The following is a 57133-nucleotide window of genomic DNA, read 5'->3' as shown; positions in this document are numbered from 1 at the left end:
CATCTTCCCTGAAGAAAGATGTCATCGAGGGTCTCGACATCCTGATCGTTCGTGAATTGACCGGTGGCGTCTATTTCGGTGAGCCGAAGGAAATCACCGATCTTGGTAACGGCCAGAAGCGCGGCGTCGACACGCAGGTGTACGACACCTACGAAATCGAGCGCATTTCCAAGGTGGCTTTCGAGCTGGCGCGCACCCGGAACAACAAGGTCACGTCCATGGAAAAGCGGAACGTGATGAAATCCGGCGTCCTATGGAACGAAGTCGTAACGCAGACTCACAAGAACGGCTACGAAGACGTTCAGCTTGAGCATATGCTGGCCGACGCAGGCGGCATGCAGCTTGTTCGCTGGCCGAAGCAGTTCGACGTCATTGTGACCGACAACCTGTTCGGCGACATGCTGTCCGACGTTGCTGCCATGCTGACCGGTTCACTCGGCATGCTGCCGTCCGCCTCCCTTGGTGCTCCGGACGAAACCACAGGCAAGCGCAAGGCGCTTTACGAGCCCGTGCACGGTTCGGCTCCCGACATCGCCGGCACAGGCGCTGCAAACCCGATCGCCATGATCGCCAGCTTCGGCATGGCGCTGCGTTATTCCTTTGAGGAGGTTGCTGCAGCCGACAAGCTGGACAAGGCAATCGCCAATGCACTGGACAAGGGTCTGCGGACCAAGGACATTGCCGCTGAAGGCGAAGCAACCATCACCACCGCTGAAATGGGTGATGCGATTGTTGCCGAACTGGATGCTCTGAGCGCTTAAGTTCAAAACGCCATTTGCACATCAAGCCGCCAGCGAGTATCTCGATGGCGGCTTTTTCTTTCCGGACACGCTGGTCACATGATCGAAGACAAACTTACGCCCTTCCTCGGCAACTGGATTCTCGACACCGAAGCAAGCGACTTCGAGCAAGGCGAACCGCCAAAAGGCGCGACGCTCAAGATCGAAGACAATTTCGGCATGGCGATTTTCACCATGAACCAGGTCTCCGCCGATGGAGAAGTGACCAATGACACCTTCGAGGCAGTTCCGGACGGGCCGGAGGTCAAACTTGGCAAGAGCGGGCTGGTCGATGCCATGCGTCTGGTCTTTGACGGTGACCGCAACCTGGTTTCAGAAGCGCGCCGCGGCGGTTTGACGATCATGAAAGCCGAGAGGGAGCTCTCCGATGACGGCCAGACGCTGACAGTGACCCAGACGGTTCATCTCGTTGATGTCGCCAGTTTCACGAACATCTCCGTCTACCGCAAGGCGCAATAGGAAGTCCGGCAAATGAAACAGATTATCGGTGCCGTTGCCTTGGTGGTTCCTGACTATGACGATGCGATTGCGTTTTACGTCGAGAAAGTCGGCTTTGATTTGATCGAAGACACCAGGCTTTCCGAAGACAAACGCTGGGTTCTGATTGCTCCTAAGGGAAGCTCGGAAACCAGGCTCTTGCTCGCAAAGGCCGACGGTGCCGCACAGGTCGCTGCCATTGGCAATCAGACCGGTGGCCGAGTTTGCCTGTTCCTGAACACCGATGACTTTGACCGGGATTTTCAGGCGATGACGGAAAATGGCGTCGCGTTTCTTGAAGAGCCGAGAACCGAGGTCTATGGCAAGGTAGCTGTCTTTCAGGATCCCTTCGGAAACAAGTGGGATCTGATCCAGCACTTCTGATCACTCGCCAAGAAGGCGAGTTTCACGGTGTCATGCCCGTGCCCTCACCTCTTTGCCGTTGAACAACAAGAGCGTCAGACCGAGCGTGACGACAGCAATACCCAGCCATTCCTGGTAATCCGGCACTTCACCAAGCACGGGAATGGCGAGCACCGCCGCCGAAGCAGGAACAGCTGCTGAAAATCCTGCTGTCGCCGTTGGCCCCAGGTGCGTGGCAGCGAGCGCGAACATGATAACAGCAGCAAAGCCTGGCCCCAGTCCTTGATAAAGCGCCTGAAAAAGGATCGTGGAGAGATCGGTCTCTGCGAGACCGGAAGGCAGGAACAGCAGCCAGACGGGAACAAAAGCCAGAGCGTTGGGCACGTTGACCAGCGCCAGGGCCTGTCTGGGAGTGATCTTCCAGTATCGGACGCCAAAAATATAGACTGCCAGAACGGCAGAGGCGGCGAGAAACAGAATGACGCCGAGGAGAATGCTCTTCTGGCTTCCAATGAACCCTGCGCTGCCGACGAGAGTGGCCCCGGCGACAATCACCATCAGGCCGGTGGCTTGAGAACTGCTGGGCAAACTTGCGGAAAAAACGGCGACCAGCAGAACCGTGAAGACCGGCAGAGATCCGTTTGCAAACACTCCGGCATAGGCAGCCGAAGTCTCGTTCAACCCCCAGTACATCAATAGTGAATAGATGATGCCAGGGCCGCACAAAGACATGAGAAGAACAGCTTTCCAGGGAAGGTGACGTGGCCACCACTTCCAGACAAATGGAAGCGTAACTCCACCGGCAACCAGAAATCTGAGACCGGTCATATCCATCGCAGTGAGGTCGGTTTTAACCCCGGCACGGGAAAACACAATGAATCCTGACCAGACAAACAAAACACCGACTGCACAAGCCAAGCCGAGCTTTCGATTCTGTTCCACCAGAGCCTGATTTTCCAAACGAATACCCATTCTTCAAAATGTTTGATTGAAACCGGAGCCTGATCCTCAAGACGCTCGGGTGAGTTAGCACGTCGTATGGAGCCCGGAAACGGACTATCTCATCTTCGGAAGACCTCGCAAGCGCATCCGCAAGAGCTGCCTGCACATTGTTTTGCGGCTGTTGCTAATTGGCGGGCCTGCTCACGACCGAAGCGCCAGTCACCCCTTACGCCAAGACGATCATGAACCTTGCCGCTCTTCTTGCGATCCACCCGAATACAAAGACCCGGAAGCAGAACGCCACCGGGTCTTCGGAACACTTGCAGGACATGTGCGTCTTAGGCGGCCGCAACCTCTTCCAGGAATTCGCGAACTTCTTCGCGTAGTTCCTCGGTGCGCCTGACAACATCACCCGTCCGGCTTCCCATATCGGCCGCAGCATGGCTCGATTGTTCCGCAATCGCCTCAACTCCCGCCATGTCTTCCACCACGGATCTTGTCTGCTCGGCAGCCTGCAGGACATTGCCCTTGATATCGTCCGTCGACTGCCTCCGTGTTTCAAGATCCGCAGCAATCTGTGTTGTGTGATCCGTCACTTCGCCAATGTCGGAAATGATCTTCTGGATCGCATCGACGACCCGCACCGTGCGCTCCTGAACAAGCGAAACCTGCTCGGTAATCTGGTCCGTCGCCGAGGCGGTTTGACCGGCCAATGTCTTCACTTCTCCGGCGACAACTTCAAACCCCTTGCCGGCTTCGCCTGCACGGGCAGCTTCGATCGTCGCATTCAGTGCAAGAAGATTGGTCTGGTCGGCAATCGCATTGATGATGGAGACAATGTCACCAATAGCGTTCGATATTTCCGAGAGGCTCTCGATTTCGGCATTTGCAGCGGTGGCGTTCCGGTTTGCGGCTTGAGCCATGTCCGTCGCATCATGGGCGCGTTGGCTGATCGCGGCAATGTCGTTTGCCAGCACTTCCGCCGCGCTTGCCACCGCGTCCACATTTCCGGACGCCCCGGAAGACGCAGCCGCTGTATCACGGGCTTTTTGATCCGCGTTCTGTGCCACATCCTTCAGGGCACCGGATGTGTTTTGCATGTCGCCGAGGGCATCATCCACATCGGTCAGCAATTCGCCCATGCGTCCCTTGAAGGCGGAAATCAGATCATCGATCTTTTGTTGACGGTCAGCAGCCGCCTGCCCCTCCAACCGTTGACGCTCCTTCGTGAGTTCTACGGTCCTGTCGCGGTAATATCCGACTGCACGGGCAATATCCGAAATTTCGGTATGCCCATAGGAAAATGGCAGATCGCCTTCAACGCCGTCCGAATCCGCCAGCTTCCTGATACCGCGGTTGAGAGACTCGATGCAGTAGAGAATCGATCTGCCAAAGTACCACGATGTCCCGAAAGCAATCAGGAAGACCACTCCGAGCGCAACCGCAACGCCCCACATGCGCACACGCAGGTCGAAGACCATCGATTGCAACCGGGCCTCCAGCTCTGTCCGGGCGACCTTGTGCAGACCGTCGATCGCGTTCAGAAATGCAGCGTAGCGATCGCGCACCGGCTGAAGATCAAGAGTTGTCCCGTCTGCTCCCTGACCAACTTTCGACGCGATCTTGGACAGCGCGCCCTGAAGGCTGCCATTTGCCTGCCGGTAGGTCTGAGCCGCTTTGCTGAAAGCGGTTTCCTGACCTTCTTCAACCGCGCCCGGCCCTGTTTTGGAAATAGAGCTGATCTGGTCGGCAAGAACCTTGAATTGCCCGGCGCCAACAAGAACCGACATGGAATCAAAATGACTGAGTTCGGTTTTCTTGGAGACGTTTTCGCTGTTGCGAATAACCGCACTGGTGCGAACGATCAGGTCCGACAATTGTCCCGACACCAGCTCGGCAAGCAGATTGGTGGTTTGAGCCGTATTTGCCGCAAGTCCCGCTTCACTGCCGATACAGGCGGTCACCCGGTGTGCCTGGGAAAGCGCCTTGGACGGCGATCCGGCCGCTTTTTCAGGTGCGCATCCCGAATACCTGGCCAGTGCGGAGTTCGGAAGAACCGCATCTTGCCGCATGATGCCTGTATTCCAAACTGTGGCCAGGGACGGCAGGCTTTCCAGTTTTGCCGTATCCCGTGCAAGGTCCTTGTAGGCTGACAGGATAATCCAACCGGCACAAAGCACGATCGGCACTGTCAGAACGATGACAAGGACAAACAGTCGTTTTCGGATTGTCATGGAGAGACTCGCGAATCACCTTGGAACTGATTGGCAAGAAAACTACGTTCAAATTACCAATAAATTCGAAACGCGCCGAAATGGCCGGATTAAGCCAATTTTCTTGACCTTTCGCAGTGGTTATCTTCCCGATACGAAAGAAGGCCCGGCAGCCAGAAGCTGCCGGACCCTCGGTCAAGTCTTGGGAGACCTGAAGTCGTGTTTAGTTGAGACGTGTTGCCGGCCCGAGGTCGATCAACTGGGTTTCGCCCGGAGCATCATCAACACCGTCATTGTCTGTCAGGAGGATCAACCGGCCGTCGGCCGTGATGGTCAGGCCTTCCGGTTTGTCGAGGATCCAGCCTTTGCCTTCAGCCATTGCCGGAAGAACATCCATCGCAAATCGCTTCTTCAGAACCGGCAGGCTCTCGCCATGGGCCACCGGCGTCACCCCTTCCAGAGACACAACGGTGATCTGTTTGATCGCTGCGTCTTCGCCGCCTTTGTTGTCGCGTTCCAGAACGGCGAATTTACCTTCACCCATGGAAACGATTTCAGACAGGCCAACCCAGCCACCGGCTGCACTCTTTGGTGCATCAAGCGGGTAATGAACAAAACCCCAGGTCTTGTCCGCCGGATTGTAGATCGCGATCTTGGTGTGCCCCTTTGGATCGTCTTTCCATTCACGCTGAACAGCGACGGCGACCATCGGTTGACCGTTCATTTCAAACTCGGCAACACCTTCAAAAGAGAACCGCTTTGACTGATCGATCAGGCTCTGCGGCAGTGTGATTTCTTCCTGAACGGCTCCCTTGTCATCGACTTTCAAAAGCAGATGCTGACGGCCCTTGTCCGGATGCCCTTCCGACGCCAGCCAGAAACCACCTTCCCTGGAGACGGAGATGCCTTCCAGGTCGAGAAGTTCCTGACTTGCGTCCGTGACGTCGACATAAGATACGATCCTGGCTGGAATTGCAGAGATATCCAGAGTGTAGATCCGGCCGGTCTTGTAGAAGCTGTCATTGACGGCATAGAGCTTGTTCGGATCCTTCGGATCGGCAGCCAGCGCGGAAAGTGCGCCCCAGCCGATCGGTGCACCTTTTTCCGGATCGGTGATCGAAACCACCGAAGGATAGGCCGGAGCCTTGGCGCCGAATTTATAAAGTCCGACGTGAGAACGGACACCTTCTTCGGCATCATCAACTTCGTTGGCGACGACGAAAAGATCACGGCTTGGAATGGCCAGAAGGCCTTCCGGACCGACATGGGTCGGCAGCAGTTGAACGAACTCGGGTTCAGCGCCGGTATCCTTGTAGACCGCAACAAAGTTGCCGCGCTCGGAATTCACGAAAATCAGTGTCTCACCGCCGAAGGACCCTACTGCGACACCTTCCGGCTCGGTACCCTTCTTGTGAGCGCGCTTGGCCGGGTAGTGGCCGTACGACATACCAAGATGTTCCATCTGGTTACCGCTGTCGAAAAGCACATCGCCCTTGGCATTCCAGATGGTGAAACCGCGAGAGCCGCCTTCATAGTCGCCCTCATTTGCAGTCACGAAACGTTCGTCATCGATCCAGGCAACGGCATCGGGCTCACGCACGACATTTTCCGCACTGCCGGATGCATCGCTCATGCGAACTTTCTTGACCGGAACATTTTCCGCGGTTGCCGCACCAGCGGAGAAGTTCGCGGTGACTTCGCCAGATGCGAGATCAACGATCGCGATATGGTTGTTCTCCTGGAGGGTCACCACAGCCTGGTTCCTGGAGTTGATGGAAACGAACTCCGGCTCGGGATCGCTCGGAGCAACTTCCGCCAGACCGGTCAGGTCGACGATGCGCACAGCATCACAGTTGGTTGGCGCACCGTTTTCATCCAGATCGAAAATGGCAAGGTGCCCGGCCGGCATTTGTGGAATGACACCGTCATTCAGGTCTTCGTCGCGCTCGTTTTCGATCGCAATGGCAACAAACTTGCCGTCCGGTGAAATCGCAACACTGTCCGGCTGACCCTTGGCGTCACATTTTGCGGTGATGCCCAAACCGTCAAGCGCGATCACCGCGAGATGGCCTGAAGCGTTGATGAAGTCTTCGCTGGTGTTGACCCCTACATATGCAGACTTTTCGCCTACAGCAACGGAAGTCGGTTCACCGCCGAGATCGGTGCGGCCGAGCGGCTGCAGATTGAGCGGGTTTGCGGCGTTGACGAATACGATCGCATCTCCCGGGCTGTCGGTGAATGCCAGTGTGCGGCCGTCCTTGGACGCATAAATGATCTCTGCAACGGTTTCCGTCGCCTTGTCAGCGCCTTTCGGCAGCGTTTTGTACACCGGGTATGTGTTGATGCGCTCGAAGTAGTCTGCCTGTGCTGCCGATACAGCACCAAGACCGAACAGAACAGCGAGACTGACGCCTTTGAGAAAACGTCCGCGAAGATCTGCCATTGCACTAGCTCCCATGTTTTCGGGTTGTGGTGGCGGCAAGCTAGAGACGCTCATTGCAATAGCGGTGACAGTTGCGTGAAGGTTCCATGACACTTTCCCGCATAAAATATTCACGCAGGTCCGGTTGCGCTGCCTTAAAAAAGACTGGACAACACCCTAGATATCTCTAACGTCTGGTGTCTCCACACTTTCCTCGCGTATTACGCGAAAAAATCGGATAATCTTATGCAGATCGGTTTTGTCCGCTCCGCCATCGTGCTGGGGCTTCTTGCTGTTGTGGGTCCGTTTGCGATTGACCTCTATCTGCCTGCAACACCGCAGATCGTGCGGGACTTGCAGACGGATGATGCAGGCGCTCACCTGACCTTTACGGTCTATTTCATTGCGTTTGGCTTTGCACAGCTGATCTATGGTCCGATCGCCGATTCGGTAGGCCGCAAGCCGCCGATTTTCGTCGGACTGGCCGTGTTCATTGCCGGTTCTGCAATCTGTGCAATGGCCGACGACGTGACCGCACTGACCTGGGGACGTTTCGTTCAGGCGCTTGGTGCGGCTGCTCCGATGGTGATCGTACGCGCAGTGGTTCGCGACCTGCATACCGGAACAGCGGCCACACGGCTGATGGCGCTGGTGATGCTGGTCATCAGCATTTCACCGTTGCTTGCCCCGCTTACCGGCAGTTTCATCATCTCGTTTGGCAGCTGGCGCCTGATTTTCGGCGCTCTCGGGCTGATCGCCCTGCTTGCCATGATCCTGACCGCCCTGCAGTTGCCGGAAACGCTGCCGCGCGAAATGCGCAGCCGGATTGACGCCACGGCTCTCATTCGAAGCGCGATCTTCTTGCTCCGGGACGGCAAGTTCATGGGCCTGACGCTCATTGGCGGCTTCTCGCTGGCAAGTTTCTTCGTGTTCATCGCATCGGCGCCCATGGTTTACATGACAACCTACGAACTGACCCCGACCGGTTTCAGTCTTGTCTTTGCAGCAAACGCAGTCGGTTTCTTCGCTGCTTCCCAGTTTGCAGCCGGACTCGGTCAGAAATACGGAATGGGACGGGTGGCCTTCTGGGCCGTGTTCGGCTTTGCCGCGGCAACCTCGTCGCTGTTCACGCTGGTCTGGTTGGGTTTTGATGATTTGCCGGTTCTCATGGCCTTATTTTTTGTCGGCAACACCTGTCTCGGACTGGTCATCGCACCGACCATGGTCATGGCGCTGGAAGAACACGGCGAACATGCAGGGATGGCGTCGTCCCTTGGCGGCACGCTTCAGATGGTTGCCGGCGGACTGATGATCCTCATCTGCAGCCCGTTCTTCGACCGCACACCGCTCCCTCTCGTCGGAGCAGTGGCCACCTGTGCCTTGACGGCATTCGTGATCGCCCTCCTGACCTTGCGGCCTGAGCCGCAAGGCAACGCAACAGCCCAAGGCTAGCAAAAGCCTTAGGCAGAATTGCCGATGTCGTCCAGCTTTTCCTGCAGGGACAGCTTGTCGAGCGACGACATCGGCAGATTCATGAAGATTAAAGTCCATCATCTGCGATTGGCGTGCTCAACGCCTTCGCAGCTTGGGATCTGGCGTTCAGCAAACAACCTTACCGATGCGCAAAAAGCGACGCCTCACTAGACTTCACTCATGCAACGGTCAGTGTTCAGAATCCGGCACCCGCAAAACCGCACTTGTTTTCACCTGCCATAGCTGATGATCTGAGCGGAACTCGTTGCAAGCCTTGCCTTGCGAACGCATTCATCATCATTGTTGGACCGGTTCCGGTCCTTCCCAGTGTAAGACCCACGAGAAGGTCATGAGCATGGTCGAGCAGGATTTTCCCGAGAGCGAATTTGCCTCAAGAACAGAGCGTGCCCAGCGCGCCATGAAAGCGGCAGAACTGGACGCTCTGTTCCTCACGACAGAGGCTGAAGTCAGGTATTTCACCGGTTTCAGAACCCTGTTCTGGCAAAGTCCGACCCGGCCCTGGTTTGTCATCGTCCCGTCACAGGGAAAACCGATTGCAGTTATCCCGCAGATCGGGGCCCACCTCATGTCGTCAACCTGGATCGACGACATTCGAGCGTTTTCATCTCCTCACCCGACCGATGACGGCATTAGTCTCCTCGCAGAAACTCTGAGAAGAGCAGGAAGAATCGGCATGCTCATGGGCCGTGAAAGCTCCCTGCGCATGCCCCTTCGGGACTTTCAGACACTGCAATCGCGCTTGCCGCTGGCAGAATTCATAGACGCCACCGATCTGGTGCAACAGCTGCGGATGGTGAAATCCGAAAACGAGATCGCGCTGCTGCGGGACATCTGCGGCATCGGATCAGCAAGTTTTGCCAATGCCTCCAAGCTCTTTCACGAAGGCCAGACGCTCAAGGACGTCTTCAGGTCTTTCAAGATCAATCTGCTGCAACAAGGCGCAGATGACGTTCCCTATCTTGTCGGTGGTGCCGGCCAAGGCGGTTATGGTGACGTCATTTCGCCACCCTCGGATCAGAAGCTTCTCCGCGGCGATGTCCTGATGCTCGACACGGGCGCCACCAAGAACGGATATTTCTGCGATTTTGACCGCAATTTTGCAATCGGCCACGCAAATGATGCTGCCAGAAACGCCCATCGAAAACTGGTGGAAGCCGTGCAAGCAGCTGCCGCAGTTGCGCGCCCAGGCAGAACCTGCGTCGATCTCTTCAGAGCCATGGCAAAAACGCTTGGGCAATCGGACGGAGATGTCGGCAGACTGGGTCATGGCCTTGGCATGCAACTGACCGAGGCGCCCTCCATAACCGATTTTGATGAAACGGTTCTGCGTGAGCGTATGGTCATGACACTTGAACCAAGTATTGATCTCGGAGGCGGGAAAATGATGGTTCACGAGGAAAACATCGTCATCAGGGATGGCGAGCCTGAATTCCTGAGCACCCCCGCCGCGCCGGAAATTCCGGTCCTGACCAGCTAACGGGAGATAGTCGGCATCATGAAACTGGATTTTGAGTGTGATGAGGGACTGGGCGAAAGGGCTGCGCTCGGCCTGATCGTGTTGCAGGCTGACGAAACCATCGAAACGGAATTCCGCCGCCTGTTCGATCTTGAAAACACCGTCCTGTATCACACGAGAATCGAAAGTGCGCCGGAAGTCACGCCGGAAACGCTGATGCAGATGAAGGCACAGCTTTCAAGCTCCGCAGCGCTCCTGCCGGGCAACCGCCCGCTTGATGTCGTCGGCTATGCCTGCACGTCCGGAGCCACGGTCATCGGCTCGGATGCCGTTGCCACCGCCGTGCAAAAAGCCCATCCGGGAGTGGAGGTCACCAACCCGGCTCGGGCGGTTCTGGAAGCGCTGCGCCATCTCAATGTTTCAAGGATCGGTGTCGTCTCCCCCTATGTTGCCGAGGTTTCCGAAGCTGTCTGCACGCTCTTGCGCGAAAATGACATGACACCGGTAACTGTCGGCTCCTTTGGTCAGGCCGAGGAAGCTGTGGTCGCGCGCATTACAAACGACTCCGTTGAAAAGGCGATTTGCGCGATCGGCGCTGACCCGGAGGTTGATGCCGTTTTTGCTTCCTGTACGAATTTGCGCACTTTGCCTGTGATCGAGGCTTGCGAACGCAAGCTTGGCAAACCGGTGATCAGCTCCAATCTTGCACTTGCCTGGCACATGCTGACTTTAGCGGGAATTTCGACCAGGGACATTGGGCCGGGCAAATTGTTCAATTCTTGATAACGGCCCAAAGATGAGCGAACCCAGAATTGCCGAAACAGACGAATATTTCATCTGGCACGAAGAGCGGGACAATCATCGCTATCTGGTTCTGAAGGGACCTTGGCAAAGTCGTTTCAAGTCGATCATGGAGCAGTTCTCCGCAACCGGACTTAGGTTATCCCGTTCGATGGGTTGGCAGAACGAGCCACTGGCGTTCCTCGAGGACCTGCCAGAGCTGACCGGACTTGAGATCTACAACTGGGATGTCAACGACCTCACGCCACTGGCATCGCTTCCCGGCTTACAAACACTCGGACTGCAGTGCCAGTTCACCAATGCACCCGACTTCCTGTCTTTTTCGCGCTTGCAGAAGGTCTTCATAACCTGGCGACCCAAGGCGGAGTCACTCTTGTTGCACGAAGGCCTGACCCGGCTGAATGTCGAAAACTATCCGGGCGATGACCTGATACCCCTGGCACGCTTGCACCGGCTGAAGGAACTGCAGCTTACCTCCAGAAAGCTCAACTCGCTCCAGGGGATCGAAAATCTGCCAGTGCTCGAGCGGCTGGATCTCTATTCCTGTCCAAAACTGAGTTCGCTCGAACCGCTGACCGCCTGCGATCGTCTGAAGACGTTGGAGATAGAATCTTGCAAACAGATCGAATCCTTGAGCGGCATCGAGGCACTCGGCAATCTGAAGACACTCCACCTGATCAATTGCGGGAAATTGCCCTCCCTGAGGCCGCTGACCGGCATGCGGGAGCTTGAGCGTTTTCACTTTCACGACGGCACAGCGATCCTGGACGGCGACCTGTCAGTTCTGCTTGAACTTCCCAGCCTTGCGGCGGTCAGCTTTGCAGACAAACGCTTCTACAGGCCTCGCCGTGACGAAGTCCTCAGCCATGTCGGCTCCAGACTACTGTAACCGTCCGCGCGCCATCTCTATCGAGTCGAGACTGTCACGCGACGACAGCTGATCCAACTTGTCGAACGGCATGTTCATGAATGCCGACAGGCGATTGTTCAGGGTCCTGTATGTTTCCACGTAGGCCAGGTCCTGTTCGGAAGGCCTGCTCTTCGCCTGTTTTGGATCGGGGATCGGCCACAACGCCGTTGCCGGGTGCCCCGGCCAGACCGGACAGGTTTTCTCGATCGTCTGATCGCACAGCGTGAAGATGAAATCCATTGGAGGCATTTTCGCCTGGATCAGATCCTTCAGGCTTTTCGCATGTGCAGCTTCGGCGTTGAAGTTCAGTCGCTTCAGCAGTCCGATTACTTCGGGACGCACCTGCCGATCAGGTTCGGTACCAGCCGAGAACGCACGAAAACGCCCGTGCCCTTCCCTGTTGACGATGGCTTCGGCGATAATGGAACGTGCCCGGTTTCGCGTGCAAAGAAAGAGGATGTTGTAGGTTTCGCCTGGCATGGTCCTTGCCCTCCCATTCAGGCATATTGCGACACTTCATCAAGCTCGCATTATATCACATCGTCAATTGTTGGAGTTCACAGTCAGGCGACCAGGCTTTTTCCGCTGACAATTGTCGTTTTTGACAAGGTGGCGCAACCTGAGCAGGATCATCGATGCGCCCCAATCCTGGGCCGCAGTTTCGTGCACTTCCACCGGGTGTGAGCTGCCTTAAGTCTCTTTCAAGCAACAATGTGAAACCCAAACGCGGCTTTGTGTTGCATTCCTTGTTGACTTCAGGGGATTTCCGGGCAAAAACACCGCCGTCTCAAGTTTTGACGATTGTGAGCTTCCCATGTTCCGGCTGAAAGCCGACATTCTGGATATGATGTCTCAGGCCCTTGCCAGCGCGACCTTTCTGCGCGGCGAGACCCGGACGGCTGCCGCAACCGCTTTCAAACGCACAACCAAGACAACCAAAACCACCGCTTGACGGTGCCGCTCATCCCGCCTCCCCGGGGATGGGAGGCGCCGGGAGCCGGCGACGCCCATCGAAACCGGGCAGCTGGTGAAGCGGGGAGACGGACAAGGACAAGTCAAAAATGGGTTTCAAGATCGCAGTTGCAGGCGCTACCGGCAATGTCGGCCGCGAGATGCTCGACATTCTCGCTGAGCGCGGATTTCCGGCAGACGAAGTCGTCGCTCTCGCGTCCCGCCGGTCGCAGGGCACCGACATTTCCTTTGGCGACAAGACGCTGAAGGTCCAGGCCATGGAGAACTATGATTTCTCCGACACCGATATCTGCCTGATGTCCGCGGGCGGCACCATTTCCAAGGAATGGTCGCCGAAGATCGGAGCCAAGGGCTGTGTTGTCATCGACAACTCCTCTGCCTGGCGCTATGACGCAGAAGTGCCGCTGATTGTGCCTGAAGTGAATGCGGACGACATCGTCGGCTTCACCAAGAAGAACATCATCGCCAACCCGAATTGTTCCACCGCGCAGCTGGTCGTGGCACTGAAGCCGCTTCACGAGCGCGCCAAGATCAAACGCGTTGTCGTTGCCACCTATCAGTCGGTTTCCGGCGGCGGCAAGGATGCGATGGAAGAGCTCTTCAACCAGACTCGCGCGGTTTTCGTGAACGATCCGATCGAACCGGAAAAGTTCACCAAACGGATTGCCTTCAATGTCATTCCGCACATCGACAGCTTCATGGAAGACGGCTACACCAAGGAAGAATGGAAGGTGCTGGCAGAAACCAAGAAGATGCTCGATCCGGCCATCAAGGTAACCTGCACCGCCGTTCGCGTTCCTGTATTCATCGGTCACTCCGAAGCCGTCAACATCGAGTTCGAAAACGAGATCACCGCGGAAGAAGCACGCAACATCCTGCGCGAAGCACCCGGCTGCCTCGTCATCGACAAGCAGGAAGATGGTGGTTACATCACGCCTTACGAATCTGCCGGCGAAGATGCGACCTACATTTCGCGGATCCGCGAAGACGCGACCGTGGAGAACGGCCTGAACATGTGGGTGGTCTCTGATAACCTGCGCAAGGGCGCGGCGCTCAACACCGTTCAGATCGCGGAAGTCCTCGTCAACCGTGGTCTCATTACCCCGAAAAAGGCTGCGGCCTGATTTTGACAAGACGGGCGCCGACCGGCGCCCGTTTCTCCTTCTTCAAAAATATTCGTTTCAATTGGCCCGCCTCTTCCTGACGTGCGGAGCGACGCTCAACCCCGAGAATTGGACCATTGGCGTCTGCCTGGAGCTCTTTGCAAATGGCTGATTTTTTCGACGGATCATTCCAGGGCTTTCTGGAGCGCGATCCCGGCGCCCGCTTCACGGACTGGCTCGCAGCGAGAGCCGAACCATACTGGTCCAGCGCAACGGAGCACCCGTTCACTCGCGCCATCGGCGATGGGACCATGCCGGATGCAGCCTATGCCCGGTATCTGATTGAAGACTACACGTTCATAACAGATCTGGCTTCCACGCTCGGCTACCTGGTTGCCAAGGCACCGGGAATGTCGTCCAAGGCCCGGCTCTCCGCCTTTCTGGCGCTGCTGGCTTCGGAAGAAAACGATTATTTCCTGCGTTCGTTCGAAGCACTCGGTGTCAAACCCAAAACTTATGAAACGGCAGCGCAGGGACCGACGACAAGAGCCTTTGCCGATCTGCTTCTGAAGTCATCCGGGAAGGGCACCTATGCCGAAGGCCTGGCCTGCCTGGTCTGCGCGGAATGGTGTTACCTGACCTGGGGACTACGCGAGGCAGGGAAGCCGCGACCGGAAGCCTTTTATCTCAGCGAGTGGATCGATCTGCACGCCCTCCCCGGTTTCGAGGCCTTTGTCACTTGGCTCCGGGAGGAAATGGATCAGGTCGGAGCCGGCCTTTCGGCAGTAGAGCAGGAGAATGTCGCACAGCTCTTCCGCCATATGAGTGCACTCGAATTTGCCTTTTTTGAAGCTGCCTGGACGGCTGAAACACCAAGCCTTCCAGAAGAATTTCAGCGGACCTGATTTCATATGTATCTCTACGAAGCCGCTGCACTTGGTGCCGCAACGCTCTGGGCCATGACTGGACTGCTGTCCGCCGCACCTGCGCAGCATCTTGGCGCAATCGCCTTCAACTGCACGCGAATGGTGCTCGTCACCTTGATGCTGTGCGTCTGGGTCATGCTCACAACAGGCTGGAGTTCCGTGGGTGGCGGCCACCTTCTGCCGCTCGTGCTTTCAGGCTTCGTCGGTATCTTCATGGGCGATACCGCGCTCTTTCTGACACTGAACCGCATGGGACCGCGTCGAACGGCCATGTTGTTTTCACTGAATGCTCCGATGTCAGCGATCCTTGGCTGGCTGCTTTTGAGTGAAGAACTCAACAGCATGCAGATCTTCGGTATCGCACTGACTTTTCTCGGAGTTCTGCTTGCCATTCGCTTCGGCAAGCGCAAGTCACAGCTCCACAAGTGGGAGGACATTAAAGGTCCTCTGTGGATCGGTATCCTGCTCGGTTTCGCGGCGGCCCTGTCTCAGTCTGTCGGCTCGCTCATTGCCCGGCCGATCATGGAAGCCGGCGTCGACCCTGTCGCGGCCTCCAGTATTCGTGTCGGTGTCGCTGCTCTGGGTCTCGTTGTCCTGATGCGGCTGCCGTTCAGCTGGGTCAAACCGGCAGGCAGGTTCACTCTGCCTGTCGTCGGGATCATCGCCGTCTCCGGCTTTCTCGGCATGGGCGTCGGAATGACGCTGATCCTTTTCGCTCTCTCCGGCGGTGAGGTTGGCATCGTGGCGACCCTGTCGGCGACGACACCTGCCGTCATGCTGCCCATGATGTGGTGGCGGACCAGGGAATTTCCCGCGCCTGGAGCCTGGGTCGGCGCTGGTCTCGTTGTTGCCGGAAGCGCGCTGCTCTTCGCAAGCTGAACCTGGTCCGGCTGTTCCGCTTCAGGGCGTGATAAATCGGAAGCAAAACCTTATTGGATTGAGCACGGCAGGACACTGTTGTTGACGCAGAAGCATCGCTCGCATCAATCAATTAAGATTAGAATATTTTCTATAATCAATCTAAAGTAGAGATCATTTTCTATAAATTTACCAATATTAGGAAAACTCCCCTAGGTTAGGTTTGAGGGGGTTGGAATGAAAAATCTTTACGCTCGTCTGAGCGTCACTTCCACGCTTGCAATTATTTCGGCTGGTCTACTTACAATATCGATGTTTGTAGTCGGCATAATTCTCTACCAAGTTGCTTTGGGACAGGCGCAGACCGCCGCCCTCAAGAAACAGGACATCAACCTGCGTGTCGCGGCAACGATCCTGCAGGAACGTGTCGAAGAAACGAAAGTTTCCTGGAATTCCGACGGGAACGTCACCAAGGTTGAACTTGCTGCAATCCCCGAGTTTTCCAACCATGACATGATCGACTCGATCGGCCGCATGACCGGCGAGACCGCCACCGTGTTCGCCTGGGACCCTGAAACGAAAGATTTCTGGCGCAAGACCACGAACATCATCAAGGGCGATGGCAAACGTGCTGTTGGCACTCCTCTCGGTCAGAAAGGCGCTGTCTATCCCGTCGTGACCGCCGGCAAGACCTTTAACGGCCAGGCCACCATTCTGGGCAAGGACTATTTCACCGTTTACCAGCCGATCTTTTCCAAGCAGGGCAATATCATCGGCATTCTCTATGCCGGTGTTGAAAAAGCAGCCGTCCAGGCGAATGTGACCGAGCTAATGACCCGTTACATCATGCTGGCTCTGCCTGTTGTTATCGTGTCGGTTCTGCTGCTCATTTTCTCGATCCGCCGTCAATTGCGCCCGGTAACCCAGCTCGCGGACCTGACGAGCCAGATCGCACAGGATCACCTGGACAACGAGATTCCCTACAAGGATCGCACCGACCAGATCGGCGTCCTGGCAAAAGCCGTCAACACGCTCAAGACCAGAGCTTCCGAGCGACTGGAGCTTGCCGAGCAACAACGTGAAACCGAGGTTGCCGCATCAAGTCGGCAGGACAACATTCAGGAGCTGATCGCCTCCTTCCGGGGCAACGTCTCCAATGTACTGAGCTCGGTCAACGAAACGGTGCACGGCCTTGAAGGTACCGCCGGACATCTCTCGGACCTCTCCGGTCAAAGCGCCTCCAGCGCGGCGGAAACCCTGAACTCGGCTGACGATGCAACATCCAGCGTCCAGACCGTTGCAAGTGCCGCTGAAGAACTGTCAGCCTCCATCGGCGAGATTTCCCGACAGGTGGCGCAGACAACGGAAGTGGTCAGCCGGGCAACCGAAGGCACACGCGTGACGAATGAAAAGGTTGAAGGTCTGGCGGCATCAGCCTCCAAGATCGGCGAGGTCGTCACCCTCATTCAGGCAATTGCCGAACAGACGAACCTCCTGGCCCTCAACGCGACCATCGAGGCGGCACGGGCCGGAGAGGCCGGCAAAGGCTTTGCAGTCGTTGCAGCCGAAGTGAAAGAGCTTGCGACACAGACGTCCAAGGCAACCGAAGAGATCAGTGGCCAGATTACCGCCATTCAGGACGCGACCAAGGAGTCGGTCAACGCCATTGCGGAAATCACCACGATCATGGAAGAGGTGAATTCCTACACCGGCACGATCGCGACAGCGGTCAGCGAACAGGGATCGGCAACCAGCGAAATCTCGCAAAACGCTCAGAAGGCGGCCGAAGGAACGACCTTCGTGTCTTCGCGCATGTCCGACCTCTCCGGCACGGTGAACCAGACGTCCCAGTCTTCGCAAACCGTACTGGATGCCTCAAGTCAGCTCGCTGCGCGTACCGAGGAACTCAAACAGGAAGTCGAGACATTCCTGAGCAGCGTCGCCGCAGCCTGACCACGGCGAAGCAACCCGCTCGGCCTGGAGAGCCGAAAGGCATCAAGGAGCGCGAAGGTGATCTTCGCGCTCCTTTTCATTTCTGGAGGAACTTTCGGCGCCTGTAGAATGCTTGTCCTGCTGCTCAGGCAAACAGCCCCGCCGAAACAAAGACAATTGCAGCTCCGGCACCGATGGACAGCAGCTTGGCCAGCGGCTTTTTGAACCCAATCACCCCATAGGAAATCAAGCCAAGACCCACCCCGATCTTCACCATAGCCAAAAGCGCGGCGACAGGTGCGTTGGACAGGTCGATCACCGCCGGGTTGGCAATCATCGCCAATGGAATGATGTAAAGGCCAATGCCAAGCGCCATTGCCGTTAAGGCGACTTTCAACCAGTTCTCTCCGATCATTCCGGCCGCAATGAAAACAGCACCGCAGACGGGTGGTGTGATTGTCGAGATCAACGCGAACCAGAAGACGAACAGATGCGCCTGCAACGGTTCAAGGCCCTGCTGGATCAGCGCAGGCCCTGCAACGGAAACGCAGATCACGTAGGCAGCGGTTGTCGGAACTTCCATGCCGAGAAAAAGGCAGGCAATCGCGGTGAGCAGCAGAGAAGGCCACAACATGCCGCCCGATCCGGACAGGATCAGCGAGGTGATCTTGACGCCCAGCCCGGTGATCGCCAGAACGCCGATGATGATCGACGCGCAAACGATAATCGACGCGATAACGGAAACCTGGCGCGCGGCGGTCAGGAGGGCACTTTCCAGCCGCTGCAGGATCTGCCTGAGGTTGAATGTCCCTTCGGCATTGAAGAACAGCAGCACGAACCCCGCGATAATCGCCATGCAGGCGGCATACTGCGGTGTGAACTGCGCGACGAACATGCCGTAAAGCAGCACAAGGAAAGGCACCATGAAGAAGGCGGACGTGATCAGGACGCGGCGCATCTCCGGCCGTTCGTCCTTTCCGAGAGCTGCAAGATCGTAGTTGCGAGCATAGGCGTTGATGCCGACCCAGACCGCGAAGAAGTAAAGCACCGCCGGCAGGAGTGCCGCCATCATGATCTGCGTATAGGGAACCCGGGTAAGCTCAACCATGACAAAAGCGCCCGCCCCCATCAGCGGCGGCATGATCTGCCCTCCGGAAGACGCAACGGCTTCGACAGCCGCGGCCAGCCTCTTCGGATATCCGAGCCGGGTCATGGCAGGCAGGGTCACGGCGCCGGTGGAGGCGACATTGGCGGAGGCAGAGCCCGAAATGGAACCAAACAACGCCGACGAGAGCACCGAAACTTTCGCCGCGCCGCCTTTCAGTTTTCCGGCCGCCGCGGCAGCAACATTCATGAAGCCTTGCCCGGCCTCACCCGCGTTCAGCACAGCACCGAAAATGACAAAGATGGCAACGACGTTGACCGAAACGCCTGTCAGGCTTCCCCAGATACCACCTTCAGCAATGGTGAGCGTTCCAAGGAAACTGGCAACCGGCGTTCCCGAGTGGCCGAATTCACCGGGGATGTGCTGCCCCAGCAAACCATACGCCAGGGCGCAGGACGCAACGATCGGCAATGGCCAGCCGATTGCCCTGCGTGCACCTTCCAGAACGGTTACCAACAGAACGGCTGCCACCAGAAGCTGGAAATCGCCCTCCAGAAAGCCGTACTGGTCAGACAGCGCTTCCTGATTGACGGCAACCCACAGGCACGCAGAGACACCAATTGCGCAAATGATCGCACCGCTTGCCTTCTTGAGGAAACCGCCCTCCGCAAACACGAAGATCCATGGCAAGGCCAATGCCAGATGAAGGGGCCGACTGACAAGGTTCGGGACAAGGCCGGAAAAAATCAGGCCAAGATGAAACGCAACCAGCACCGCTGCGAGCGCAAGCATTGCCGAACGCCCCAGAGGCGTTTTTGCAGGTTCGCTGTTGAGCATTTGAAGTTTCTGAGAAAGACGGGATTTTTCGGGCAGCCACTAAAGGCAGGTGGCGTTGAACACTGAATTGAGAACGTTCGAGCAGGGGTGCGCTCAATTCGAAAGAGGCAGCCGGCCAAACGCCGGCTGCCCGACGATTATTGCTGAGCGTCGGTGAGCTCGATGCCCGCTTCGTTGTAGTAGCGGATCGCACCCGGATGAATCTTTCCGGTGATGTTGGCCATCAGACCCTGATCTACGCCATTCCACCACGGAGCTTCTTCACCCATTTTTGCCTTCTGCTCCCAGAAGGTCTTGGTCAGGGCATAGGCGGTGTCATCGTCCATTGCGGTTGTCGTGTAGGCTGCAACCGGAAGGGAGGTGGTGACGATGTCCTCGCTCTGGCCGGAATAGGTACCGGCCGGAATGACCAGTTTGGCACGCTTGGATTGCGTGATCTGATCGTCGTTCAGGGAAATGACGTTCACGCCGGTGGAAGCTGCGGCTTCGATGACGTTCGGCGCCGGCCAGGAACCCGCGGTCACGAAACCATCGATCTGACCGTTTTTCAGCGCTGCGACAGCGTTGGAAAGCTCGACCTCAGCAAGATCGACCTTGCCTTCAAGTCCGAACAGCTTGAGATATTTTTCACCTTCACGCGCACCGAACGATCCCTTGCCGAGCAGAATGGTCTTGCCTTCCATACCGGCAAAATCCGTGACACCGCTCTTTTCGGACATGACGAAATGCATGGTGAGCGACGGGATCGGGAACAGGGCACGGATTTCGTCGAACTTCGGATCGCCCTTGCCTTCGAACATCGCCTTGCCGCCTTGGGCAAGCTTCACGAGAACCGGAGGCGTGGTGAAGACATAGTCCGCACCACGGGCACGGGTTTCCATGACGTTTTGGACCGAACCCTGGCTCTCCTCAACCGTTACAATCATGTCGCCATTGCTGCCCGCCTTGATGGCTTCGGCAATCTGAACACCCATCTGATAATAGGAGGAGCTGGACTTGGCAGACTTGTAGGTGATGCGGGTTTCAGCCTGGGCTTCCACCGCCGCAAAGGTCATCGACAGACCCAAAGCCAGCTTAAGCAGTTTGTTTTTCATGATTTTCTCCCAAAACATTCGGAAAAGTCGTTGTGAACGAAGCGATGAAGTGCAGTTGACGAATATTCAGCGTGGCGCAAGCAATCTCGCAAGGCCGAATTCAATAAAAACAGACCTCTTGCTGTCTAGATCTGGTTCAGTACACGTCTCCTGATTGCCTGAATGCCCGCGCCAACCGCGCTCGGTTCGGCCGGGATTCTGCTTTGCACGAGGTCCGGCGCTGGAATTTCCTGACCGAAACGATCCGGATGGCGATGAGATGTCGCATCCATCAGCATTTGCCTCAGTGCCGGTGGAGCTTCCCCACCATAAACAATAGCCGCCGGATCGAGAATGGCCTGAAGATTGCGGACAACCTGATTAAGAGCCGGAGAAACCTTCTCCACCCATTCGCGAATTCCTGGCCAGTCCGGATCGAAATCTGACTTCAGCGCTTCGATCGACGGCACGTCGACACCATGCTCCCGCAAACCTTCGAGAAGATGCTGCAGGGCGGGTCGGTCTTTTCTCTGCTCCATCGGAAAGGAGGAAGTCAGCTCGGCCGCATTCCGGTTGAAGCCGTAGTAAGGACGCCCCTCCAGAACGAGACCACCCCCGAAACCATAGTTGAACGAGAGATAGGCAAAGGTGGGGTAGGTTTTTCCTGCACCGCTCCACAATTCTGCAATCGCACCCAGGGTGGCGTTATTTTCCGCATAGGTCGGACAACCGAAAACCTCGACAAAGCGCTCTTCAATGGAAACGCCCGTCCAGTTGTCCAGCGGCACCGGCGTGGTAAACCTGTTCTCCCTGGAAACCCGGAAACCCTGTATCGAAACGCCGCAGCCCGCGACGCGTGCCGGATCCACCCCCAGGGCATCGCGCTGCGCAACAGACGTTTCCCAAGCGGCTGCTACCACCGCCTCCGGATCATTCGGAACGACATCAATCCGGGACTGCGAGAGAATATTGCCGACAAGATCGACCCAGACCGTTTCCACGCTGTTCGTGTCGACGGATACGCCAAATCCGTAAGCCCCGGCCGGGTTGACCGCCAGTCTCGGACTGGGTTTTCCGCGTCCTTGGATCACTGGTTCTTTTCGTTCAAGAAACCCTCGCTCAAGCAAATCTTCCGTCAATCTATGGACTGTCTGCTGAGATAATCCGGTTGGAGCGGGCAGGTCCGCACGCGCAACCAGTTCGTTCACCCGCACCGCATCCAGAATGGCCGAACTGCTCTCACCAATAGGGAAAAGGTCTTTTTTTTCAGCTTCTTGAAGAGAAATTCCCACTTCTACCACAGATTGTTTTTCCCAAAAAATCCACTCAGCGAACCAACCTATCCTATCCGGCAGGAAAGGTCCCGCCAATCCTTGTCATAAAATTATTACTTTTCATGAGTAATAAAAGGTATTAATACTCATCGTGAGTGATAAAAGTTTGACGGGTAAGGAAACGGGAGGTTCCGGCTCATGAGCGGTATCAGCGCACGCAACCTGAAAATGGAATTCGGGGACTTTGTCGCCGTAAAGGATGTCAGTTTCGAAGTCGGCTCAGGCGAGTTCGTAACGCTTTTGGGTCCTTCGGGATGCGGCAAGACCACGCTTTTGAAGATGATCTCCGGTTTTCTCACTCCGACAGGCGGCGAAATTCATCTGGCCGGACAAAACGTAACCCGGACACCGCCGGAAAAACGCGACACCGCGCTCTGCTTCCAGTCCTATGCGCTGTTTCCGCATCTGACGGTTCTTGAAAATCTGGAATTCGGACTGCGGCAGAAAAAAGTTCCGCAAGCGGACCGAAGGGAACGCCTCGACGCGGTCATCGGCAATCTGGACCTGTCCCTGCACCTGGCCAAACTCCCGAACCAGTTGTCCGGAGGACAGCAACAGCGTGTCGCGCTCGGCCGCGCGTTGGTCATGCGCCCGAATGTGATTCTGTTCGACGAACCTCTTTCCAATCTCGATGCAAAGCTGCGTGACCAGGTCCGGATCGAGATCCGGCGCATCCAGCAGGATTTCGGCCTGACCGCCATTTACGTCACGCATGACCAGGCTGAAGCGCTTGCGATGTCGGACCGGGTCTTTGTCATGAATGGCGGCTGCATCGAGCAGGCCGACACGCCCGAAGAACTCTACAGTGCGCCGAAAACCAGCTTTGTTGCCGATTTCATCGGCAGTGCAAACGTGCTGGATGCGGAAGTCACTTCGGCAAATGGCAATGGTGAAATCGAGCTTTCCACCGCCCTTGGCCCGCTGGTTGCCCGAACAGACACGCCCCCCAAGAGCTCCAGGGTCAAGATCTGCTGGCGGCCGGAACATGCAGATCTGTCCGCAAACGGCAAAAACCGCCTGACGGCCCGCGTTTCCCACCGTGCCTTCCAAGGGCATTTCACGGACCTGCATGTGGAGGCCAGCGGCGCGGAATACCGCGTCCAGACAAGCAAACCCGCGATCCGCGAAGGCGACACTGTCACCTTTTCGCTGCAGCCTGAGCAAATCGTCCTGCTGGAGGCGATGGCATGACGTTGAAGAAATGGCTTCTGGTTCTGGCATTGCTGACGCCGGGACTCGGGCTGATCGTCGCCTTGATCGGCGTTGCCGTCTACATCGCGATCGCACAGTCCTTCGGCTTTTACAATCTCTCGGGAGAAAGCGGCTTTTCGCTGGAATTCTGGGACAAGATGCTGGACCGCAAGGTCTTCAACCGCGCGGTTACCTATTCGATCTATGTCGGCGTGATCAGCTCGTTCCTGTCCGTCCTGTTCGCATACCCGCTGGCTATCTGGTTGCGAAAGCCCTTTCCCGGCTCACTTGCAATCGGCGCTATGCTGAAGGCTCCGCTCCTGGTTCACGGACTGGTCGCAGCGTTCCTCTTCATCAATGTCATCGCCTATCACGGCGTCCTCAATCAGCTCATGCAGGGGCTCGGCCTGTGGGACGAACCACAGCGGCTGCAGAACGACCGGAATGCCATCGGTGTGCTGCTTCTGCAAACCTGGAAGAACATGCCGTTTGCACTTCTACTGCTCACCGGCGCAGTCCAGAGCATTTCCGATGATGTACTCAATGCCGCCAGAGATCTGGGCGCTGGCAGTTTCGACCGGTTTCGCAAGGTCATTGTACCGCTCACGGTATCGGCCATGCAGGCCGCACTCATCATCATCTTCATCGGTGCGCTTGCAGACTTCAGTTTTCAGGTGATCGCGGGGCCGACCAACCGTCAGTCGCTTTCCCAGCTGATGGTCTTTTTCAAGTCCAGTGGCCGCTGGAATGATGCCGCCGTTGTCGGTGTGAGCCTGATGATCATTGCCATTGTCGGTTCAGGACTGCTGGCGGCACTGACCCGTCTCACAATGCGTGGGAGGATCGCATGACCACAGCACGTCTCAATCAGGTTCTCCTGTATCTGCTCCTGGGCCTGACCGCGATCTGGCTCATCGTTCCCTTCACCATGGCCGTGCTCTGGTCACTGGTCGATCCATCGCAACCCTGGACGGCAGACAAGCTGCTGCCTCCCGTGATGTCCTTCTATCGCTGGGTCGACATGTGGGTGAATTCGTCGCTGCAGACGGCTCTCGTGAATTCCTACGTGCTTGCTCCGTCTGCGGCACTCGCAGCGTTGCTGCTGTCGATGCCCACCGCTTATGCACTCGGAAGAATTCGGTTCCCCGGTCGTGAAGTCTGCAAGATCCTCGCGCTATTGCCCCTGATCGTGCCGCCTTTCGTGACCTCGATCTTCTTCACCTCGCTGCTCTATCAGCTCGGGCTTCACTCCTGGCGCTTCGGCGCGATCCTTTTCGCCCATGCCATAGTCTTCATGCCCTACGCAATCCGCATCATGACGGTGAGCTTCGAACAGGTTCGAACCGACCACATCGATGCCGCCCGCGACCTTGGCGCCAGCACCTGGGCCCGCTGGCAGGTCGCATATCTGCCAGCCCTGAAGCCGGGCATTTTCGCCTCGCTGCTGATTGTCTTCATTCAGTCGATCGAGGAATTCGCGATCGCCTTCATCGTCGGCTCGCCCGACTTCACCACCATTCCGACACTGCTCTACGGAACGCTTGGACAAGATTTTGTCAGGCCCAATGCGGCGGTGTTGTCCCTCATTCTCGTCGTCCCGAACGTCATTTTGATGCTCATCCTCGAGCGCCTTCTGAGATCGGCCAATCCGGCTCTGAGTTCAGGCAAGGGCTGACGCGAATACCCCAACTAACGGAGAGCAACCGACATGTTGAAGACCCTGATCCTTTCCTCCACCGCTTTGGCACTGGGCGTAAATGTTGCAGCCGCCAAGGACCTTTCAAACATGAGCTGGGACGACATTGTCACCCAGGCCAAGGCTGAAGGCGAACTGACCTGGTATGTCTGGTACCTGCAGGATGACCTGCGCCGCGCCGTCAAATCATTCGAAGAAGAATACGGCATCAAGGTCACCATTCCTGAAGGCACCGCGGCCGGTAACGCCGAAAAGCTGATGGCCGAACGCGACCGTGAAGCTGGTGACATCGACGTATTCGCCTGGGGGTACAACGATTTCGAGACCGTCGATCTGAGCGCTTCCTTCACGCCGCTGAAAATGCTGCCTGAAGACGATGGCCGCGTATCCAATCTCGTCGGCATTGACGGCGGCGACTTTGTGCTGGCGTTCTGGGGCAACCAGACCGGCATCGCCTACGACCCCAACAAGGTCTCGGAAGCCGATCTGCCGCAAACCCCGGAAGAGCTGGCAGCTTTCTGGTCGGCCAATCCGGAAAAATTCGGCTTCAACTATGAAAAGGGCGGCTCGGGCCCATCCTTTTATCTGAACACGCTCAAGAACCTCACGGGCGTCGACTTCGCCGACGGAGAAACCACCGACGAGAAACTGGCCCAGGTCGGTGAAGGCTTCAAATTCTTCAACGACAACGCCGAAAACTACGTCGTCACCGCCTCCAATGCCGACAGCATCATTCGCGTCAGCGACGGTGAATTGTGGATGGTCCCCGCCTGGGAAGATCACCTTGCAGGTTTGCAAAAGCGCGGCGAAGTTCGTCCTGAAATCAAGTTCTACATTCCGGAAATGGGAATGTATGGCGGTGGCAACGGCGTTGCCATTCCTCAGAACGCTACACATCCGGCTGCCGCTGCCGTCTTCGTCAACTGGCTGACCTCAGCCGACACCCAGACCATGTTCAACCGGGACTTCGGTACAGCCCCGATGCATGCCAAGGCAGATGACAGCCACGCGCTTGTGCCAAACGAACAGCGCAAGAACCGCCAGCCCTGGGCAGCACAGCCTTTCCGCAAGGCGGTGGAAGAAAGCTTCATCGAAAACGTGATTCTGGAACGTTAACAGGTCCTCCTGCAAGACCCAGCCTCGCGTACGCGCGGGGCTGACCCAAATGTCACCAACACCATCAACAAGAAGATCAACATGACCAATCAATCCGTGACCGATGGCCGTCCCCCGCTGAAGGATTTTCTGGCGGACCCGTCCTGGCAGTTTGCTGTCGTTGCCCATCGCGGAGCCTGGCACGGTGCACCGGAAAACTCGATCGAGTCCGTGGAACTTGCAATCAGCAATGGGTACGAATTCGTCGAAATCGACGTTCAGGCCACGGCGGACGGGGAACTCGTCTGCCTGCATGACGATACGCTGGAACGCATGACCGGGCAGAGCGGCATTGTTTCTCAAACAAAAGCTGCCGGCATCACGTGCCTGTTCCTCAAGGAAGGTGCTGGCGGCGAAGGTGCTCCCTTCAGCTCATCGCGACCTCCCCTGCTTCCGGATCTGCTGGCTGTCACGGGTGACAGGATCTATGTTGATGTCGATGTGAAGCACTTCCGGGATCTGGAAAAGGTCGCGGCATTCGTCAAGGATCACCCGAGCCGGCATCACATCAACCTCAAGACCGTCGTTGAGAGCGAAGCCGACATGCGCTTCGTGGATGAGCTGGAACAAAAAACCGGCGTTCTGGTCAAGCCAATCGTTCAGGTCACCGCCGAAACGCTCGGAGTTTATCTTGGCTTCCTTCAACAGCGGTCGACACCTCTGGTCGAAGGTCTGTTCGACAGCTGGTCGAGTTTTGAACTTTATGCCAAAGCGGCGCAGAACTCGGGAACCAATCTGTTTCTGAACTCTCTCGACGAAGTTCCTTCAGCAGAAGTGACCGATACGCAGTCGCTTGCAGATCCGGACCTCGGCTGGGGCCGTCTGGTGGAACAGGGCGTGCGCCTCATTCAAACCGACATGCCGAACGCCCTGAAAGAATATTCCCGGAAGCGCTCCGCTTCCACTTTGACGGAACACTGAAACTCCCGGAGACGGACCAAACCTCAGAAGAAGAGACGCCTGCCGGGAATGACCGGCAGGCGCCGGTCTCATTGTTCAATGTGCCCCTTTGAAGGCTTCTCAAGTCAGGGCCAGGTGTTCAGATCACCACTTGCTGTCCGGGTCGACCTTGAACAGATGTTCCATGAAAACACGAGTGACTTCGGCAAGCTTCTCCGGACGCGCATGATCCCGTTGCAACTCCGCCGGAACAACGTTCCAGGTAATCGGCTCCACACCGGCAGCGATCATGCGGGCCATGCCGTTTTCGTGGCTCATTTGCGTAATGCTGCCGACTGCATCTTCAGGGACATAGACGTCATAGCCTTCGCGCTCTGCCTCGATCGCGGGATAGGCAAGACAGACATCGGTCCACAATCCTCCCATGATCAGCTTCTTTCGGCCAGTTGCCTCGACAGCTGCGACGAATTCCGGCTCTTCCCACGCATTGACGCTGGTACGGTCGACGAAAACCGCATTCGGAGCAAGCGCCTTGAGCTCTTCGATCATCGGTGCGTAATCGTTAAACCCGACGGCAACGTGCGAAAAGATGATCGGGATGTCATAGATCACCGCCGTCTTGATCAGACCAGTGACGTTGTTGATCAGTTCTTCGTGCTCGATATTGCGCACGCCCTGCAGGATCGGTGGCTGATAGTCGATCAGGATCAAGGCGGCATTGTCCGGCGACAGGAACGGATCTTCCTCCGCGGCACGAGCTGGCGTTCCTCTGTAGCCGTCCGGATAGCCCGCAACACCATCAACGGTGGTGATCGTCGGCTGGTTGGCGAAACGCTCGACCCGAGCCTTCCGGATTTCTTCCGGAGATGTTTCCGCCGCAATAACCGGCGCAGCAACACTGGCGCCGAGCAGCAGGGCTGCAACGGTTTTCAGTACGGTTTTCATGATGGTTTCCTTTGATGAGGGTGCGCCCAACGACGCAGGTCGGGTCAGGCTTCGCCGTGTACGTGATCGGCAATCAGATCGGCGACCGATGGCCCGGGACCGACAAGTTCCAGGACATTGCGGTCCGGGTCGCGAATGAAGATGGTCTTGGTGCCGCGAAATTCCCTGCGCCCGGTGATGGCAATGCCTTGCTCGTTCACGAAGACCTCGGTCGCCTCCGCGTCCTCCACCTTCAACGCCAGATGGGTGATGCCCGGAGACTTGGAGGTTTCGTCCATCAACACGTTGTGTCCCCGATTGATGGTTGCAGGTCCAAGCAGGTTGATGTTGATCCCGGACGGATGAAGCATGACCAGGGGATGGCCGTTGTCATATCCGCCATCTGCGATCTGCTTGAAGCCAAGCGTTTCATAAAAGGCGACGGAGGCCTCCCGATCGCTTATGCGAATACCGATATGATCGAATTTTGCGATGTCGAGCATGGTTTCAGACCTTCTCAATTGCGATGCATATGAGATAGACTTGAAACATGAACGTCACTAGTGAGAAAAAAATCGCATCGCCTGTCCATTTGGATCACAATCTCAACTCCGACCGCATGCGTGAATTCCTGGCCGTGGTCAGAGCGGAAAGCATTTCTGCGGCTGCAAGAGCACTCAATCTTCCCAGGGCAACTTTGAGCCGCCGGATCTCGGCACTTGAGGCAGACCTGGGTGTTCGCCTCATCCATCGCCGAACCAACCGCTTGACCTTGACCGAGGCAGGCGAGGAACTGCGTCTGCGGGCGCAGAGGATTGTCGAGGATGTCGAGGAAACCTGGAACGCCGTTCGCCGGCTGGACGACACACCCCGGGGCCTCTTGCGCGTTTCGGTTACCGGTCCCTACTTCACCAAGCTTTTCACCGGTTTCCTCTGCGATTTTCCGGAAGTTCGACTGGAGGTCCAGTCAACAACCCAGCACGTCGATCTGCTGTCGGAAGGGGTTGATGTGGCCATCCGTATCGGTCCGGTCAAGGATCAGAACCTGATTGCCCGCCGCCTCCACACGGACAGGCTGGTTGCTGTCGCCAGCCCGGAATATCTGAAACGACGCACAGCACCTGCATCGCCCGAGGAGTTGACCGAACACAATTGCATTGTCGGCTTTGCCGGTGAATGGACCCCAAGCAAGTCCTGGCCGCTTCTGGACGGTGGCAGCATCCCGGTCGGAGGCAGGCTTTCTGCCAATGAAATCGAGCTTGTCATGCATGCGGTTCTGGAGGGCATCGGCATTGCCCTGTTGCCATCAGCCGTCGCCGCTCCTCACCTGGAAAGCGGCGCTCTTGTCCCCCTCCTGACAGACACGGTCGGCACTGAAATTCCAATCAGTCTTGTTTACGTGGACCGGGAATTCATCGACCCGAAGGTCAGGATCTTCGTTGATAGAGCTGTGGAAGTGATCTCAAGCGAAATGCCGAAACCACACAGGTTCGAAGGCACATCCTGAAACAGGTATGTACCTTGAGAAACCGAAACCGGGAAAGACAAGTTCAGGTGGGCCTCCTGCGGGGGGAGCGCCGGGATCAGCCTGCAAACTCTTCGATCAGGTCCGGCATGAACGGGAGGTCGGTGACGCCGATATCAATTCCCGCCTGGGTGAACAGGGTTGAAAGCTGACCCCGGTGATGGGTCTGATGGTTGAACATGTGCATGACAAGCAGCCAGCGAGGACGTTGGCGAGACGTTCCATCGGCAATGCTCTTCCATTCCATCACCTCCGAAAGCCACTCGGGAGAAAGTCCTTCAGCAAAGGTGACGATGTCTCGGCTCATCTCGAGATGAGTAGCTTTCAACTCGGAAAAATCTTCAAAAATGTCCACGCCCATGCCGTTGGTATCATAGGCCTTTGCCGAAAACCGGCTCATCCACGCCCGGTCTCCGAAAAGAATATGATTGAGCGTAGAATGTACCGACCTGAAGAACGCCCCACGATCTTGCTTGCGCTCCTCATCACTCATTTGGCCCGCTACCTGATAGGCCTTTTCGGTCATCCAGGCATTATAGGCGGCCATGCGCTGGAAAAGCGCGACATCAACTTGCATTCACGATCTCCGTTCCAAGTTCGCTCAGCGGCCTGTTTGTTTCCTCAAAGCTGGACGACTCCCTCCCCTCTCCCGTGGGAGAGGGGTGGTTGTTCAAGTCCGGTTTAACCGGAACGCAATGACAAGGTCCTGCAGATATCAAGCTTCGAAGATATCCGGTTCAGCTTTGTCGAAACGCTGCGATTCCGGATCCATGAGCCGCAATTCACCAGAACCGATATCGAACCATGACCCATGCAGATGCAGGCGATCTTCCTGTACGGCTTTTTCGATGAAGGGGAAGGTGAGCAGGTTTTTCAGCGATTGCCTGATACCGGCATATTCCATCGCAAGCTGCGGATCATCCGCCTTGTCGATCGGCATGCAGGCCATGGCGATTGCGGCCGGTTCCAGCAGTTTGATCCAGCGGCCGATGAACTGGCCGGTCGCCATTGGTGCATTGGCGTTTTCACGGAACGCCTTCACACCGCCGCACTGGCCGTGCCCCATGACGACAATATGCTTTACGTTCAGCCCGTTGACTGCAAATTCAATCGCAGCACTGGTGCCGTGCTGGCCTTCGGTGTCTTCGAAGGGGGGCACAAGGTTGGCGACATTTCGAACGACGAAAAGTTCGCCCGGTCCGACGTTGAAAATACCCTCCGGGGTCACCCGGCTGTCGCAGCAGGAAATCACCAGCACATCGGGCTTTTGACCATAGACCGCCAGACGCTCATGCGTTTCCTTGTAGCGGACGAAGCCCTTGTTCAGATACCGGCCATAACCTTCCAAAAGATGAGCAGGAAAACTCAACGACTTGCCTCCTTGTAAGCAGCGGGCGCCCGCACGCCCGTCATTTGCTGGCTTCATATCACCTGCCTGCTTGAAAGGAAATTAGCTAACGCGCTTACCCGATTTGGCAAAGATGGCAAGAACTACGTTGCCACGTTTACCGCATGCAAGTCCTGGTCGTCGTCATGGTCCTCATAGGCGTGACGGATTTCTTGTGGCGGACACCAGTCGACCGGGCCGGGAAGCGGATGAACCGGACCGTGATCAATGCCCGGCTCGAGCGCCTGCATGGCAGCTGCGCGATAAGCGTTCACACCATCAAGAGCATGGTCTACGCTGTGTTCTGCATCGATGAGAACTGCCGGCTCGTCACCGGAAGGATTGGTATCTGGGTCCTGGCGCTCTGCGGTTTCACGCTTTTTTCTGCGGTCATGACCGGTGCCGTTACCGTCCCTGTCCGCTGGGTACTCTGTCGCATGCGCCACGACCTGGGCCGTTTGCGGCCTTTCAATAGTCGTCGCCATTTCGGCCTCCTGGCCAATCAGAGAGTGCCGCCTTCTGGCGGAACCCTCTGAATCTCTCAACAAATCGTTAACAAAGCTTTACGCAAAGTTAACCTGTTGTTTCATTTGAGACAATGACACCGCGTCAGCAGTTTTCCAAAACTTGTCTAAGCTGCCTGCTCTGCAGAACTTCCGACGATCTTGACGACATCTGCCATGATATCGGTTAGCTGGAAGTCCTTTGGCGTATAGACCGCAGCAACCCCCATCGCCTTCAGTTGTCCGGCGTCTTCATCGGGGATGATACCGCCAACAACAACCGGAATGTCATCCGCCCCGCTTGCACGAAGCCGGTCCATGACATCCCTGACGAGCGCGAGATGTGATCCCGACAGGATGGACAGTCCAATCACGTGAACATCTTCCTCCACGGCCGCGTTGACAATCTGGGCGGGCGTCAGGCGAATCCCCTCATAGACAACCTCCACGCCGCAGTCGCGAGCCCGGACAGCAATCTGCTCGGCCCCATTTGAGTGACCGTCCAGCCCCGGCTTGCCGACAAGAAACTTCAGTCGGCGGCCCAGTTTCTTGGAAACGGCTTCGACGCCTTCGCGGATTGTTTCCAGGTCACTTGCGTCATCGCGCGCGGACTGGCCAACGCCGGTAGGTGCCCGATACTCGCCAAATACTTCGCGCAAGGTACGGCCCCATTCACCGGTCGTGACCCCTGCCTTGGCCGCGGCAATCGACGGTTCCATGATGTTACGGCCTTCCTGAGCCGCGGACTTCAGATCGGCCAGCGCAGCTTCAACGGCAGCGTCGTTCCGGGCCTCGCGCCACGCCTTGATCTTTTCGACTGCCTCTTCTTCAACATGTTCGGGCACGGTGAGGATTGCACCATCTTCACCGGATGCCAGTGGAGATGGCTCGCTATCGATCCATTTGTTGACGCCGACAACCACCTGGTCGCCTGCCTCAATCGCTGCAAGCCGCGAGGAATTGGCTTCTACGAGTTGCCGCTTCATGTAGCTGGAATCGACCGCTGCGACGGCACCGCCCATGGCATCGATCCGAGCTAGCTCTTCGCGTGCTTGTTCCTTCAGAGCCTCGACCTTTTTCGTGATTTCCGAAGACCCTTCGAAGATATCCGCATATTCCAGAAGATCGGTCTCGTAAGCCACGATCTGCTGCATCCTGAGCGACCATTGCTGGTCGAACGGCCGCGGCAGACCAAGTGCTTCGTTCCAGGCCGGCAGCTGAACGGCACGGGCACGCGCATTCTTGGAAAGGACGACGGCCAGCATCTCGATCAGGATGCGATAGACATTGTTTTCCGGCTGCTGTTCGGTCAGTCCGAGCGAGTTGACCTGAACGCCGTAGCGGAAGCGCCGGTAACGTTCATCCTCGACGCCGTAGCGCTCGCGGCAGATCTCGTCCCACAGCTCGGTAAACGCCCGCATCTTGCACATCTCGGTGACGAAACGCATGCCGGCATTGACGAAGAATGAGATCCGGCCGACGGCCTTCGGAAAATCTTCTTCCGGAATGGCACCGCTTGCCTTCATTGAATCCAGAATGGCAACGGCCGTTGCCAGGGCAAAGGACAGTTCCTGAACCGGTGTCGCCCCAGCTTCCTGCAAGTGATAGGAGCAGACATTCATCGGGTTCCACTTGGGCATGTTGGAATATGTCCAGGCGATCACATCCGTGGTCAGCTTCAGGGACGGCGCCGGCGGAAACACATAAGTACCGCGAGACAGATATTCCTTGATGATATCGTTCTGGGTCGTTCCCGAAAGCAGGCTCCGATCAGCCCCCTGCTCATCCGCCGCAGCAACATAAAGCGACAACAGCCAGGGTGCGGTCGCATTGATCGTCATGGACGTATTCATGCGCTCCAGCGGAATCTCGCTAAAGAGAGCATGCATGTCCCCCAGATGCGCCACTGGCACGCCGACCTTGCCGACTTCTCCCTTGGCCAGGGAGTCATCCGGGTCGTAACCGGTCTGCGTCGGCAGATCGAAAGCAACCGACAGTCCCGTCTGCCCCTTGGCAAGATTGCCACGGTAGAGCTTGTTTGATTCGGCCGCCGTAGAATGTCCTGCGTATGTGCGGAAGATCCACGGACGGTCCCGTCCTTCGCCCTTTGCATCCGTTACACTCATGCCGCTTCTCCTCCTAAGGCATTCTGCTGCCAGCCATATTCTTCTCTCGCAGCGCTCTTTCCGCCAAAGTCTCCCCGCCTGGCGAAAGTGTGCCGGAGTTTACGCGCCTGCGAAACCCCTTCTGTGCGATGCAAAAAATAATTGGCATTAAAACGCAAGTTAAGCAATAGTCGTATAGATCGACGCAGTTTTTTGAACAATAGTTGCGCGAAACCGGGTTTTGACCCAGAAATGCCTTGTGCAAATGCGAAATTCTACAGGGACCTGAAGTCCCGGGAGGGGAGAATGACAGCAACAGCCGAAGCCAACGACAACGAGACGCGGGGGGACGCTCCGGTGAAAGATCTTTATGAAATAGGAGAGATCCCGCCGCTCGGTCATGTGCCGAAAAACATGTACGCCTGGGCAATTCGCCGGGAGCGCCACGGCGCGCCGGAAGATGCCATGAAGCTGGAAGTCGTTCCGACATGGGAACTCGACAGCCACGAAGTGCTGGTTCTCGTGATGGCGGCAGGCGTCAATTACAACGGCATCTGGGCAGGCCTCGGCGAGCCGATCAGCCCGTTTGACGGACACGGGGCCCCATACCACATCGCCGGCTCGGATGCTTCAGGCATCGTCTGGGCCGTCGGTGACAAGGTCAAACGTTGGAAAGTCGGCGACGAAGTCGTTATCCATTGCAACCAGGACAATGGCGACGATGAAGAGTGCAACGGCGGTGACCCGATGTTCTCCACCTCCCAGCGGATCTGGGGATACGAGACACCGGACGGGTCCTTCTCACAGTTCACGCGCGTCCAGGCACAGCAGCTGATGCCGCGCCCGAAGCATCTGACCTGGGAAGAAAGCGCCTGCTACACACTGACCCTGGCAACGGCCTACCGCATGCTGTTCGGTCATCATCCGCATGAGTTGAAGCCCGGCCAGAACGTTCTGGTCTGGGGAGCTTCCGGCGGCCTCGGTTCCTATGCGATACAGTTGATCACCGCAGCCGGCGCCAACGCGATCGGGGTGATCTCCGACGAGGACAAACGTCAGTTCGTGATGGACCTGGGTGCCAAGGGCGTGCTCAACCGCAAGGACTTCGACTGCTGGGGCCAGCTGCCCAAGGTGGGCTCGCCCGAATATGCCGACTGGTTCAAGGAAGTGCGCAAATTCGGCAAGGCCATCTGGGATATCACCGGCAAAGGCAACAACGTCGACATCGTCTTCGAGCACCCGGGTGAGGCAACCTTCCCGGTCTCCACCTTCGTCTGCAAGAAGGGCGGTATGGTTGTGATCTGCGCAGGTACGTCCGGCTTCAACTGCACCTTCGACGTCCGCTACATGTGGATGCACCAGAAACGTCTTCAGGGATCTCACTTTGCTCACCTGAAACAGGCTTCGGCAGCCAACAAGCTGATGATCGAGCGGCGCATCGACCCCTACATGTCGGAAGTTTTCCCCTGGGACCAGATCCCGCAGGCCCATACCAAGATGTGGAAGAACCAGCATGCGCCGGGCAACATGTCCGTTCTCGTAAGTGCACCGACAACCGGTCTTCGAACCCTCGAAGACGTGCTGGAAGCCGGCAAACGCTAGGAATTCAAGTCTCCCCCAGAAGGCTAGGGCTTCGCCCGTAACTAGCCTGATGCAGCCTGACCAGCCCGTTTCCGACGGGCTGGTTTTTTCTGTGCACCCGGTTGACCACAGTTTCTGGCGCAGGCTGCCGCAATTCTGCTTGGTTGTCGCCTCATCACCTGTCAGACAAAGACGAATCGCTTCGACACCAATCCGGAAGGCGCCCTCTCTTGTTTTTCCCATTTTCCGGCAATCGTTCGGCAAAACTGGCTCTCGCCGCTGCTCTGGCCCTGACAATTACCGCCTGCCAGAGCGAACGCTTCCAGACCCCGCCTTTCTACAAGGATCTCGCCCGCACCGACGGGCAGGTCGACGCGACCACCGCTGCGCAGATGATTTCCCAGTATCGGATCAACAACGGATTGTCGCCGGTAACGCCCGATGCCCAATTGACCGGGATCGCAAAGTCACAGGCCGAGGCAATGGCCGCGGCAGGAACCGTCCAGGCCTCGCTTCAACCTAACCAACAGTTGGCGGCAAGAATGGCCTCCATCGGCGAACCCAAAACGGCTGCGGCTGAAAACGTCAGCGCCGGTTACCGCACATTCGCGGAAGCCTTTTCCGGTTGGCGGGAATCGCCCAACCACAATGATGTGCTGCTGACAAAAGACGCCACCCGGCTTGGCATTGCGACGGCCTACTCTTCAAAAGCCAAGCACAAGGTGTTCTGGTCGCTGGTCCTGGCAGCGCCAAGACCAGGGCAGTAAGACAGGATCAGTAATAGCGTCGCGGATACCGGGGCAGCGGCTGAACGGCAACCGGCGGTCTCGGGTAAATGCGATAGTTTCTATAGTAACGCGGCACACCGACATAGACGCCCGCACTCGGGATGGGCTGACCGTAGTAACCGCCCTGGACGCCATAACTCAGATACTTGCCCGACACCCAGCCCTTCACATTGGCAAAGGCGGCGTCGCACCATCTGTAGTCAGCCGTACAGCCGAACACTGTCACGCCACCTCCGCGCGGAACGGTGGTGATGACCGGATAGTTGGTGCCGGGCCCGGTCCGCATGTTCAGATTGGCAGTCGTATAGGCAATTGCCGGACGGGATTGCGCCAATGCCGGCAGTGACATCATGGCCACTGCGAACAACGCCAATGGCAAGCGGATCAACATTATCAACACTCCGAAATTTCAGATCATTTTTCCAGTTGGGAGAATCGATCTAAGCCCTGACACAGCGCAGATGTGGGAACACAAGATGGCAAAAATATAGCACGGCAATCCAGGCGCGATGACAAGCGGGTGACCAAGCAGAATTACCCCTTGCTTCCCCTTGGTTCCATCGGCTTCATAGGGACAGGGAATTGGGGGGATTATTCAAAATGACAATGTTCCAAAAATCCACGATGCATCTGGCGGCTTTGCTTGCGGTGCTTCTGGCTTTGCCTGCACCGGCCAGCGCGCTCGACACGCATGTCGGATATTACTATCCCGCACCGCAGACAAGGGAGGCCTATATCTCCGAGGTTCCGGTGGCACCGGATGCCGACAAGCGCTCCAGGGCCGCTTTCGTCATCGGGCTGGCCGCGCAACAGGCCAAGCAGAACTATACGCCCGGTTATCACATGTTCGCCAAGGGTGGCGATCTGGAAAAGCTGATCATCGTCGCAACCGGCGGCGGGCAATACGATACGCTCTATCGGATGCGCGCCCTTCTGGCATCGCTGACCTCGATGGCCCGCTCAACCGAACTTTTCGCCCGCACCAACCGCCCGCAGGAACTCAACTTTCTCGACTTCTGCAAGTTGATCGGCTTCACGCAGGTGACCGTCAGCAACGGCAAGGACGTCACTCATCAGATCAAGGTTCGCTGAGACCGACGGGGTCGGCCGCACTAGCGTCTCAGTTCGCCGTTCAACCAATCGCGATACTGAGACCTGGTGCCAAAGAAGGCGTTCCGGTCGACATCGCCCTTGATCCCCGGAACTCGTCCCTCGGCGGTGTATTGCCAGAAGACCCAGTCGTCCCGCTGCTCATAGATGTTTTTCGGATGGGTGGCGACGGAACGCAGCCAGAAATGCTCTCCCTTGAGAGCCCCGACCAACCTGTCGCGATGGAAGTCAACGGACGAATAGATCACCGGTCGCTTGCCGTAGTGCCGTTCCATTTCGTCCAGGAAAATCTTCATATCCGGCACGACCTGCGCTCTTTCCGGCCGTTCGCGGCAGGTCTTGGAGTGAGCATTCCATTCCATATCCAGAACGATCGGCAGGGCTTGCGGGTCCTGGGGGATGACTTCCTTGACCCAGGCAATCTGCTCTTCCACCGGACGGCAGAAGTAATAGAAGTGATAGGCACCCCTCGGAACACCGGCCTTGCGCGCGGCGATCCAGTTGTCGACAAAGCGCGGATCGACATGATCGCCGCCTTCCGTTGCCTTGATCCAGGCGAAGGCCACGCCTGATCGCTTCACTTCATCCCAGTCGATATCTCCCTGCCAGCGGGATACATCAATACCGTGGATCGCATAGTCTTCCGGAGTCGGGTCTGGAAAATCGTAAGCTGAACAAGAGCTTAGAAAAACTATTCCAATGATCGCGCAAATAGACTTGATAGGGGCCAGCACAGCGTCCTCGGCAGGGTTAAGAAAGACTTTCCGTTTCCGCTCAAAATGCGCGGGATTTCCTAACGGTTCGTAGACAAATTCGCGAAATCTCCGCAAAAACGCGTATTCATTCGTGCCTGACTAGGGCGGCAATACGGCAGCACGAAGACGGAATAGTGACTTAGGGTCATTTCCACATCGCTTGATGTCCGCACTCATGCTGCTGTCAGGAGGCTTTTCCGATGTGACGGAAATCCGTTGCACTGTCCGTTCGAATCCGTATGACTGATCGGACTGCAACCTGCCTGGCTAGGAACTCATGACAAACCGGCTCAAACTCGTTACCTGGAACATCAATTCCGTGCGCCTGCGCATGCCGATTGTCGAACAGCTGATCGAGGAAACAGCACCGGATGTGATCTGCCTGCAGGAAACCAAGTGCCCGGACGCGAACTTCCCTGAAAATGCGTTCCGCAAGGCGGGCTATGAGCATATGGCCATCAACGGCCAGAAGGGCTACCACGGCGTCGCAACCGTGTCGAAACTGCCGCTCTCCAATGTTGAAAAGCGGGACTTCTGCAATGTCGGTGACAGCCGGCATATTGCCGTTGATGTCCCCTTCAACGGTTCCAGCCTGCGCCTTCATAACTTCTATGTACCCGCGGGTGGTGACGAACCGAACCGCGAAATCAACCCGAAGTTCGGTCACAAACTCGATTTCATGGCGGAAATGCAGGACTGGCTGCAAGGTGAGGAAACTTCCCGCCCGGCTGTGCTGGTCGGTGACCTGAATGTTGCACCCTACGAGCAGGACGTCTGGTCTCACAAACAGCTTCTGAAGGTTGTTTCGCACACCCCTGTCGAAACCGAGCTGTTTGAGAAGGTTCGTGAAACCGGAGGCTGGCTGGACGCGATGCGCCAGTTCACGCCAATGGAAGAAAAGCTCTACACGTGGTGGAGCTACCGGGCCAAAGACTGGTCAAAAGCGGACAAGGGCCGCAGACTGGACCATGTCTGGGTATCCGAGCCCCTCGCCCCACACGTGAAAGGCACGAGCGTGCTGCGCGATGCGCGTGGCTGGGAAAAACCGTCCGACCACGCACCGGTCGTAGCGACATTCGAAGCCTGAGCCTCCAGGGGCCGGGTCACGAATTGTAATTGATTTCGGTGCGGTTTTCCGGCCGCGCCGCCCAGTCGAAATATGCATTTCGGATTGCCATGGTGACTTCGCCCGGAGCGCCATTTGAGAAGATGTGGTCGTCAACCCTCGTGATCGGGGCAACCCCACCGCCTGAGGTGGTGATGAACACTTCATCGCTCTGCAGAAGTTCTTCCAGCGGCAACGTCCTGACCTCGGTGGCAAGGCCCATCTCGTTGGCAATGTCGAGGACGGTCTGGCGGCTGATCCCTTCAAGAACTCCGTCTTTCGCCGTTACAAGTCGCCTGTCCTTGACTGCAAAGACGTTGAAACCCGGACCTTCTGTGACGTTGCCTTCCCCGTCCAGCAGCACGGTTGTCTCCGCTCCCACGCCTTTGGCCTCGAGAAGCCCTTTGGTGAAGTCCCCCCAATGGTAGTTCTTCACCCGCGGATCTACACTTTCAGGTGAAATCCGCTGAACGGACCGGGCGATGTGAACATGGGCTCCGGCTTCCGCGACTTCCGGACGGATCACGTGGATGTATGGCACGCACCAGGCAAAAAAGTGGTTGCGGCAATCGCGCGGATCACGGGAGCCCGGCACCATGTTGACACCTCTGGACGTCACCATGGCGACATAGGCTTTCCGCAAACCTGTTGCCGAAACCAGTTCCTGCAGCGCTGCCGTAATCTCTTCAGGAGTCAGCCCGGGATCGAGATTTAATGTTTCCATCGAACGGAAGAACCGCGTCAGGTAATGACCAAGCCGAAAGAATGCCCCGTCCCAGACCGGAACAACGTCATAAGTGATGTCGGAATGAATGAGGCCCCAGTCCGTTACCGGGATGCTGGCCTGCGAGATGGGCATGATCTTGCCAGCCATCCACGCTCCGCCGGTCGACAGGTTCGGGGTCTCGGAGGAGCCGGTGATGTCGAATGGCACAGTCATGAAAGGATAGGTCCTTTAAGCTTTGAGATCGAAATTCCTGGTTGGCTAAGGGGTCAATATTACCTTGCCACGTACGCGTCGTGCTGCGATTTCGTCCAGCGCAACCGCAATATCCTCGAGCGGATAAACTGCATGGACGTGTGGCTTGAGTTTGCCTTCCTGCACCCATTTCAGCAGCGTTGCCATGTTCCGCTTGTGACCTGCCGGATCGCGGACGAGCGCTTCTCCCCAAAAGACGCCCTGAACATCACAGCCTTTGAGCATCACGATGTTCAAAGGAATCCTGGGGATGTCCCCGGCGGCAAACCCGATCACCAGAAACCGGCCTTCCCATCCAGTGGCCCTGAGCGCCTGTTCCGACAGGTCACCCCCGACAGGATCGTAGACGACATCGGCTCCCTTGCCGTCCGTGAGTTCTTTCAAGGTTTCCTTTAGATGCTGCTTTGAATAGTCAATGGTCAACTCTGCTCCCAGCGATCTGGCAAAACTGAGTTTTTCCTCCGAAGATGCACAGGCGATCACTCTGGCGCCCATGATCGCGGCAATTTCTACCGCCGCCTGTCCGACACCGCCGGAAGCTCCCAGCACCGCTACCGTCTCACCCGGCTGCAGGCCGGCCCTGTCACAATAGGCATGAAGCGTCGTGCCATAGGTAACGGTCAGACCGGCGGCAATTTCGAACGAAACGTCATCGGGAATCGCGATGAGTTCCTGTTCGCTGACAGCAACCAGTTCGCGAGCCGCACCCCAACGCATGTAACCCATGACCCGGTCACCGACGGCAAACTCCGACACGTCTTCGCCGACCGTTTCAACGATGCCGGCAAACTCCGCGCTTGGCGAGAATGGCATATCCGGCTTGAACTGATACTTGCCCTGAATGATCAACGTATCGAAAAAGTTCAGGGCGCAGGCTTTCACCCGGACGATCACATCTTTCGGGCCTGCGACAGGTTCCGCAACCTGTTCGACCACGAGAGATGATGGTGGACCGTAGGATTTGCAAAGACAGGCTTTCAAGGTGACCTCGTTCGGATAGAGACACTGCGGACTTGCGGGAAACGCCATTCTTTTGATGGCAGCGGCCTTGCACGTTATCAAGTCAATCCTGCTTCAGAAATTGGCTTTCCGGATAAGCCCGGTTCAAAGGCTGCTTTCTTTCGGCTATGAGAACCGTCACCGCCGATCCACCAGAATCGAGAAGAAACGGAATTTTCATGCGCGGATATTTTGCTGTCGGGGCAGAAGGCCTTTCCAAACGAATGAATCTTGGCACGCTTATGCGGTCCGCACATGCCTTCGGTGCCAACTTCTTCTTCACGGTGGATGCGGACCAGAAGCTACGCAAGGCACCGCCGTCGGACACATCCAAGAGCCCTGGCCACTTGCCGGTCTTTACCTGGGACAGCGTCGACACGATGGATCTTCCCAAGGGATGCCAGTTGGTCGGCATCGAGCTGACGGACGAGTCCATCGACCTGCCGAGCTTCGGCCACCCGTTACAGGCAGCCTATGTGCTCGGCCCGGAACGGGGGTCGTTGTCGCCGCAGATGCTGGAGCGGTGCGATCACATCGTGAAAATTCCGACGAAGTTCTGCATCAACGTGGCCATGGCCGGAGCGATCGTCATGTATGACCGCCACCGGGCCCTTGGCCGCTACGCCGAAAGGTCCCTGACGGCGGGCGCACCCAAGATCGAACGTGCGCAACATGTCAGCGGCGGTCCTGTCATGCGCAAGGGCAGAAAGGTTCCCGGAACCTGACACGCAGCTCCAGTGACGGTGGCAGTCGAGCTACGTCAACTCATCAGCCAGCTTGCGGGCGATTGCCCGCCATTCGGAACGCGTAACTTCAACGATCCGCATGTCACCGACAGCAACGCTCGTGATCAGGACATCGGCCGGCATTTCGCCAAGTTTCAGCAGAGTTTCGTGCAAGGTCGAACGGTCACCGCCGTCACCCGTCATCACGAGGGTGCGCCATTCACCCTGATCCAGGTAAATCGTGTCGCCTGTAAATAGATAGGTTTTTCCGTGAGGTGAAGCATAGCGATAGCAGACATTGTTATCAGTGTGCCCGGGCGTGAAGATGACCTCCAAACCACCTGCATGCTGTTCGGTGTCCAAAGTCTGGAATGCGATGTCGAGCCCCTTTCTGGCTCCGAAATAGGGCTGCATTCTTTCGTGACCGCAAAGCTGACCACCCAACCGGCTGCTGGTCGCGTGAAGCCCTGGAACGATCTCATGGTTGTGGCTCAGATACTGATGCGCAACACCGCCCATCTTGCTGATCCGGCTGAGATCGGCCTCCTGCGCACTGTGATAGATCAAGGCATTTCCGTCCGAATGCTCCAGAAAATAGGCATGAGTGCGCAGGGTTCCGAAACGCATCTCGACCGATGTCTGCCAAAGGTCCGGATAAAGCTGTCTCATTCGGCACGAACCTTCTGTGTGGCAATCAACGACTTGCTGGCAACCGCAGAAAGGACCGCGACGCCTGCAAAGGTCACGAACAGCCAGATGGACGAGTTTGCCGTCGCGCCGATATCGTTCTTGTTGTTAAAGCCCGACAGGTTGGCCACCAGGCCAGCCACCGCAGTACCGAAGGAAACGGCAAACATCTGAATGGTGGACAAAGCAGAGGCGGCATTTTCCTTTTCCGCTTCGTCGGTGAACTGAAGTGCAAATGTGTTCAGATGCGGCCAGCTGACCCCGATACCGATCCCGACGAGAACCAGCGACAGCGCCAGCACGGTGGTCAATCCGGCACCGGCCGACGTGTGCATGGGTGTTGCCAGTGCCAGGGTGAGCGTGCCCGCCAGCATCACGAGCGGTCCGGCAAGCACCGTGCGATGCATGGCTCTACCGGTGAACTTTGCCGAATAAACCTCCGAGGACGCCCAGCCGATAGAGACCAGTGCGGCAATGTAACCGGCAACAAGCGGTGACAAGCCATGAAGGCGTTGCAGGAAGAACGGCATGAAGAACTCGGCATTCACGCAGAAGATCAGCAGGGACATCACTGCAAATGCCAGAAACAGCGGCGAGCCGGGGAGCATCGCGCCTCTTGGGAACAAACGCACCTCTGCGGTCTTTTCCCGCCGCATCAGAACGAGCACCATCACCACCGACAGCGCGACGCCCAGTATGGCGCCAAGCGGTGACGTGGAAAGCGAAGCGGTCGATATCGCCAGCACGGAACCTGCCAGCAGGGCAAGCTGCCCGAATGCAATCGGAGCGACCGGTGACAATTCCTTCCTGATGCTCGGCAACATCCGCCAGGCCATCAGAATGTAGAGACCTGTCACTGGAAGAAGCGACGCAAATCCGCCACGCCACGCATCATATTCTGCGAACATTCCCCCGACGGCAGGACCAAACAGCATGGCAATGCCCCAGGTTCCCGACAGCAGGGCAACAGCCCGGGACCAGAGACGCTCCGGATAGGCAAATACGATCATCGAGTAGCACAGCGTGAACATCATGCCGCCGCCGATACCCTGTATCGAACGTCCAACCAGCATTATCGGCATGCTGGGAGCCGCAGCAGTAATCAGGCTGCCAAGCGCGAACACCACGCCGGAAAGGGCGAATGCGGACTTGGCTCCCAATCTCTGGAAGATCTTGCCTGTGACGGCTGCACTCAAGATAGCTGCAAGCGTGAAGAGGGTCGCATTCCATGCATAAAGCCCCTGCCCCCCGATTTCGGAAACGATGGATGGAAGCATGGTCGCCGAAATGTTGATGTTCACCGCGTGCAGAATAATTCCTCCCGCCAACACAGCCGACACAGGCGCATGGGTTCCCCATAAAACGTCGCTCCAGCGCGCCTGATCTGACTGTTCAATGCTTGCGGACATGGCCGGTTCTCTCCTTAGGGAATGGTTCTGAATTCGATCTAGTCCTTGCCTAGGTAGGTCCTGAACCTTAGTTGAGGTCAAGAGGAAAATTCAGGAGAAAATCATGGACAGAAAAGGCGGTTTGACAGTCGGTGAAGTCGCGCAACGCAGTGGCATCGCGGTCTCCGCCATTCATTTTTACGAACGCAAAGGACTCATCTCCTCGTCGCGCAACAGCGCCAATCATCGCAGATACTCGGCCACGGTCCTGAGAAAGATCGCGATCATTCAGGTCGCTCAACGCGCTGGCGTACCGTTGCGCGAGATCGCCGAAGCGATGTCGTTTCTGCCTCCCGAGGAAAAGGTCACTGTTGATCACTGGGAACAGCTTTCCAGCAATTGGGCTTCGGAACTGGACGACCGGATCGCAAGATTGCAAAGATTGCGAAAACTGATGGACGGATGTATCGGCTGCGGTTGCCTGTCACTCAACACCTGCAAACTGCTGAACCCAGACGACGAGATCGGTGCCAACGGCCCGGGGCCGCGTTTCCTTGAAGAAGACGCGCCGGAAACGCTCGATTTCTGAACCCGGACCAGGCGCCTTTCTATTCGTGGTGGATGAACCCGAATTTGCAAGCACCTCAACCCGCAATGCCAGGAGGCAACCACTTGCACTGTCAGGTGTTTTGTCTACCCTCTTGAGAAGTTTCCTCTTGCGACCGACTGCCGGAGAGGGACCTGACGAACACCGGGAGGCTGCACATGATCGGATTGAGAAGCACACTTGCTGGCTTCTGGGTCATTTGCGTGGCCCTTCTGTTGCCTGTCTCGGCACATGCTTCGGCGAAAGTGGCGCTGGTTATCGGAAACGGCTCCTACCAGGCCATGTCCTCGCTCGTAAATCCGGCAAATGATGCCAACCTCATGACCAACAAACTGGCGGCACTGGGGTTTGAAGTCATCAGGGTAATCGACGGCGACCGGCGGGATTTCTACGATGCGCTCACGCAGTTCGGGCGCAAGGCCCAGGGCGCGGAAGTCGCACTGGTCTTTTATGCAGGTCACGGTGTTCAGGTGAATGGCAGAAACTGGCTGCTCCCGGTGGATGCACAAATTCAGGCCAGCACGGATCTGCCCGGGCAGGCCGTCAAGGCAGATGATCTTCTTGAAATCATGGAAGCATCGGGAGCGAAACTGAAGCTTGTTTTCCTGGATGCCTGCCGAAACAACCCCCTGCCGCGTTCACTCTCCCGAGGCACATCAAACGGCCTTGCCCGGCTGGAGGCAAATGCTGCCGGAATGATGATAGCTTTTGCCACCTCTCCCGGAGACGTTGCTCTGGACGGCACCGGCCGGAACAGCCCCTTCACCGAAGCGCTTGCCACGTGGATCGATACCCCCGACCTGGAGATCCGCCATTTGATGGGACGTGTTCGTGAAAGTGTTTATCGCGACACGGGAAAAGCCCAGCTGCCCTGGCTGAACGAAGCGCTGATCGGAGAGTTCTATTTCGGCGGTCGCTCGTCCGAAACGTCGGCCACTTCGACATCAAATACAGCCAGCCCTTCTCCGACAGCTCCAACCGGCGGGACCGCGGGCACAGGACCAACGCTGAGCCTCCAGCAATCGCGTCATCAGCCAGTGCCTCGCTACGCGGGAAACCTTTGCCGCAGCGCCACGTCCGGGCAGGGAAACTGGCAGGTCTGTGCCAGTTCCGTTCTCGATCCGCAGCATGGCAATCGCTACGGGCCCCTGAACCTTCTGGACGGCAACCCGTCAACTGCATGGGTTGAAGGTGTCGGCGGAAACGGAGCTGGTGAAAGCATCCTGATTGCTTTTGACCGTCCCCGGCTGTTGTCGGGTTTCGATGTCGTCAATGGCTATGCCAAAAACCGTGACATCTATTCCAAAAATGCGCGCCTCCAGACAGCACGCATAACCTTGTCGGATGGCAGCACCCAGACAATTTCCCTGCCGGACTCCATGCGTTCAAGCCGGTTTGCCTTCGGATCGCCGGTTGAGGCCAGCTGGATCGAAATAGAAATTGGCTCCGTTTATCCGGGAACCAGATACACCGACACCGCGGTTTCGGAGTTCGCGCCGGTCTTTGCCGATTAGACTGATTTCGCACTGATTGGCTTTGCGGCGGCCCTAACGGCTTGTGATTGGAAAATCGAAAGACTTCCTCCGGAAGGGTTCATCAATCAGCGTGAAATGCCACCATTCACCCGGATAATTGCGAAACCCGCCCTTGCGCATGAGATCGACAAGCGTCTGTCGCAGTTGCCGGGCAGAAGCCGCAACATCAACCGAATCAGTGCGGCTATCGGGATCAAAACAGTCAAAAGGTGTTCCGAAGTCCGCTGTATCGCGATCGGTTCGCGCGCAAACGTTCGCGGAGGTTCGCCCGGTTGCGACCTCGCCCGACAAAGGCTCCAGAGCAACATCAACCGTTGATCCACGGGCATGACTGCTCTTGGCACCAATATAGCCTTGGCGGACCAGGCTAGACCTGGACACTCTTGGAAAATAAGCCTGATCGGTTCCGCTTCCGCCGGCAACCCAGGCGACCATGGCATTGACTGCACGTTGGGGCCGATAGCAGTCAAAGGTCACCAGGGAATAGCCGGCCTGAACGGCCTTGCTCTGAACCTTGGCCAGCGCCTTGGCTGCTGCCTCGGTCAGAACGCATTCTGCCGACTGATATCCGGGCAAACGCTGGCGCATGAAATTATTTCGTCCTGCATAGCGTATGTCCTGACGGATGTCGGGAACGATTTCCTTTAGAAAAACAAATCCTTCCGGCAAAGCGGTCGCACTTGGCGCAGGTCCGGAAGCCAGAAACAAAAAGAAGGCCGCGAGTGAAGACCTAATCGACATCGACGGCCTCATCGGCCTCGATCAGCTGGCGCAGCCTTCCAAAAGCAAGCCGTATGCGCGATTTGACGGTTCCCAGGGGCAATCCTGTTTCTTCGGAAATTTCGCTATGTGACCGGCCCAGGAAAAACGCGAGGCGCACGACTTCCTTTTGCTCGTCCGGCAGTTTCGCCAACGCCGCCCTGACGCGTTCTTCGCGCAATCTGGCATCCATCTCGTCTGCAACATCCGGCAGAGGGGACGGCTGCAGGGAAGGTTCTTCAGGGTCGAGCTCAGCTGTTTTCCGTCGCCTCAAATTGTCTATGCGACGATTACGGGCCACGCGGAAAAGCCAGGTACTGGCAGAGGACTTTTTCGGATCAAACAGCTCAGCCTTGCGCCAAAGGGTCACCATGACGTCCTGCGCTATTTCCTCCGCGACAGCCCCGTCCGCGCCTTGTTTCATCAGATAGCCCTTTAAACGTGGGGCAAAATGATCAAACAATTCAACAAATGCAGCTTTGTCGCGGTCAGTCGCGACTTTGACAATGAGTTCAGAAAAGTACTGCGATTGCGCCAAAGATCACTTAACTCCCTGTCGATCCTTAAATCTTTAGCATGTTTGCAGGATTTCGAAAGGCGCTTCCCCTGCTCTGCCACACTGTTGCCTCGATTTATCGCAAATGCGTTGAGACAAAGCCATTGTCCACCCGGACTGTAAAAAACAGACTGGTACGGGACAAGGCTTCAACCCTTTCGTAACCCGCTTTAAGTTATCATTAAAGCAAGGTTTATATGTCAGTGGCCAATTGAATTGAATTTTACAGAAACTCATAGCCAAACGGTGTGGAGATGATGAAAGCAAAATCGCTGGTTCTGGCCCTCGCAGGTCTTGCCGTTTCGAGTGCAGCGGCTTTCGCACAAACCCCGACGCTGCTAAAGCAGCATAAGGACTGGGCGGCTTATGCGCTGACCAGCGGCAGCGGCAAGGTGTGCTACGCTCTGACGAAGCCGACCACTCTGCTGCCGGGCGATCGCAATCATGGAGACGTGTTCTTTTTCGTGACCTCCAGACCAGCCGAAGGTGTCAATTCCGAGCCTAGCTTGCTGGTTGGATATCCGTTCAAGGACAAATCCTCCGTCAATGTCGATGTTGACGGCAAGGGATTCACCCTGTTCACCAACAATGATGGTGCCTGGGTGGAAAATGCGGCGACGGAAGCTCAGCTTGTAACGGCAATGAAAGCCGGTCGTGAAATGACGGTAAACGGCGAATCCAGCCGTGGCACGCGCACAACGTACAAGTTCTCGCTCTCCGGCGTGACAGCTGCCATCGACACCGCTGCACAGGCTTGCCGTTAATCCGCAACGCCAACCACTTCTTTTTCGCTGCCCCGGCCGGATCGACACGCATCCGGTCGGGCGTTTGCGTTTGTCGAAGAGCGCTCATTTGCGGCTGCATGGCACCATTGCAGGCCTGAAAGCTTGATTTTCAGCGCGGTTTGTGGTTTTGGATCGCAAGAGTTTTACCTGGAAGAGCAGGTGACCCGGCAGCCGCGTTCCTTGAAGTGTAACGCCTTGACGAGCGCCGGAGAAAACAACGGATCACGACATGGCGACTACGCTCGACATCGCGCGGGACAATCCGAACGCGCAGACAGTTTCAGCCGCAGCTTCCGCATTGCTGCCTGGTGACGACAAGCCCACGCTGGTAGGTTTGTCGCGCGAGGAGCTTGGCGAAGCGATGGGGACGATCGGCGTGCCGCAAAAGCAGTGGCGCATGCGCGCTTCTCAGCTGTGGCACTGGCTCTACGTGCGCGGCGTTTCCGACTTTTCGCAGATGACAAACATCGCCAAGGATCTGCGCCAGAAACTGGACGAGAATTTCACAGTCTCACGGCCGGAAATCGTATCCGAGCAGATTTCTGTCGATGGCACGCGCAAGTGGCTGTTTCGCTTCCCGCCTCGCGGCGCCGGCAGACCTGTAGAAGTCGAAACCGTCTATATTCCCGAGGAAGGCCGTGGCACGCTTTGCGTCTCATCGCAGGTCGGTTGCACGCTGACTTGCACGTTCTGCCATACCGGCACCCAGAAACTCGTGCGAAACCTCACGTCGGAAGAAATCCTTTCGCAGATTCTGATGGCACGCGACCGGCTGGGCGATTTCCCGGACGCAAGTACGCCTCAGGGAGCCATCGTTCCTTCCGAAGGCAGGCTAGTATCCAACATCGTCATGATGGGCATGGGGGAGCCGCTCTATAACTTCGACAATGTCAAAAAAGCGCTGTTGATTGCCTCGGATGGTGACGGACTGTCTCTCTCCAAGCGGCGGATCACGCTTTCCACTTCCGGCGTGGTGCCCGAGATTTTCCGCACAGGTGACGAAGTCGGCTGCATGCTGGCAATCTCGCTGCACGCCGTTCGCGACGAGCTGCGCGATGTTCTGGTTCCGATCAACAAGAAGTGGAACATCAAGGAATTGCTCGACGCCTGCCGTCAGTATCCCGGTCTGTCCAATGCCAAGCGGATCACGTTTGAATATGTGATGCTGAAGGATGTGAACGACAGCAATCAGGATGCGCTTGAGCTGGTGCGCCTCCTCAAAGGCATTCCGGCAAAGATCAACCTGATTCCATTCAATCCATGGCCGGGATCCGATTATGAGTGCTCGGACTGGGAGCGGATCGAGGAATTCGCCGACATCGTCAACCGTGCCGGATATGCTTCGCCGATCCGGACACCACGCGGACGGGACATTTTTGCAGCCTGCGGTCAGCTGAAATCGGCCTCCGAGCGCATGCGCAAAAAGGACCGGGAAGCACTACAGGCATCCTGATTGACCTGTCGGGTTCCACAAGAAACGCAAAAGAAAAACGGCGGAATTTTCCGCCGTTTTTTGTTTTGCTGGTGCTTAGCGTGCATTCGCACCCTTACGCGGCAGCAACCTCACGCAGGAACTCGTTCACCGCCGCATTCAGGCTGCTCAGCTTTTCTGTCGCGTTTTGCGTTGCCTCTTCTACAGCCTGTGCGGACATGGACGTGGAGCCGACAGACGCGCTGACATTCGACATGTTGTCGCTGGCAGCGGACGTCCCGGCTGACGCCTCGGAGGCACTTCGGCTGATCTCGCCGGTCGCTGCATCCTGTTCCTGGACGGCCGCGGCAATTGACGTTGTGTTCTCGTTGGCCTTCACCATGATTTCCGCGACACCCTGGATTGCGGTGACGGCCTGTTCCGTTGCCGCCTGGATTTCCGCGATCTGGTTCGAGATGTCTTCGGTTGCCTTGGAAGTTTGCGTGGCAAGCTCTTTCACCTCCGCAGCGACGACTGCAAACCCTTTGCCTGCCTCACCTGCACGGGCCGCTTCGATCGTTGCGTTCAGGGCGAGCAGGTTGGTCTGCTCGGCAATGGCCTGAATAAGGCCAATGACCTCGCCAATGCGGGCAGATCCGGAAGAAAGCTGCTCCATCATCTGCGTGCTGGTCTGGGTCTGATTGGTGGCGTTGGCAATGACCCGGTTCGTCTCCTCGATCCTTTGACCGATTTCCGAAATCGACGACGAAAGTTCCTCGGTGGCAGCAGCAACGAGCTGAACGTTGCCCGAAGCCTGAGTTGTGGCCGAGGCCGCGCTGTTCACTTCCTCAGAAGCGCTGGTGGCACTCGACATCATGGAAGCCGCATTTGACTGCATTTCGCCCATGGACGTTTCCACAACTCCGAGCAGGTCGGACGACTGGGTTCTGAATGTGTCGATCAGAGTATCGATCCGCTGCTGGCGCTCTAAGCGTTGCTGCTCTTCCTCTTTTCTTGCCTCGGCCAGACGAGCCTGTTCCGCGACTCCATCCCGGAACCCTGCAATCGCGGAGGCGATTTCTCCGACTTCGTCCTGACGCTTCGCCTCGGCAAACTCGACGCTTACGTCGCCGCCGGCCAACTGGGCTGCGCTCTGGACAAGGTTCCTGATCGGATGAACAACCGAACGTGCGGCAAGCCAGCCAACGAATGTCATGACGGCCAGAATGCCGAGACTGATAATCGCGATCTGGTTACGCAGAGCCATCACCGGCAGCAGAATTTCTTCCTCCGCTTCAACCGCAACAACAGCAAGGTTTACGCCCTGAAACTGAAGCGGAGCAGACGCGGCGATGAAAGTCTGGCCACGGAAATCTTCCAGATGCCCGATTGCGGACTGACCGGCCAGCGCGGTATCGGCAACTTCACTGTGCAGGCTGTCTTGCAGAATGTCGTTCCGATCGGGCGTCTTTGCCGAATCGTTTCGGAACAGCTTGTCAGCCCCGATCAGAATTGCTTCACCCGTCTCGCCCAGTCCCGGTACATCAGCCATGATCGCGTTGATATTGTCGATGGGCATCTGAAACACCAGAACGCCCAGGCGTTTGCCGTCTTCAAAGACCGGTGTCGAGATAAAGCTGGCCGGTGCATCGGCACTCGGAGCGTAGGGCTTGAAATCATAGAAATGAACACTTCCTTCGCTGCCCTTCTGAGCTGCGCGAAACGCATTGCCAAGATCCGTGTCCCTGTATTCCCCCGACAAAAGGTTTGTCGCGTAATCCAGTTCCTTGAAGACGGTGTAAATGAGAGAGCCGTCATCGGAGAACAGGAAGATATCGTAGTATCCGCGCGTTTTGAGCATGGTCCGGAACCACGGATGGTATTGAGCATGCGCAAGATCGTAGGGCGTTTCGCCCGCGCTCATCAAAGCATCCTTTTCACCTGTCGGATGCGGATTGTCGTGAATATAGGCTCCTTGCAAGATGTCTTGAGAATTTCCGTCCTGACCGTTCCATGCGATCTCGAAATCGACCAGTGCCGATTTCACGAACGGACTCTCGGCCGTTACGGACAGGTCCTGGACAATGGAGTCGAGGTAACGTGAAAGATCGTCGCTTCGCACCTTTGCCAGGGCCGACAATCTCTCTTCTGCCTGTTCTTCGATATTGGACGAGCTGACCCAGTAGGCCAATGCGCCGACGAGGACGGCCGCCACGACCGAGCAACCGGATATGATTGCTGGCAAACGAAAGCTGAGTTTAGAGAACCGGGCCCCCACAGCACCCTCCTAAAGTTGAATACGCTTTTCGTAGGGTCAGGTGTTTCAGCTTACTCTTCAGTTAATTGTATTATTTTTACTTCCCAAATTTATAGAAATTAAGTTGAATAAAACAAGCAACAAAACCAGCAATAGAAATTGCTTGTAATAAGTAACAAGTAGAGAGATTTCTACTCTGTTTTTAATTTTAGAATTACTCTTTTTAAGACACCTCACACTTCACTACCACCCACAGCAGCGCACCGTTTCAATCTGTCAACCGAGATTCGACTGACCAGATATCCCTCTCAAGGTATTATTTAAAATACTTTTACGGCTAATTTCTCTTGCCCCGCAATCGCGATCGAGGAAGGTCGCCGATACAGCTTTGGTCATCACCTTGAAACAGGTGCAATAAACGAAAGGCCGCCAATGGCGGCCTTTCTTTTTCTGATTGAGCCGGATCAGACGAGGCCGGCCTTGGTCAACGGCAACGTTGTCACCCATTCTCCCTTGGCAGCCGCAATTGCGTTTGCAACAGCGGGCCCGATCGGAGGTGTCCCCGGTTCGCCGATACCACTCGGAGCTTCGTTTGAAGCAACGATATGCACCTCGATTTCAGGCATGTCGGAAATCCGGAGAGGTTCATAAGTGTCGAAATTGGTCTCATCGACGACACCGTCCACCAGAGTGACCTGGTTGCGGAGGATCGCACCCAGTCCGTAACCGATGCCACCTTCAACCTGAGCCCGGATGTTGTCGGGGTTGATCGGCGTTCCACAGTCAACAGCTGCCGTAACCTTCTCGACCTTCACCGTGCCATCCTCGCGGAAGGAGATTTCGGCAACTTCGGCAACGTAGGAACCAAAGGACTTGTGAACCGCAACGCCGCGATGGCGTCCTTCGGCAGCAGGCTTGTCCCATCCGGCCTTTTCGGCTGCAAGCTTCAGAACATTCACCTTCCGCGGATCGTCCTTGATCATTTCAAGACGATAGGCAACTGGATCCTTGCCCGCTTCCTTTGCAAGACGGTCAACCATGGATTCCATGACATAAGCCGTATGAGTATGGCCAACGGACCGCCACCAGAGAACCGGAACCTTCGTTTCCTGGAATGACTGGTCCATGTTCATGAGCGGGAAGTCATAGGTCGTATCGTGGGCACCTTCGGTCATGTTGTGATCGACGCCATCCTTCATCAGCATGGCTTCGAACGGGGTACCCTTGATGATCGACTTGGCGGCTATGTTGTATTTGAACGCCGTCACATTGTTGTTCTCATCGAGACCAACCTTGATCTTGTGCGCCGACATTGGCCGGTAATATCCGCCCGCCATATCGTCTTCGCGCGTCCATACGATCTTCACCGGCGCCGGCTCCATGCCCGCCGCCTGCATGGCCTTGGCCAGGGTCGTGATTTCCACCACCGGGTGGGCATCAGCCTGCGCCCGGCGCCCGAAAGACCCACCGGCCCAGAGCGTGTTGATCTTCACGTTCTGGAACGGAATGCCCAAAACCGTGGCCGCAACGTTGTGGTCGATTGTCTGGATTTGGGAACCGAACCAGAACTCCGCCGTTTCCCCGTCGAACATCATTGCAATGTCGAGCGGCTCCATCGCGCCGTGCGCAAGGTAAGGAAACTCGAAGTCTTCTTCGATGACGCGTGCCGAAGCGTCGAGGGCCGCATCGATGTCACCGTCTTCGCGGACTTTGACACCGGGTTTGGCGGTCATTTCCTTGAGTTCGGCAAACATTGCATCGCTGGATCGGGTTTCGGCCTCGCTGTCATCCCATTCGATCTCCAGGAGCTCACGCCCCTTGATGGCCGGCCAGGTTGACTTGGCGACCACAGCAATCCCGTTCGGGATCTCAAGAACATTGACGACGCCCGGCACCTTTTTGGCCTCAGCGGCATCGAATGACTTCACCTTGCCGCCGAAACGGGGCGAGCGAGCCACGACGGCCACCAACAGATCATCGCGCTGAAAATCCATGGTGTAGGTTTTCGGCGCTCCAACGGTCTTGTTCTTCACATCCAGGCGCGGGAAGGACTTGCCGATATAGACCCATTGGTCCGGAGATTTCAGTGCCGGTTCCGCCGGTACATCCTGCTCTGCCGCAAGACTGGCGAGCTCACCAAGCGTTGCTGATTTGCCGGACGAATGAGACACGACCCCTGCAGACACTGTGATTTCACCTGCCGGGACACCCCATTCCTTGGCTGCCGCTGCCACGATCATGGCCTTCGCTGCCGCACCGGCCTGACGATACTGCATGAAGGAGTTCGCCATGGCAGTCGATCCGCCGGTCCCCTGGACGCCAAACAACAAATTTGCGTAGAGCTGCGGATTGGACGGGGCAAACTCGACCGAGACCTGTTCGCGCGAGGCGTCAAGTTCCTCGGCGACGAGAGTAGTCAGACCAGTGGCCGCACCCTGCCCCTTGTCCAGATGCTTGGACAGAACGACCACCGTGTTGTCGGGACGAATATGCACGAAAGGTTGGGCGAGTTCGCCACTTCCGGCTGCGGCTTTAGCGGCACGCGGCAAATTCATCGCGATCACCAGACCACCGACAGCCCCGGCCGACATTTTCAGAAAGGTACGCCGCGACGGCTTTTGTGCCTCAAGCGGCTTCTGCAATAGATGCAACATGGCCTATCCCTCCATCTTGTCAGCGGCAAGGTGGATCGCCTTGCGAATACGGGCGTAAGTGGCACAACGGCAGACATTGCCGTCCATCGCCGCGTCGATATCTTCATCGCTCGGCTTCGGCGTCTCGCTCAGGAGCGAAGTGGCCGCCATGATCTGGCCGGACTGGCAGTAACCGCACTGCGGCACATCCAGTTCGTTCCAGGCAGCTTGAACAGCTTCCGCGGCCTTGCCGTTCACGCCTTCGATGGTGGTGATTTCCGCGCCTTCCAGGTCGCCGACCATGGTCTGACAGGAGCGGATTGGAGTGCCGTCCCAGTGGACGGTGCAAGCTCCGCAGGAAGCAATGCCGCAACCAAACTTGGTTCCGGTCATTCCAAGCTCATCGCGCAGCGCCCACAGCAGCGGGCTTTCGGGGTCGGCATCAAGCGTGCGCGTTTCCCCGTTGATTTTGAGAGTGACTGACATGAAGGACGTCTCCCTTGGCTGGCCTTAACTGGCTAAAGGGTGTAAACTACACCGTGCAGTGTAATCTCAGTTCACACATATGTAAACGCCCTAGTTTACATAAGGCATTTTTTTTGGGATGAAAGGGCTGGGGGACTGTCGTATGACAGAAATGCAGAAAGGGGCGCGCTTGAGGCGAGAATGTCCGTATCAGATCAGAAAAAAAAGCAGATCATAGAAGCCGCGATCGCGGAGTTTCAGGAAAAGGGCTACGCCGGCGCCAGCATGGACCGCATTTCCGAACGCGCGCAGGTTTCCAAACGGACAGTCTATAATCATTTCGAAAGCAAGGATGTCCTGTTCAAGGCGATCAACCAGTGCCTCGCCGACCAGATAAATTCTGCCCTTGAGCTTCCCTATGACCCGGATCTTCCAATTCGGGACGCCTTGATACGGCTCGGTTGGGCCGAAGGCGAACTGATGATCAACCCGTGCTTCATGAGTCTTGCGCGCATGATCATGAGCGAGACAATTCGCGATCCGGGACTGGCAGCGGACATGAATTCCCGCATGACCAAGCTGGTGATCTTCGCCGAGTTCATCGAACGCGCGACGCAGGAAGGCAAACTCAAAGCTGAAGATCCGGGCCTTGCGGCCGAACAGTTCCTTGGCCTGATCAAGTCACGTGCCTTTTTCCCGAACATCTATGCAGCACGCGTCCCGGAACGTGAGGAAATACGCAACATAATCGAAGAGAGCGTTGACCTGTTCCTGGCGAAATACGGTAAATCTGAGAGTTAGTCAGAGTGAAAACTGTCATCCCTGTGCAGGCAGGGATCCAGTAATCGCAGGTGAAAATCGCAATATATTGCCGCTCCGGCGCACTAGATCCCGGATCTCCGCTACGCTTCGTCCGGGATGACAATCAGAGAGCAATCGAACCATTACGAGGTGTGCAGATCATCTCCAACAATCACTCAAAATCTATACAAGACTGATGGGATGATTAGCCTGCATTGTCCACAGGACCTTCAAGCAGCCTGCCCCAGCGGGTGCGTTCTGCCATTTGCTGCCGGGTTTCTTCGGAGATCAACCCTTTGACATTCTCCGGGACCCAGCCGCCGCCAAGCCCCTTGTAGACGGCGATAAGATTGGTCAGCACGCTGGCCTCCGCTGCAATCAGCCTTTCTTCGGCACGCAGCAAACTCTTCTGGGCATCAACCACGCGATTATAGGACGCTGTGCCGTCTTCGTACTGCGCCTGCACCTCCCCGACCGAACTGCGCGCAGCTGTCAGACTGCGGCGCAGATAAACTGTTTCCTGTTTGGCGCGCAGAAACGCGGTTAGCGCATTTTCGACCTCGGCATAGGCTGACAGCACTGTGTTTTCATAATTGAGAAGTGTCTCCTGAAACTTGGCATCCTGAACCCTGACATTGTTCTGAATCCGGCCGTAGTTCAGAAAGTTCCAGGAAAAGGCCGGATTTATGAATCCGGTCGTGGTGCCATTCTTGAAAAGATTGGAGAAATCATCGGCACTGACGCCGATCGCTCCGGAGATGGTGAATGCCGGAAAGAGATCGGCCTTGGCCACACCAATCTGCGCTGACTGTGCCGCGGCAACATACTCCGCATAGCGGATGTCAGGTCGCCGACGCAGCATATCGGCAGGCACGCCCACGGCAACTTCAGCCGGCACCCGTGAAAATCGGGATTTCTTGCCGAGGCGTGCCTTCATTTTCCCGGGCGTTTCACTCAGTAGCAGGCTCAGCGCATTGTACGCCTGTGCCAGATCAGCCTCATAACCGGGAATGCTGGCAAGTGTGTTGTTGTAAAGGACCGTTGCCTCATCAACATCCAGCTTGGTCGCAGCACCGTTTTCCAGCCGCAACCGCGTGAGATCGAGGGACTTCTTCTGAAGCACGGCATTCTTGCGCGCTGCTGCGATCAGCTGCTGAAGTTCCCGGGCAGTAACATAAGTCGCGGCAATATCACCGGTCAGCGTAACCAGCACATCGTCATAAGAGGCAATGTTCGCCTTCAGATTTGCATCTGCCGATTGAACATCCCTGCGGATCTTGCCCCAGACATCGATCTCCCAGGCCGCATCAAATCCCGTCGACACGCGCGTGATGTGATCGTTGACGAGGCCTGCCCGCTCCAGATCGCGAATGAACGGGTCCTGGGAACTGAAACGTATGCTCTTGGAACCGCCTTTGATTTCCTGGACTTGCGGGAAGAGTTCACCCTTGGCGATCCCGAGCTGCGCGCGGGCCTGATAAACGCGCACGCCTGCCGCCTGCAATTCGACATTCTGCCGGTAGGCCTCGGCGATCAGGCTGTTCAGAGCCGGGTCCTTGAAGACATGCCACCAGGGCACGGAGTTCGCGCTGCGGCTGGTAAAACCGGTTTGGCTGTCGACCGGCAGATTTGCGCCGGTGCTCCAGCTGTCGAGCAATGGCGCTTCGGGTCGTTCGAAATCCGGACCGACCATGCAGCCACCCAGCATCAGCATCCCGCCAACCACCAGCCCCCGACCTGTCCGCTGCAACCAACCCATATCCGTTTCACCCACTTCAAACATCAAACGGAACAATAAAATTG

The 57133-nt window shown here is 56.8% G+C and carries 54 protein-coding genes (2 of these 54 only partly in view); 28 read left to right on the top strand and 26 right to left on the bottom strand.

Going from position 1 to position 57133, the window contains the following annotated elements:
• The 3 genes from leuB to ABLO27_RS25675 form a co-directional block, all read left to right on the top strand.
• Positions 1 to 761, top strand: partial view of a 3-isopropylmalate dehydrogenase gene (leuB, locus tag ABLO27_RS25685; protein WP_352947086.1) — the 3' portion only. Its footprint begins 352 nt before the window's first position; 761 of the gene's 1113 nt are visible here — the last part of the coding sequence; its start codon lies off the left edge, out of view; its stop codon occupies positions 759 to 761.
• Positions 762 to 839: 78 nt separating this feature from the next.
• A complete protein-coding gene (locus tag ABLO27_RS25680) occupies positions 840 to 1259 on the top strand; it encodes a hypothetical protein (protein WP_353036946.1) in 420 nt (139 codons plus the stop codon).
• A gap of 12 nt (positions 1260 to 1271) precedes the next feature.
• The gene (locus ABLO27_RS25675) at positions 1272 to 1661 is read left to right on the top strand and encodes a VOC family protein (protein ID WP_353036945.1); all 390 of its coding nucleotides are present in this window, start codon (positions 1272 to 1274) and stop codon (positions 1659 to 1661) included.
• Positions 1662 to 1691: 30 nt separating this feature from the next.
• On the opposite strand, the gene ABLO27_RS25670 is transcribed toward ABLO27_RS25675, so the two are convergent.
• From ABLO27_RS25670 to ABLO27_RS25660, 3 genes are all read right to left on the bottom strand, one after another.
• On the bottom strand, positions 1692 to 2582 hold the full coding sequence (locus tag ABLO27_RS25670) for a DMT family transporter (RefSeq protein ID WP_353036944.1): 891 nt from the start codon (positions 2580 to 2582) through the stop codon (positions 1692 to 1694).
• Between the two features lie 338 nt (positions 2583 to 2920).
• Positions 2921 to 4816, bottom strand: coding sequence for a methyl-accepting chemotaxis protein (locus tag ABLO27_RS25665; RefSeq protein WP_353036943.1), 1896 nt, complete (start codon positions 4814 to 4816; stop codon positions 2921 to 2923).
• Positions 4817 to 5018: 202 nt separating this feature from the next.
• Positions 5019 to 7238 (bottom strand): esterase-like activity of phytase family protein, encoded by a 2220-nt coding sequence (locus ABLO27_RS25660; protein WP_353036942.1) that lies wholly within the window; start codon positions 7236 to 7238, stop codon positions 5019 to 5021.
• A gap of 225 nt (positions 7239 to 7463) precedes the next feature.
• Between ABLO27_RS25660 and ABLO27_RS25655 the strand changes: the two genes are divergently transcribed.
• From ABLO27_RS25655 to ABLO27_RS25640, 4 genes are all read left to right on the top strand, one after another.
• Positions 7464 to 8669, top strand: coding sequence for a multidrug effflux MFS transporter (locus tag ABLO27_RS25655; protein WP_353036941.1), 1206 nt, complete (start codon positions 7464 to 7466; stop codon positions 8667 to 8669).
• 370 nt (positions 8670 to 9039) lie between these two features.
• On the top strand, positions 9040 to 10188 hold the full coding sequence (locus ABLO27_RS25650; protein ID WP_353036940.1) for a M24 family metallopeptidase: 1149 nt from the start codon (positions 9040 to 9042) through the stop codon (positions 10186 to 10188).
• A gap of 18 nt (positions 10189 to 10206) precedes the next feature.
• Positions 10207 to 10950 carry a maleate cis-trans isomerase family protein gene (locus ABLO27_RS25645; RefSeq protein ID WP_353036939.1) on the top strand — a complete coding sequence of 248 codons (744 nt, stop codon included), beginning with the start codon at positions 10207 to 10209 and terminating at the stop codon, positions 10948 to 10950.
• 13 nt (positions 10951 to 10963) lie between these two features.
• Entirely contained in the window at positions 10964 to 11857 is an 894-nt protein-coding gene (locus ABLO27_RS25640) for a hypothetical protein (protein ID WP_353036938.1), read from the top strand.
• On the opposite strand, the gene ABLO27_RS25635 is transcribed toward ABLO27_RS25640, so the two are convergent.
• A complete protein-coding gene (locus ABLO27_RS25635; protein WP_353036937.1) occupies positions 11849 to 12358 on the bottom strand; it encodes an arsenate reductase ArsC in 510 nt (169 codons plus the stop codon). The genes ABLO27_RS25640 and ABLO27_RS25635 overlap by 9 nt on opposite strands.
• Positions 12359 to 12692: 334 nt before the next feature.
• Between ABLO27_RS25635 and ABLO27_RS25630 the strand changes: the two genes are divergently transcribed.
• The 5 genes from ABLO27_RS25630 to ABLO27_RS25610 all read left to right on the top strand — a co-directional run bounded on the left by ABLO27_RS25630 (position 12693) and on the right by ABLO27_RS25610 (position 17690).
• Complete coding sequence (locus tag ABLO27_RS25630; RefSeq protein ID WP_353036936.1) at positions 12693 to 12830, top strand: hypothetical protein; 138 nt, start codon at positions 12693 to 12695, stop codon at positions 12828 to 12830.
• A gap of 109 nt (positions 12831 to 12939) precedes the next feature.
• Entirely contained in the window at positions 12940 to 13974 is a 1035-nt protein-coding gene (locus tag ABLO27_RS25625) for an aspartate-semialdehyde dehydrogenase (RefSeq protein ID WP_353036935.1), read from the top strand.
• A 143-nt stretch (positions 13975 to 14117) separates the two neighbouring features.
• Complete coding sequence (locus ABLO27_RS25620) at positions 14118 to 14858, top strand: TenA family protein (protein WP_353036934.1); 741 nt, start codon at positions 14118 to 14120, stop codon at positions 14856 to 14858.
• A gap of 6 nt (positions 14859 to 14864) precedes the next feature.
• Entirely contained in the window at positions 14865 to 15758 is an 894-nt protein-coding gene (locus ABLO27_RS25615) for a DMT family transporter (RefSeq protein ID WP_353036933.1), read from the top strand.
• Between the two features lie 216 nt (positions 15759 to 15974).
• The gene (locus ABLO27_RS25610; RefSeq protein WP_353036932.1) at positions 15975 to 17690 is read left to right on the top strand and encodes a methyl-accepting chemotaxis protein; all 1716 of its coding nucleotides are present in this window, start codon (positions 15975 to 15977) and stop codon (positions 17688 to 17690) included.
• 124 nt (positions 17691 to 17814) lie between these two features.
• On the opposite strand, the gene ABLO27_RS25605 is transcribed toward ABLO27_RS25610, so the two are convergent.
• The 3 genes from ABLO27_RS25605 to ABLO27_RS25595 form a co-directional block, all read right to left on the bottom strand.
• Positions 17815 to 19611, bottom strand: a complete 1797-nt coding sequence (locus ABLO27_RS25605; protein WP_417714848.1) for a TRAP transporter permease — start codon at positions 19609 to 19611, stop codon at positions 17815 to 17817.
• Positions 19612 to 19748: 137 nt separating this feature from the next.
• Positions 19749 to 20705, bottom strand: a complete 957-nt coding sequence (locus tag ABLO27_RS25600) for a TAXI family TRAP transporter solute-binding subunit (RefSeq protein ID WP_353036931.1) — start codon at positions 20703 to 20705, stop codon at positions 19749 to 19751.
• 125 nt (positions 20706 to 20830) lie between these two features.
• Positions 20831 to 21775, bottom strand: a complete 945-nt coding sequence (locus ABLO27_RS25595; RefSeq protein ID WP_353036930.1) for an ROK family protein — start codon at positions 21773 to 21775, stop codon at positions 20831 to 20833.
• 381 nt (positions 21776 to 22156) lie between these two features.
• Between ABLO27_RS25595 and ABLO27_RS25590 the strand changes: the two genes are divergently transcribed.
• The 5 genes from ABLO27_RS25590 (at position 22157) to ABLO27_RS25570 (ending at position 26981) form a co-directional block, all read left to right on the top strand.
• Positions 22157 to 23209 (top strand): ABC transporter ATP-binding protein, encoded by a 1053-nt coding sequence (locus ABLO27_RS25590; protein WP_353036929.1) that lies wholly within the window; start codon positions 22157 to 22159, stop codon positions 23207 to 23209.
• Entirely contained in the window at positions 23206 to 24060 is an 855-nt protein-coding gene (locus tag ABLO27_RS25585; RefSeq protein WP_353036928.1) for an ABC transporter permease, read from the top strand. The genes ABLO27_RS25590 and ABLO27_RS25585 overlap by 4 nt, the downstream gene beginning before the upstream one ends.
• On the top strand, positions 24057 to 24884 hold the full coding sequence (locus ABLO27_RS25580; RefSeq protein WP_353036927.1) for an ABC transporter permease: 828 nt from the start codon (positions 24057 to 24059) through the stop codon (positions 24882 to 24884). The genes ABLO27_RS25585 and ABLO27_RS25580 overlap by 4 nt, the downstream gene beginning before the upstream one ends.
• A gap of 33 nt (positions 24885 to 24917) precedes the next feature.
• Positions 24918 to 26021 (top strand): extracellular solute-binding protein, encoded by a 1104-nt coding sequence (locus ABLO27_RS25575; protein WP_353036926.1) that lies wholly within the window; start codon positions 24918 to 24920, stop codon positions 26019 to 26021.
• Positions 26022 to 26102: 81 nt separating this feature from the next.
• Positions 26103 to 26981, top strand: coding sequence for a glycerophosphodiester phosphodiesterase family protein (locus ABLO27_RS25570; protein WP_353036925.1), 879 nt, complete (start codon positions 26103 to 26105; stop codon positions 26979 to 26981).
• 123 nt (positions 26982 to 27104) lie between these two features.
• Here ABLO27_RS25570 and ABLO27_RS25565 read toward each other — a convergent pair whose 3' ends face one another.
• Complete coding sequence (locus ABLO27_RS25565) at positions 27105 to 27905, bottom strand: hydrolase (RefSeq protein ID WP_353036924.1); 801 nt, start codon at positions 27903 to 27905, stop codon at positions 27105 to 27107.
• A 44-nt stretch (positions 27906 to 27949) separates the two neighbouring features.
• On the bottom strand, positions 27950 to 28387 hold the full coding sequence (locus ABLO27_RS25560; protein WP_353036923.1) for a VOC family protein: 438 nt from the start codon (positions 28385 to 28387) through the stop codon (positions 27950 to 27952).
• 47 nt (positions 28388 to 28434) lie between these two features.
• On the opposite strand from ABLO27_RS25560, the gene ABLO27_RS25555 reads away from it, so the two are divergent.
• Positions 28435 to 29391: a LysR family transcriptional regulator gene (locus ABLO27_RS25555; RefSeq protein WP_353036922.1), complete on the top strand. Its 957-nt coding sequence runs from the start codon at positions 28435 to 28437 to the stop codon at positions 29389 to 29391.
• A gap of 76 nt (positions 29392 to 29467) precedes the next feature.
• On the opposite strand, the gene ABLO27_RS25550 is transcribed toward ABLO27_RS25555, so the two are convergent.
• From ABLO27_RS25550 to ABLO27_RS25535, 4 genes are all read right to left on the bottom strand, one after another.
• Positions 29468 to 29986 (bottom strand): DinB family protein, encoded by a 519-nt coding sequence (locus ABLO27_RS25550; RefSeq protein ID WP_353036921.1) that lies wholly within the window; start codon positions 29984 to 29986, stop codon positions 29468 to 29470.
• Positions 29987 to 30124: 138 nt separating this feature from the next.
• Entirely contained in the window at positions 30125 to 30778 is a 654-nt protein-coding gene (locus tag ABLO27_RS25545) for a carbonic anhydrase (RefSeq protein ID WP_353036920.1), read from the bottom strand.
• 122 nt (positions 30779 to 30900) lie between these two features.
• Positions 30901 to 31281, bottom strand: a complete 381-nt coding sequence (locus ABLO27_RS25540; RefSeq protein WP_353036919.1) for a hypothetical protein — start codon at positions 31279 to 31281, stop codon at positions 30901 to 30903.
• A 146-nt stretch (positions 31282 to 31427) separates the two neighbouring features.
• A complete protein-coding gene (locus ABLO27_RS25535; RefSeq protein ID WP_353036918.1) occupies positions 31428 to 33425 on the bottom strand; it encodes a protein meaA in 1998 nt (665 codons plus the stop codon).
• Between the two features lie 285 nt (positions 33426 to 33710).
• Between ABLO27_RS25535 and ccrA the strand changes: the two genes are divergently transcribed.
• Together ccrA and ABLO27_RS25525 are read left to right on the top strand one after the other, a co-directional pair.
• Positions 33711 to 35006 carry a crotonyl-CoA carboxylase/reductase gene (gene ccrA / locus ABLO27_RS25530; RefSeq protein ID WP_353036917.1) on the top strand — a complete coding sequence of 432 codons (1296 nt, stop codon included), beginning with the start codon at positions 33711 to 33713 and terminating at the stop codon, positions 35004 to 35006.
• Positions 35007 to 35215: 209 nt separating this feature from the next.
• Positions 35216 to 35752 carry a CAP domain-containing protein gene (locus ABLO27_RS25525; RefSeq protein ID WP_353036916.1) on the top strand — a complete coding sequence of 179 codons (537 nt, stop codon included), beginning with the start codon at positions 35216 to 35218 and terminating at the stop codon, positions 35750 to 35752.
• Between the two features lie 7 nt (positions 35753 to 35759).
• Here ABLO27_RS25525 and ABLO27_RS25520 read toward each other — a convergent pair whose 3' ends face one another.
• Positions 35760 to 36164, bottom strand: a complete 405-nt coding sequence (locus ABLO27_RS25520; protein ID WP_352947187.1) for an SH3 domain-containing protein — start codon at positions 36162 to 36164, stop codon at positions 35760 to 35762.
• A gap of 209 nt (positions 36165 to 36373) precedes the next feature.
• Between ABLO27_RS25520 and ABLO27_RS25515 the strand changes: the two genes are divergently transcribed.
• Entirely contained in the window at positions 36374 to 36865 is a 492-nt protein-coding gene (locus ABLO27_RS25515; RefSeq protein ID WP_353036915.1) for a hypothetical protein, read from the top strand.
• Between the two features lie 20 nt (positions 36866 to 36885).
• On the opposite strand, the gene ABLO27_RS25510 is transcribed toward ABLO27_RS25515, so the two are convergent.
• The gene (locus ABLO27_RS25510; protein ID WP_353036914.1) at positions 36886 to 37617 is read right to left on the bottom strand and encodes a glycoside hydrolase family 25 protein; all 732 of its coding nucleotides are present in this window, start codon (positions 37615 to 37617) and stop codon (positions 36886 to 36888) included.
• A gap of 298 nt (positions 37618 to 37915) precedes the next feature.
• Between ABLO27_RS25510 and xth the strand changes: the two genes are divergently transcribed.
• On the top strand, positions 37916 to 38725 hold the full coding sequence (gene xth / locus ABLO27_RS25505; RefSeq protein ID WP_353036913.1) for an exodeoxyribonuclease III: 810 nt from the start codon (positions 37916 to 37918) through the stop codon (positions 38723 to 38725).
• Between the two features lie 16 nt (positions 38726 to 38741).
• Here xth and ABLO27_RS25500 read toward each other — a convergent pair whose 3' ends face one another.
• Complete coding sequence (locus ABLO27_RS25500) at positions 38742 to 39683, bottom strand: aminotransferase class IV (RefSeq protein ID WP_353036912.1); 942 nt, start codon at positions 39681 to 39683, stop codon at positions 38742 to 38744.
• Between the two features lie 45 nt (positions 39684 to 39728).
• Positions 39729 to 40703: an NADPH:quinone oxidoreductase family protein gene (locus tag ABLO27_RS25495; RefSeq protein ID WP_353036911.1), complete on the bottom strand. Its 975-nt coding sequence runs from the start codon at positions 40701 to 40703 to the stop codon at positions 39729 to 39731.
• A gap of 197 nt (positions 40704 to 40900) precedes the next feature.
• Here ABLO27_RS25495 and ABLO27_RS25490 point away from each other — a divergent pair, with 197 nt between their 5' ends.
• Positions 40901 to 41446, top strand: a complete 546-nt coding sequence (locus ABLO27_RS25490; protein WP_353036910.1) for an RNA methyltransferase — start codon at positions 40901 to 40903, stop codon at positions 41444 to 41446.
• A 30-nt stretch (positions 41447 to 41476) separates the two neighbouring features.
• Here ABLO27_RS25490 and ABLO27_RS25485 read toward each other — a convergent pair whose 3' ends face one another.
• Positions 41477 to 42115, bottom strand: coding sequence for an MBL fold metallo-hydrolase (locus ABLO27_RS25485; protein WP_353036909.1), 639 nt, complete (start codon positions 42113 to 42115; stop codon positions 41477 to 41479).
• Entirely contained in the window at positions 42112 to 43542 is a 1431-nt protein-coding gene (locus ABLO27_RS25480; protein WP_353036908.1) for an MFS transporter, read from the bottom strand. The genes ABLO27_RS25485 and ABLO27_RS25480 overlap by 4 nt, the downstream gene beginning before the upstream one ends.
• Before the next feature lie 103 nt (positions 43543 to 43645).
• On the opposite strand from ABLO27_RS25480, the gene soxR reads away from it, so the two are divergent.
• Together soxR and ABLO27_RS25470 are read left to right on the top strand one after the other, a co-directional pair.
• Positions 43646 to 44110: a redox-sensitive transcriptional activator SoxR gene (gene soxR, locus ABLO27_RS25475; protein WP_353036907.1), complete on the top strand. Its 465-nt coding sequence runs from the start codon at positions 43646 to 43648 to the stop codon at positions 44108 to 44110.
• 176 nt (positions 44111 to 44286) lie between these two features.
• Complete coding sequence (locus ABLO27_RS25470; RefSeq protein ID WP_353036906.1) at positions 44287 to 45642, top strand: NADase-type glycan-binding domain-containing protein; 1356 nt, start codon at positions 44287 to 44289, stop codon at positions 45640 to 45642.
• A gap of 33 nt (positions 45643 to 45675) precedes the next feature.
• On the opposite strand, the gene ABLO27_RS25465 is transcribed toward ABLO27_RS25470, so the two are convergent.
• Complete coding sequence (locus tag ABLO27_RS25465) at positions 45676 to 46404, bottom strand: M15 family metallopeptidase (RefSeq protein ID WP_353036905.1); 729 nt, start codon at positions 46402 to 46404, stop codon at positions 45676 to 45678.
• Positions 46394 to 46960 carry a sigma-70 family RNA polymerase sigma factor gene (locus tag ABLO27_RS25460; RefSeq protein ID WP_353036904.1) on the bottom strand — a complete coding sequence of 189 codons (567 nt, stop codon included), beginning with the start codon at positions 46958 to 46960 and terminating at the stop codon, positions 46394 to 46396. Before ABLO27_RS25460 ends, ABLO27_RS25465 begins: the two co-directional genes overlap by 11 nt.
• Positions 46961 to 47232: 272 nt before the next feature.
• Here ABLO27_RS25460 and ABLO27_RS25455 point away from each other — a divergent pair, with 272 nt between their 5' ends.
• Together ABLO27_RS25455 and rlmN are read left to right on the top strand one after the other, a co-directional pair.
• Entirely contained in the window at positions 47233 to 47742 is a 510-nt protein-coding gene (locus tag ABLO27_RS25455) for an invasion associated locus B family protein (protein WP_353036903.1), read from the top strand.
• Positions 47743 to 47992: 250 nt separating this feature from the next.
• Positions 47993 to 49216, top strand: coding sequence for a 23S rRNA (adenine(2503)-C(2))-methyltransferase RlmN (gene rlmN / locus ABLO27_RS25450; protein WP_353036902.1), 1224 nt, complete (start codon positions 47993 to 47995; stop codon positions 49214 to 49216).
• 94 nt (positions 49217 to 49310) lie between these two features.
• Here the strand turns inward: rlmN and ABLO27_RS25445 are convergent, their stop codons facing one another.
• The 3 genes from ABLO27_RS25445 to ABLO27_RS25435 form a co-directional block, all read right to left on the bottom strand.
• The gene (locus tag ABLO27_RS25445; protein ID WP_353036901.1) at positions 49311 to 51389 is read right to left on the bottom strand and encodes a methyl-accepting chemotaxis protein; all 2079 of its coding nucleotides are present in this window, start codon (positions 51387 to 51389) and stop codon (positions 49311 to 49313) included.
• A gap of 506 nt (positions 51390 to 51895) precedes the next feature.
• Positions 51896 to 54085, bottom strand: a complete 2190-nt coding sequence (locus ABLO27_RS25440; protein WP_353036900.1) for a xanthine dehydrogenase family protein molybdopterin-binding subunit — start codon at positions 54083 to 54085, stop codon at positions 51896 to 51898.
• 3 nt (positions 54086 to 54088) lie between these two features.
• A complete protein-coding gene (locus tag ABLO27_RS25435) occupies positions 54089 to 54550 on the bottom strand; it encodes a (2Fe-2S)-binding protein (RefSeq protein WP_353036899.1) in 462 nt (153 codons plus the stop codon).
• Positions 54551 to 54730: 180 nt separating this feature from the next.
• Between ABLO27_RS25435 and ABLO27_RS25430 the strand changes: the two genes are divergently transcribed.
• A complete protein-coding gene (locus tag ABLO27_RS25430; protein WP_353036898.1) occupies positions 54731 to 55330 on the top strand; it encodes a TetR/AcrR family transcriptional regulator in 600 nt (199 codons plus the stop codon).
• 205 nt (positions 55331 to 55535) lie between these two features.
• Here the strand turns inward: ABLO27_RS25430 and ABLO27_RS25425 are convergent, their stop codons facing one another.
• The gene (locus tag ABLO27_RS25425) at positions 55536 to 57089 is read right to left on the bottom strand and encodes an efflux transporter outer membrane subunit (RefSeq protein WP_353036897.1); all 1554 of its coding nucleotides are present in this window, start codon (positions 57087 to 57089) and stop codon (positions 55536 to 55538) included.
• Positions 57090 to 57105: 16 nt separating this feature from the next.
• Positions 57106 to 57133 carry the end of an HlyD family secretion protein gene (locus ABLO27_RS25420; RefSeq protein WP_353036896.1) on the bottom strand. 1124 nt of this gene lie beyond the right edge of the window, so only the last 28 of its 1152 coding nucleotides appear in the window; its start codon lies beyond the right edge, outside the window; its stop codon occupies positions 57106 to 57108.

The sequence above is a fragment of the Roseibium sp. SCP15 genome, from assembly GCF_040329435.1.
In the GTDB taxonomy this organism is placed as follows: domain Bacteria; phylum Pseudomonadota; class Alphaproteobacteria; order Rhizobiales; family Stappiaceae; genus Roseibium.
This window is presented reverse-complemented; position numbering and strand designations above follow the sequence as displayed.

Coding starts and splice junctions, on each gene's coding strand:
- ABLO27_RS25580 (WP_353036927.1), top strand. CDS start 24,057: ATGACCACAGCACGTCTCAATCAGGTTCTCCTGTATCTGCTCCTGGGC.
- ABLO27_RS25550 (WP_353036921.1), bottom strand. CDS start 29,986: ATGCAAGTTGATGTCGCGCTTTTCCAGCGCATGGCCGCCTATAATGCC.
- ABLO27_RS25625 (WP_353036935.1), top strand. CDS start 12,940: ATGGGTTTCAAGATCGCAGTTGCAGGCGCTACCGGCAATGTCGGCCGC.
- ABLO27_RS25485 (WP_353036909.1), bottom strand. CDS start 42,115: ATGAGACAGCTTTATCCGGACCTTTGGCAGACATCGGTCGAGATGCGT.
- ABLO27_RS25555 (WP_353036922.1), top strand. CDS start 28,435: ATGAACGTCACTAGTGAGAAAAAAATCGCATCGCCTGTCCATTTGGAT.
- ABLO27_RS25610 (WP_353036932.1), top strand. CDS start 15,975: ATGAAAAATCTTTACGCTCGTCTGAGCGTCACTTCCACGCTTGCAATT.
- ABLO27_RS25520 (WP_352947187.1), bottom strand. CDS start 36,164: ATGTTGATCCGCTTGCCATTGGCGTTGTTCGCAGTGGCCATGATGTCA.
- ABLO27_RS25560 (WP_353036923.1), bottom strand. CDS start 28,387: ATGCTCGACATCGCAAAATTCGATCATATCGGTATTCGCATAAGCGAT.
- ABLO27_RS25665 (WP_353036943.1), bottom strand. CDS start 4,816: ATGACAATCCGAAAACGACTGTTTGTCCTTGTCATCGTTCTGACAGTG.
- ABLO27_RS25620 (WP_353036934.1), top strand. CDS start 14,118: ATGGCTGATTTTTTCGACGGATCATTCCAGGGCTTTCTGGAGCGCGAT.
- ABLO27_RS25540 (WP_353036919.1), bottom strand. CDS start 31,281: ATGGCGACGACTATTGAAAGGCCGCAAACGGCCCAGGTCGTGGCGCAT.
- ABLO27_RS25440 (WP_353036900.1), bottom strand. CDS start 54,085: ATGTTGCATCTATTGCAGAAGCCGCTTGAGGCACAAAAGCCGTCGCGG.
- ABLO27_RS25660 (WP_353036942.1), bottom strand. CDS start 7,238: ATGGCAGATCTTCGCGGACGTTTTCTCAAAGGCGTCAGTCTCGCTGTT.
- ccrA (WP_353036917.1), top strand. CDS start 33,711: ATGACAGCAACAGCCGAAGCCAACGACAACGAGACGCGGGGGGACGCT.
- ABLO27_RS25570 (WP_353036925.1), top strand. CDS start 26,103: ATGACCAATCAATCCGTGACCGATGGCCGTCCCCCGCTGAAGGATTTT.
- soxR (WP_353036907.1), top strand. CDS start 43,646: ATGGACAGAAAAGGCGGTTTGACAGTCGGTGAAGTCGCGCAACGCAGT.
- ABLO27_RS25425 (WP_353036897.1), bottom strand. CDS start 57,089: ATGGGTTGGTTGCAGCGGACAGGTCGGGGGCTGGTGGTTGGCGGGATG.
- ABLO27_RS25675 (WP_353036945.1), top strand. CDS start 1,272: ATGAAACAGATTATCGGTGCCGTTGCCTTGGTGGTTCCTGACTATGAC.
- ABLO27_RS25650 (WP_353036940.1), top strand. CDS start 9,040: ATGAGCATGGTCGAGCAGGATTTTCCCGAGAGCGAATTTGCCTCAAGA.
- ABLO27_RS25470 (WP_353036906.1), top strand. CDS start 44,287: ATGATCGGATTGAGAAGCACACTTGCTGGCTTCTGGGTCATTTGCGTG.
- ABLO27_RS25655 (WP_353036941.1), top strand. CDS start 7,464: ATGCAGATCGGTTTTGTCCGCTCCGCCATCGTGCTGGGGCTTCTTGCT.
- ABLO27_RS25465 (WP_353036905.1), bottom strand. CDS start 46,404: ATGTCGATTAGGTCTTCACTCGCGGCCTTCTTTTTGTTTCTGGCTTCC.
- ABLO27_RS25680 (WP_353036946.1), top strand. CDS start 840: ATGATCGAAGACAAACTTACGCCCTTCCTCGGCAACTGGATTCTCGAC.
- ABLO27_RS25645 (WP_353036939.1), top strand. CDS start 10,207: ATGAAACTGGATTTTGAGTGTGATGAGGGACTGGGCGAAAGGGCTGCG.
- ABLO27_RS25585 (WP_353036928.1), top strand. CDS start 23,206: ATGACGTTGAAGAAATGGCTTCTGGTTCTGGCATTGCTGACGCCGGGA.
- ABLO27_RS25535 (WP_353036918.1), bottom strand. CDS start 33,425: ATGAGTGTAACGGATGCAAAGGGCGAAGGACGGGACCGTCCGTGGATC.
- ABLO27_RS25590 (WP_353036929.1), top strand. CDS start 22,157: ATGAGCGGTATCAGCGCACGCAACCTGAAAATGGAATTCGGGGACTTT.
- ABLO27_RS25480 (WP_353036908.1), bottom strand. CDS start 43,542: ATGTCCGCAAGCATTGAACAGTCAGATCAGGCGCGCTGGAGCGACGTT.
- ABLO27_RS25630 (WP_353036936.1), top strand. CDS start 12,693: ATGTTCCGGCTGAAAGCCGACATTCTGGATATGATGTCTCAGGCCCTT.
- ABLO27_RS25635 (WP_353036937.1), bottom strand. CDS start 12,358: ATGCCAGGCGAAACCTACAACATCCTCTTTCTTTGCACGCGAAACCGG.
- ABLO27_RS25605 (WP_417714848.1), bottom strand. CDS start 19,611: ATGCTCAACAGCGAACCTGCAAAAACGCCTCTGGGGCGTTCGGCAATG.
- xth (WP_353036913.1), top strand. CDS start 37,916: ATGACAAACCGGCTCAAACTCGTTACCTGGAACATCAATTCCGTGCGC.
- ABLO27_RS25565 (WP_353036924.1), bottom strand. CDS start 27,905: ATGAAAACCGTACTGAAAACCGTTGCAGCCCTGCTGCTCGGCGCCAGT.
- ABLO27_RS25500 (WP_353036912.1), bottom strand. CDS start 39,683: ATGACTGTGCCATTCGACATCACCGGCTCCTCCGAGACCCCGAACCTG.
- ABLO27_RS25490 (WP_353036910.1), top strand. CDS start 40,901: ATGCGCGGATATTTTGCTGTCGGGGCAGAAGGCCTTTCCAAACGAATG.
- rlmN (WP_353036902.1), top strand. CDS start 47,993: ATGGCGACTACGCTCGACATCGCGCGGGACAATCCGAACGCGCAGACA.
- ABLO27_RS25615 (WP_353036933.1), top strand. CDS start 14,865: ATGTATCTCTACGAAGCCGCTGCACTTGGTGCCGCAACGCTCTGGGCC.
- ABLO27_RS25430 (WP_353036898.1), top strand. CDS start 54,731: ATGTCCGTATCAGATCAGAAAAAAAAGCAGATCATAGAAGCCGCGATC.
- ABLO27_RS25435 (WP_353036899.1), bottom strand. CDS start 54,550: ATGTCAGTCACTCTCAAAATCAACGGGGAAACGCGCACGCTTGATGCC.
- ABLO27_RS25515 (WP_353036915.1), top strand. CDS start 36,374: ATGACAATGTTCCAAAAATCCACGATGCATCTGGCGGCTTTGCTTGCG.
- ABLO27_RS25455 (WP_353036903.1), top strand. CDS start 47,233: ATGATGAAAGCAAAATCGCTGGTTCTGGCCCTCGCAGGTCTTGCCGTT.
- ABLO27_RS25640 (WP_353036938.1), top strand. CDS start 10,964: ATGAGCGAACCCAGAATTGCCGAAACAGACGAATATTTCATCTGGCAC.
- ABLO27_RS25575 (WP_353036926.1), top strand. CDS start 24,918: ATGTTGAAGACCCTGATCCTTTCCTCCACCGCTTTGGCACTGGGCGTA.
- ABLO27_RS25600 (WP_353036931.1), bottom strand. CDS start 20,705: ATGAAAAACAAACTGCTTAAGCTGGCTTTGGGTCTGTCGATGACCTTT.